Raw genomic sequence first — 53,040 nt, 5'->3', positions numbered from 1 at the left:
GGATCCTTCGACAAAAACAGGTCCACGATCGAATCGCTGATCTGGTCCGACACCTTGTCCGGATGTCCCTCCGACACAGACTCCGACGTGAAAAGATAGCTGGAACGCATGTGGGCTCCTTAGTGTTTGGCGTTCTGGAAAGCACCGGCCGTTGCCATTCCGGGATATAAAGCTTTCCTTATATGGCGTCCGATCCCTAGCGCGCGGCGCGACGGATGGCAATCGTCATCACGACAAACAATGCTGCGGCCGCGAAGGCGAGCCAGTTGCCCAGCCGCGCGAACAGCGTCGGCGGCAGGGGGCCGGGCATCGGCAGCTCCAGCAGCCCCTCCCGCCCCGCGCCGATCGTGCCCATCAGCCGGCCGCGTGCATCGATCACCGCGGAGACGCCGGTGGGCGTCGCGCGCAGCACCGGCAGCCCCTCTTCGATCGCGCGCAGCCGCGCCTGCGCCAGATGCTGCGGCGGCCCCCAGCTTCCGAACCAGGCGTCGTTGGAGGGATTGAAGATGAAATCGGGCCGGTCCGCGCGGTCCACCACCGCGCCCGAGAAGATGATCTCGTAGCAGACCTGGATGCCCGCCTTGCCGAAGCCGGGGACGGGGATGGTGCGCGGGCCTGGGCCGGGCAGGAAATCGATGTCGCCCATCACCAGCCGCGCCAGCCCCAGCGGCGCCAGCAGCGCGCGCAGCGGCAGATATTCGCCATAGGGGACAAGGTGGGCCTTGTCGTAGCGCGTGCCGAGCATGCCGGACGGCGCAAGCGGCCACACCGAATTGCCCGCGCCATAGATGCGATCGCGCTCGTCGAAGCGCAGCGCGTTGCCGCTCAGCAGCGCCATGTCGCCGGGGCCGAGCAGCGCGGCGATGCGCGCGCGGATATAGCGGGGGTCGTGGCCATCGTACCAATAGGGGCGGTAGCCGTCCTCCAGGTAATAGTTGACCATCCCCTCCGGCCACAACAGCAGCCGGGGCCGGGCGCCGGGCTTGCCGCTGAGCGCGATCAGCCGCTCCAGTACATGCGCGGAGTAGCTGCGATAGTCGGACAGCACATCCTCCTGCCCGATGTTGGGCTGGACGATCGCGACGGTTCGCCGCGCGGCGGGTGCGGGAGCCTCCGGGCGCGCGAGCGTCGTTACCGCCGTCACCGCGAGCAGGGTTGCGGCGAACGTTCCGGCGGCGTGCCAGCGCCGGCGCAGTGCGAGCAGCAGCGCCCCCGCCGCCAGGATCGCGATGCCCGACAGCGCATAGGTGCCGGTGAACGCCGCGATGTCGCGCACCCCCGGCACCGGCACCCAGGCGACGGCCAGCGGGTTCCACGGATAGCCGGTGAACAGCCCGCCGCGCAGCCATTCGGCGACGATCCATGCCGCGGCGGCGATCAGCACGAACCCCGCGTCGGGCGTATCGCCGCGACGGCCGAACTTCCACGCCAGCCCCATCGCCAGCGCCGGATAGACGGCGAGGTACAGCGCGAGCAGCGCCACCGCGCCATAGCCGAGCGCGGGCGGCATCTTGTCCTGGAAATCGAAGGCGTGCTGGATCCAGTTGTTGCCGACGGTGAAATGGCCCACCCCGAAAGCCCAGCCGCGCAGCATCGCCGCGCGCAGCGTGGGCGCGGCGAAGACGAGGTGGAGCAGCAGCGCCAGCGCCGCGAGCAGCACCGGCCACAGCTCCAGCGGCGCGAACCCGGTCGCCGAGACCAGCCCGGCGGCGAATGCGATCAGGACGGGGCGGCGGGAGAGGATCGGGTGAAGCACGGGCGCAAGCACTAGCCGATCCATGCGGGCGACGGAACGGGCCGCGGGGCGATGCGCCGCCCTTTCGCCCGGCCCGCGCGGTTGCTAGGCGCTGGGCCATGAGCATCCGGCCGTTCCACCTCGCCTTTCCGGTCCATGATCTTGCCGCGGCGCGCGCCTTCTATGGCGGCATCCTCGGCTGTCCGGAGGGGCGCTCGTCGGAAAGCTGGATCGATTTCGATCTGTTCGGGCACCAGATCGTGGCGCATCTGCATCCCGGCGCCCGGGCCGTGGCCGCGAACAATCCGGTGGACGGGCATAATGTGCCGGTGCCGCATTTCGGTGTGGTGCTGACCATGGCCGACTGGGAGGCGCTGGCCGCGCGCGTGGCGGCGGCGGACGTGCCCTTCGGCATCGCCCCCTATGTGCGGTTCAAGGGACAGGTGGGCGAGCAGGCGACGATGTTCTTCCTGGATCCCAGCGGCAACGCGCTGGAGTTCAAGGCGTTCGGCGACGATTCGCAGCTCTTCGCGAAATAGGTGCTGCGATGGATCCCCTGATCGTGGAAATCCCGCACGGCCTGGGCCGCGACGGCGCCCGCGCGCGCATCGCGGCGGGGGCGGAGCGGCTGGCCGACATGGTGCCCGGCGGCACGATGAGCGACGCGCACTGGGAAGGCGACACCTATCACTTCCGCGTGGCGACGATGGGCGTGGCGGTGCCCTGCCGCCTGTATGCGGACGACGGCCATGTCCGCGCCGAGCTGGAGCTGCCCGGCTATGCCGCGATGTTCGCGGGCAAGATTCGCGACAAGCTGATCGAGAAGGGAGCGGCGCTGCTCGCCTGACGCGCGCTATTTGCCCTTCGCCGCCTTTGGGGTGGGCGAGGGGGACGGAGCCGGCTTCGGCCCCGGGGCCGGTTCGGGCACCGGGGTCTGCGCGGAGCTGACGCGCCAGATTCGGTTGCCGACGTCGTCCGCGACCAGCAGGCCGCCCGATGCATCGACGATCACGCCCACCGGGCGGCCCTGCGCCTTCTTGCCGCCGGCGTCGAGGAAGCCGGTGAGCACGTCCACGGGCTTGGCGTCCTTGGCGGGCAGGCCGTTGTCGCCGAAGGGGACATAGACGACCTTGTAGCCCGACAGCGGCTCGCGGTTCCACGAACCGTGCAGGCCGATGAAAGCGCCGTTCGACCAGTTCGGCCCCAGCCGCGCGCCCGATGCGAAGGTGAGGCCCAGCGGCGCGACGTGCGGCCCCAGGCCGAAATCGGGGCGCCGCGAATATTCGCGCAGGTCCGGGCGGCCGGGGGATACGCGGGGGTCCTCATACCCGCCCCAGTAATTCCACGGCCAGCCATAGAAGCCGCCGAATTCGACGCGCGTCAGATAATCGGGCGGGCTGTCCGAACCCATCATGTCGCGTTCGTTGACGACGGTCCACAGCCGCTGGCTGACCGGCTCGAACGCCAGGCCGACGGGATTGCGCAGGCCCCAGGCGAGGACGCGCATCGTCTTGCTGTCCGGGAATATCTCCAGGATCAGCGCGCGGCCCTGTTCGGCGGCCTTGGGATTGCGCGCGAGCGCGAGCGCGTCGCCCTCGTAGATCGCCGAGCCTTCCTTATCGAGCCCGTTCTCGCCGATGTTCGACGAGGAGCCGACCGAGACGAACAGGCTCTTGCCGTCGGGCGCGGCCACCACGTCGCGCGTCCAGTGGTTGCCGCCGCCGGCATAGCTGACCACCTTCTCCGGCTTGGCGGCGATCCTGGTGTCGCCCTCCTTATAGGGGAAGCGCACCAGCCCGTCGGTGTTGGCGACATAGAGCCAGCCGCCCATAAGCGTCATGCCGAAGGGCGAGTTGAGCCCGGTGAGGAAGGCCGAGCGCGTCTCCGCCACGCCGTCGCCGTTCGAATCGCGCAGCAGCGTGATGCGGTTTGGCGAGGGCACGCCCGCGCCCGCCTTGCCCATCAGCCAGCCCATCACCAGCCCGGTGATGCCGCCCACGTCGCGCGGTGGCGAGTTGGTCTCGGCCACCAGGATATCGCCGTTGGGCAGGCGATACAGCCAGCGCGGATGCTCCAGCCCCTCGGCAAAGGCCTGTACCTTCAGGCCCGCCGCCGCCTTGGGCTGCGCGCCCGCGGCCCAGCCGACCGCATCGGCGACGCGCATCGTGGGCACATTCTGGTAACGCGGCGCGCCCAGATCGGGGACCTTGCCCGTGCCGGCATCAGCGCTGAGCAGGGCGACGTCGGGGCGGAGCGCCCACCAGATGCCGGCGGCGCCGATCACGGCGAGTACGGCGGCGGAGATCAGGATGCGCTTGAGAAGCCTTGGCATAGCGCCAGGATAGGGGCGCGGAGCGCCGATTACCAGTTCCCGGCGATCACTCCTCCGCCTCGGCCTTCTCCTCCGGCGGGTGCAGGCGCAGGCGCGTCACGCGGCGCGGATCGGCTTCGACGATCTCCAGCGTCCAGCCGCTGTCATGCGCCAGCATCTCGCCCGGCTTGGGGACGTGGCCAGCAAGCACGAAGGCGAGGCCGCCGAGCGTATCGACATCCTCTTCCAGCTCGGCCAGCCGGGGATCGATCGTCTCGGCAACATCCTCCAGCTCGGCACGGGCGTCGGCTTCCCATCCGCCGCCGTCGATCGGCACCAGCATCGCGGGAGGCGCCTCGTCATGCTCGTCCTCGATCTCGCCCACGATCTCCTCGATCAGGTCCTCGATCGTGATCAGCCCCTCGGTGCCCGAATATTCGTCGAGCACGATCGCCAGGTGCGTGCGCTTCTGGCGCATCTGGGCAAGCAGATCGAGCGCGCCCATCGATTGCGGCACGAACAGCGGCTTGCGGATCAGGCCGGAAACGTCGGGCGGCGGCGGCGCGCCGGTCGCCAGGATCGCGAACACGTCCTTCACATGGACCATGCCCACCACCGTATCCAGCGCGCCGCGATAGACGGGCAGGCGGCTGTGCCCCGCCTCGGCGAACAGCTTCACCACGTCGTCGAAGGGCGCCGACTCGTCCACGGCGATGATGTCCGCGCGGGGCACGCCCATGTCGCCCGCGTCGCGCTCGCCGAAATGGAGCAGGTTGCGCAGCATCTGCCGCTCGATCGGGGCCAGGTCTCCGGCGGGCGACTTGCCGCCTTCGTCCTCATGCTCGTCGATCGCGTCCTCGATGCGCTCGCGCAGCGTTTCTTCCTGGGTGTCCCCGAACAGCAGGGTGCGGATTCCGCGCCATATCCCGCCGCTGTCGTGGTTCTCGCCGTTGCCGCTGCTACTTTGGCCCTCGGGCATGGTGGTGGTCAGTCCTCGCGTACCGGATAGGGGTCGTGCAGGCCGAGGTCGGCCATCGCGGCCTGCTCCATGGCCTCCATGGCCTCGGCCTCCGCATCCCCCTGATGGTCATATCCTAGCAAATGGAGGGTGCCGTGGACAATCAGGTGCGCGGCATGATCCTGAACCGGTATGCCGCGTTCCGCCGCCTCGCGCGCGCAGACGCCATGGGCGAGTACGATATCGCCCAGGATCACCTCGCCGTCGTCGGTGTTCATCGTTACCGATTCGAGCAGGTCGGGCTCGATCATGGGGAAGGACAGGACGTTGGTGGGCTTGTCCTTCTGCCTGTAGTCGCGGTTGAGGATGCGGACCTCCTCGTCGGAGGTGAAGCGGACCGCCACTTCGATGACGGCGGGTGCATTGGCCCATTCGGCGAAAGGTGACTGCCCCAGTGCCGCGGCGGACGCGCGTGCGGCCAGATCCTCCCAGTCCTGCTCCGGCCAGCCGGGCTCGACGATGCCCGCGACGTCAAGCATCAGGCAATATCCGTGCGGGCGAAATCGTCGCCCTTGTAGAGCAGCCTGGCATCGTTGGTCGTGGCGCAGGCATAGGCGAAGCAATCGCCCATGTTGAGGCGCGCGGCATGGCCACTGCCCTTGCCGAAGCGCTGATAGGCATCGAGCGCGCAAGTCAGTTCTTCCGGGCCGATTGGCACGAGCTCGAGTCCCATCAGACGCGCCCCGCTTTCAACTTCGCGGCGCGCGGTGACAACGTCCATCCCGTAGGAGCGCCGGAGGCTTGCAACCGCTTCCCAGCATGACATTGCCGACCATAGCCTTTCCGAATCCCCGTCCAGCGCGCTGATCAGGGCAGGGCGCTCCGCTTCTCCGGCCAGAATCGCGACCAGCGCGGATGCGTCGACGAAGATCAAATCTCGCCCCACAGATCGTCGAAAAAGGCCTTGTCGGCCTTCAGGCCCGTAGGAGGCGGCAGGGGATTCGCCTTGCGCCATTCGTCGAGCCGTTCGAGCAGGCCCTGGCCGGACCCGGATTTCGGCGCCGCGATTTCGGCTATCCGCCGGCGCAACGCATCGCGCACCGCTTCGGTCTTCGTCGTGCCGAGCTCCGCTGCGAGTTCGGCGGCGAGCGCTGCAGTCTCGCGATCCTTGATGTACAGGGATGCCATCGCAATCTCCGCAGGGATATCCCGTATCTAATTCAGGATATCCCGGACTTCAAGCATCCGGCCCCTCATAGGCCATGACGATCCGGCCCACGATCGGGTGGCGCACGACATCGGCGGCGCTGAAGCGGCAGATCGAGATGCCCTCCACGCCCTCCAGCCGCATCACCGCGTCGTTCAGCCCCGATGCCGCGGTGCCGCCGGGCAGGTCGGTCTGGTTGGGATCGCCGCAGATCACCATCCGGCTGTTCTGGCCGAAGCGGGTGAGGAACATCTTCATCTGCCCCGGTGTGGTGTTCTGCGCCTCGTCCAGGATCACGAAGGCGTCGGCCAGCGTGCGGCCGCGCATGAAGGCGATCGGCGCGATCTCGATCTCGCCGCTGGCGATGCGCCGCTCCACCTGCTCGGGCGGCATGCAGTCATACAGCGCGTCGTAGATCGGGCGGAGATAGGGATCGACCTTCTCCTTCATGTCGCCGGGCAGGAAGCCCAGCCGTTCGCCGGCCTCCACCGCCGGGCGCGACAGGATCAGCCGCTGGACGCTGCCGGTCATGAGCTGGGCCACCGCCTGCGCCACCGCCAGATAGGTCTTGCCGGTACCCGCCGGGCCAAGCGCGAAGATCATGTCGTTGTTGACCAGCTCGCGCATGTAATGCGTCTGCGCGGCGGAGCGCGGCACGATCGTCTTGCGCCGCGTGCGGATCATGATGGGGGGCAGGCCGCCCACCCCGGTTTCCGCGCGCACGATGCCGTGGAGCATCGGCTCGCTCGACATCGCGATCACCGCGTCGATCAGCCCGGCGTCGATCTCCTCGCCGCGTATTACGCGGGTGTGCAGCTCCTGCAGCACCTCGCGCGCATGGGCCACCGCCTCGGCCGTGCCCTCGATCAGCACGCGCTGGCCGCGGGCGTGGATATAGACGCCCAGCCGCTCCTCCAGCGCCAATATGTTCGCATCATATTCGCCGAAGAGCTGCGGCAGGAGCTGGGGCTTGTCGAAGGTCACCTCGGCGCGGCTACGCTCGCCGGATTGGGCGGGGACAGGCTTGCGGCTCATGCGGCTCCTTGTCTGTGATGGGGTGCGGATCGGGCCGTGCGGGCAAGGGCGCCGCCGGGCCGGGCGCCGGGCCGTTCGGGCTGGCGCGGGGTTCCCTGGCGGGCGGGACGGGGCACAGGCTTCATGCGCCGCCGATTCTGGCAGAAGCCGCGCCGCCGGGACAGCGAAAAGCGGCGCGCCGCGCAGGATTTCCCGCGGCGTGACTTCCTTGCTACGCTGATCGCGGACGTAACGATTCCGGGAGGGGAGTGCCGATGATCGCCATGCTGATCGCGCTATCGATCGCGGGCGCCGTTGCGCCAGACGCGGGCCGGCAGGATGCGGGCTGGCAGGACGCGGACTGGGGCAAACGCCACATCGCGTCCGGCCTGGTCTGCCCGGTGGATACCGCGCCGCAGGGGCTGCCCGAAACCGCGGGCCGTTTCGAACTGAAATCGGCCACGGGCGACGCAGCCTCCTTTACCTGCCGCTATGAGCTGCGCTGCCGCGCGGCGGAGGGCTGCACCGAAGCGATCGGCTTCGCCAGCGTGACCTGGAACCCGAAGATGGACTTCGCCGAACAGTTCAAGGGGCTGGCGGCGAGCCAGGGGCTGGCGCCGAGCGGCGAGGAGGGGCCGGCCTGGGCCAGCCCGCCGAAGCTGTGGGCGACCAGCGGCACGGGCACCGCCGGCACCTATGCCGGATGGTGGCAGATCACCGCGCAGGGCAAGCCGCTCAACATCGGCGTGCTCTACAACGGCCCCGCAGAGGAAGCCGCCAATGCGCTGGTGGGAACGGCGGCGCTGGCGAATCCGTGAAGCGCGCTCAGGCCGCCGCCTGAACCCGCTCCACCCCGCCCAGCGAGTTCGGCCCGGCCTGGACGATCTCCACCGTCACCAGATCGCCGATCGCGGCATCGGTCTCCAGATGGACCGACTGGAGCCACGGCGATTTGCCGACCTTCTGCCCGGGCTTGCGGCCGGGGCGTTCGAGCAGGACCTGGCAGGGCTTGCCCATGGTCGCCTCGTTGAAGGCGAGCTGGCTGGCGTTGAGCGCGGCCTGGAGGCGCTGGAGGCGCTCGTCCATCACCTCGGCGGGGACGAAGCCGTCCATCTCCGCGGCGGGCGTGCCCGGGCGGGCGCTGTATTTGAAGCTGAAGCACTGGGCATAGCCCACCGCGGCGACCAGCGACATCGTATCCTCGAAATCCGCGTCGCTTTCGCCCGGGAAGCCGACGATGAAGTCGCCCGACAGCGCGATGTCAGGCCGCGCGGCGCGGACGCGATCCAGGATGCGCAGATAGCTGTCGCGCGTGTGGCTGCGGTTCATCGCTTTCAGGATGCGATCGCTGCCCGCCTGCACGGGCAGGTGGAGATAGGGCATCAGCTTCGCCACCTCCGCATGCGCGCGGATCAGCCCTTCGCGCATGTCGTTGGGGTGGCTGGTGGTATAGCGGATGCGCGCCAGCCCCTCGATCCGGTCGAGCGCGTGGATCAGACCGTGCAGCCCGCGCCCCTCGGCATCGTCCCATGCGTTGACGTTCTGGCCCAGCAGCGTGATCTCGCGCGCGCCCGCGTCCACCAGCGCCTTCGCCTCGGCCACGATCGCGTCGAACGGGCGGCTCACCTCGGCGCCGCGGGTATAGGGGACGACGCAATAGGTGCAGAATTTGTCGCACCCTTCCTGCACGGTCAGGAAGGCTGTGGGGCCGGACTTGCGGCGGCCGGGCAGCGCGCCGAACTTGCTGGCGGCGGGCATGTCCGTATCGAGCGCGGCGCGGCCGGCGGCGGCATCGGCCACCAGCTTCGGCAGGTTGTGATAGGCCTGAGGCCCCACCACCACGTCCACCTTGGCGCGGCGCACGATCTCCTCGCCCTCCGCCTGCGCCACGCATCCGGCGACCGCGATCATCGGCTTGCGCCCGTCCTTCCGCAGGCGGCCGATGTCCGAATAGACCTTCTCGGTCGCCTTCTCGCGGATGTGGCAGGTATTGAGCACCACCAGATCGGCGGCGTCGGCGTCGTCGGTAGCGGACAGGCCCTGCGCGGCCATCAGCTCGGCCATGCGCTCGCCGTCATAGACGTTCATCTGGCAGCCGAACGACTTGACGTGAAAGGTCTTGGGGGTGGTCATAACCGGCGGGCCTATAGACCCATCGCGCCCGGCCCGGAAGAGCGGGGCGAGGGGCGCCGTCCGCGCTATTGCGCCGCGGCTCCCGGCGCCTCGTAGCGCACCGGCCCCACGTCATAGGCGAAGGGGCGCGGCGGGTGGCCCAGCACGGCCGTCAACGCTTCCTCGATCCGGCGGCGGCTTTCGGCGGCGATCGCCTTGCGCCCGGCGAACTCGTGCGGCTCGAACGGGTCCAGGAAGGTGACGTTGAGCGTGAAGCTGCCCTTGCGCGCCAGCACGCGGCGGGCGTTGTTCACCCCGCCTTCGTTGCCGATCCAGCCCAGATCCTCGCCCGCCGGCCCGTAATCGAGCAGCACCGGCTGCACCATCACGCCGGGCGGCGGCGGCTCCAGCACGCGCAGCATCGGCGTCTTGAACGGCAGCAGCGACTTGTTGTCGGTGGTGGTGCCTTCGGGAAAGACGGTGATCGCCCAATTCTCCGCCAGCGCGTCGCGGAGCTGGTTGATCTGCTCGGCCACGCCCAGCCGGTTCTCGCGCTTGACATAGACGGTACGGTTTAGCCCCGCGAGCCAGCCGACCAGCGGCGATGTGGCCAGCTCCGCCTTGGCGACGAAGGCGGTGCCGCTCGCTCCGCCCAGCGCCAGGATATCGATCCAGCTCACATGGTTCGAAATGTAGAAAACGTCGCGCTTCAGCGGTACGCCCGTCACCTTCACCCGCGCACCCGCGATCCATGCGGCCCGGCCCAGGAAGAAGCGCGGCATCGGCGATGGCAGGCGAAACAGCCGGATCAGGTAATGGAGCGGCACGCACACCAGCACCGCGCCCAGCAGCATCGCAAAGCGCATCGCGACGCGCGCCTGCTCTGCCGGGGTCAGCCGGGTGATCTCGCCGGTGGCGGCGGCGGCGCGGCGGGGATCGGCGGCGGTCACGGAAGCGCGGCGCCCGACCCGTCCTGCCCCGCCTCAGCTCTTGCGATCGAGCGCGACGCCATAGAGCTCCATGCGGTGATCGACCAGGCGGAAGCCCAGCCGTTCGGCGATCTGCTTCTGAAGCAGCTCCAGCTCCGGATCGACGAATTCGATCACGCGGCCGGTCTCGACGTCGATCAGGTGGTCGTGGTGCGCCTCGGGTGCGGGCTCGTAACGCGCGCGGCCGTCACCGAAATCGTGGCGGTCCAGGATGCCGGCCTCTTCGAACAGGCGCACGGTGCGATAGACGGTGGCGATCGAAATGCCCGGATCGATCGCCGAGGCGCGCTCATAGACGCGCTCGACATCGGGATGATCCTCGGCCTCCGAAAGCACGCGCGCGATCACGCGGCGCTGCTCGGTGATGCGCAGCCCCTTTTCGTGGCACAATGCTTCCAGGTCGATCTTGCGCGCCATTGGCTCCTTCCGCTTCGCCGGGCGCCCTGCTGTACCGTCATTGGACGCGGCGGGAAAGGCGGCACAAACGAAAAGCCCCTCCGCTATGGGAGGGGCTTTGGAAACTGCGGCATTCGCGCGCGGCGCGGGTCAGCGCTTGCGGCGCTTGGTGCCCAGGCCGATCTTCTTCGCCAGGGTGCGGCGCTGCTCGGCATAGTTGGGGGCGACCATCGGATAGTCGGGCGAAAGGCCCCACTTGGCGCGATACTGCTCCGGGGTCATCTGATAGTGCGTCATCAGGTGGCGCTTGAGCATCTTGAGCTTCTTACCGTCCTCCAGGCAGACGATATAGTCCGGCTTCACCGAAGAACGGATCGAAACGGCGGGTTCCTGCTTCGCTTCGGGCTCAACCGCGACGGTGCCAAGGCCCGAGAGCGCGCCGTGGACGTTCTGGATGAGGAGCGGAAGATCGGAAACAGCAACGCTGTTATTGCTGACATGCGCCGCCACGATGTCGGCAGTCAGCGTGACCAGCGTTTCCTGAATGTCGGATTGAGCGTCCATCATGTTCCTTTCAACGCGCCGCGGCCATGACACTAAAAGCCTGCGTACCGGCCCTATCGGACCATTTCGGCTCGAACGCAAGGGGAGCATGCTTAATATATCGCCATTTCAGGCGATATATTTGGCGTAGGTTTCTGCATCGTACAGTTGAGACCCGCGGCCGCGGTAATAGCCGCGGCGTTCGCCAACCTTTTCAAAGCCCTCGCGCCGGTAGAGAAGGACCGCTTCATTGCCCGCGCGCACCTCGAGATGGATGCGTTTCACGCCGCGCAACTTGGCTTCCGCCACGGTGGCGCGCAACAATGCCCCGCCCACGCCGCGCCGCCGGCCGGTGGGGCGGGTGGCGAGCAGCAGCAGCTCGGCCTCCTCGCCGGTTTCGCGCGATAATGCGAAGCCCATGTCGATCCCGCCGTGCCGCGCGATCGTCAGCCACACGCCGGGCATCGACAGCATCCCCAGGCATTGGGCGCTGGTCCATGCCTCGCCATAGCGCGGGTCGAACGCTTCCTGCATGATCACGCTGACCGCGGCGAGGTCCGCGGCGCTGCCCTGGCGCAGCTCGGTCAGGTTCACCGATCCGCTCATGCCAGCCCCCGTTCGGCCAGCGTGCGCGCGTCGGGCGCGCGGCCGTAGAGCGGGCGGGGCGGCAGCGCGGCAAGCTCCGGCGGCAGCAGCAGCGCGTCGGCCGCGCGGGGCAGCGCGCCGTGCGGTGCGGCGCGGGGATCGTCGAACTGCAGCCAGCGCAGCCCGTCGCCCGCGGCGCGCATCCCGCCGATGCGCGCGCGCGCCGCCTCCGGCGTCAGCGATTCCAGAGGACCGGCGGAAAGGGCGGGCGGGGGGCCGAATATCTGCATGAACACTTCGCCATGGCCGCCTTCGAGCACGACGGCAAGCGGCCCGGCCACCGCCTGTGCGGCGAAGGTGGCCGCGGCGATATTGGCGAGCGAGGAATAGCCCGACACCGGCACCTGCCAGCCGATCCCCAGCCCGATGGCGGCGGCCAGGCCGACGCGGATGCCGGTGAAGCTGCCCGGCCCGCAATCGACCAGGATGCGGTCCGCGCGCCCTTCGCCCGGCAGCCCGGCGATCATCGGCACCAGCCGCTCGGCATGGCCGCGCCCGACGATCTCGTGCGTTTGCGCCACCACGGCGCCGTCCTGAAGCAAAGCGACAGAACAGGCCGCAGTCGCAGTCTCGATTACCAATATTCTCACGCGCGCCTGTTTCCCCGGAGTCGTTTTCAGCTTTGCTGAATCGGCACCAGCCCACACCTTCGCCCGGCCACCCATAAGATACTGCCGCTGGGTGGCCGGGCAGGGGAGCGGGCTGGCGCCGCAACCGTTTCAGCCCCGCTGAAACAAGCTCTAGCGCGCGCGATTATTCAACCCTGTTGAATTTCTCGAACTCGGGACGCGGCAGCCGGTCGAAGATGCTGGACGGATCGCCATGGCCCAGCGTGGAGATGAAGTTCGACCTGATGTTGGGCTGGCCGGGGAAGAAGGCGGCGTCCACCGCCGCATTGTCGAAGCCCGACATCGGCCCGGTATCCAGCCCCAGCGCGCGCGCGGCGAGGATGAAATAGCCGCCCTGGAGCGAGGAGTTGCGGAAGGCGTGCGGCGTGCGGCCGTCCACGTCGCCGAACCAGTCCTTGGCGGTGGGCGCGTGCGGGAAGAGCCACGGAAGCTGCTCGTTGAAATCCAGGTCCATCGCGATGATCACCGCGGCGGGCGCCTTGCGGATCTTCTCCGCATTGGTGCCGCTGGAGAAGGAGGCGAGCTTGTCCTTGCCCTCCTGGCTCAGCAGCCACACGAAGCGCGCGGGCTGCATGTTGGCCGATGTCGGCCCCATCTTGAGCAGGTCGTAGATCGCGCGGATATCGGCCTCGGTCACCGGTTCATCGGTGTAGCCGTTGAAGCTGCGCGCGGTGCGAAACAGGGTGTCGAGACCCGCATCGTCGAGAGGCTGGCCCATGGGCTGATTCCTTTCCGTTGGAGGTTGCCGGACGGTGCCGCGCGTCAGACCGCGCGGACCTCGGTTACTTCGGGGACATAATGTTTGAGCAGTTGCTCGATGCCGTTCTTCAGCGTCGCGGTGGACGAGGGGCAGCCTGCGCAGGCGCCCTGCATCTGGAGGTAGACGCGGCCCTTGTCGAAACCGCGGTAGACGATGTCGCCGCCGTCGTTGGCGACCGCGGGGCGCACGCGCGTCTCGATCAGTTCCTTGATCTGGTCGACGATCTCCGCATCGGCGGGGTCGTCGCCGAAATCGGCGCCTTCGGGCGGAACGGTGATGCCCGCCGCGCTGCCGGGGCGGAACAGCGGCATGTTCGCCGCGAAATGATCGAGCAGGATATCGAGCACGTCCGGCTTCAGATCGCGCCATTCGGCACCCGGCGCGGCGGTGACCGAGATGAAGTCGCGCCCGAAGAACACGCCCGTCACGTCGCCCAGCGTGAACAGCGCCTCGGCCAGCGGGGAAGCCTCCGCCTCCTCGGGGCTGGCGAAGTCGCGCGTGCCCGCGTCCATCACCGTGCGGCCGGGGAGGAACTTGAGCGTCGCCGGGTTGGGCGTCGGTTCGGTTTCGATCAGCATGACGACCATGTGGCGCGCACTTTGGCGGCGATCAAGGCGCGAGACGGAAACAGTTGGTTTGCGGTTACGCACCACAGCTTTGCCCGCCCGCCTGTCCCGCGATGCACGGGGCATGCGCCGCATCGGGCGCTGGCGGGAGCGCGGCAAGCGGGTTAGAACCCCCCGCATGTCCCGCTTTCTGCGCGCGTCGCGGCTGACGCTCCTCGCCCTTTCTGTCCTTGGTATCGCGCTTCCGGCGCTGGGTCAGGGAGGCCCCGCTCCGGCGCCGCCGCCCGCCGCATCGCCCGCGCCGAAGCCCGCGGCGCCCGGCGGTTCGCCCGCCACGGCCCAGGCCCCGGCCACCGATCCCACGCCCTGGCTCTATCGCGGCAGCGACATCACCCAGGACGGGAACTGGCGCTTCGGCGTGCTGCCCAACGGGCTGCGCTATGCGGTGCGCAAGAACGGGGTGCCGCCGGGTCAGGTGGCGGTTCGCGTGCGCATCGACGCGGGATCGCTGATGGAGACCGACAGCGAGCGCGGCTACGCCCACCTGCTGGAGCACCTCAGCTTCCGCGGCTCCACCTATGTGCCCGATGGCGAATCGAAGCGCATCTGGCAGCGGCTGGGCGTGACCTTCGGATCGGACAGCAACGCCAGCACCAGCTTCACCCAGACGGTGTACAAGCTCGACCTGCCGGACGCGAGCGCGGCCGGGCTGGACGAAAGCTTCAAGATCCTTTCCGGCATGATGGCCGGCCCGAACATCAGCGCCCAGTCGCTCAACGCCGAACGGCCGGTGGTGCTGGCCGAGGCGCGCGAGCAGCCGGGCCCGCAGGTGCGCTGGACCGATGCGATGTTCGAGCTGATGTTCGCCGGCCAGCCGCTGGCGATGCGCAAGCCGATCGGCACGCCCGAGGCGCTGAACGCCGCCACGCCGGAAAGCGTGAAGGCGTTCCACAATCGCTGGTATCGCCCGGAACGCGCGGTGGTGGTCGTCGTCGGCGACGTCGACCAGGACCAGCTCGAAGCGCTGGTGGTCAAGCATTTCTCCGCGTGGAAGGGCCACGGCCCGGCCCCCGCCACCCCCGATTTCGGCAAGCCGCTGGCGGCCGGGCCGGTGAGCAAGGGGCTGGTGGAACCCGCCATGCCGCCGATGGCGATGATGGCCGTGCTGCGCCCCTGGTCGATCGTCGCCGACACGGTGATCTTCAACCAGAAGCGGCTGGTGGACCTGGTGGCCGTGCGGATCATCAACCGGCGGCTGGAATCGCGCGCGCGTTCCGGGGCCAGTTTCCTCGCGGCCTCGGCCTCGCTCGACGATCTGGCCCGGTCGGCGAACCTCACTTCGGTGCAGGTGCTGCCGATCGGCGGCGATTGGGACAAGGCGCTGCGCGACGTGCGCGCGGTGATTGCCGATGCCCAGGCGACGCCCCCCACCCAGGCCGAGATCGACCGCGAGATCGCCGAGATCGAGGCGGGCATGAAGAACCGCATCGCCACCGCGCCGGTGGAATCGGGCGTGTCGCTGGCCGAGCTGCTGGTCGACGCGGTCGACATCAACGAGACGGTCACCAGCGCCGAGGGCAGCTACGCAATCTTCAAGGACGCGATCGACAAGAAGATGTTCAACCCCGAAGCCGTGCTCGAATCGACGAAGCGCATCTTCGAGGGCACGGCATCGCGCGTGCTGGTGAACACCCATGTCGCGGAGAGCGATACCGCGGCCAAGGCGGCAGCGGCGCTTTCGGCCGACGTCTCCTCCGCGGTGGTGCGGCGCAAGGCGGTGGGCAACGTCACCTTCGACCAGCTCCCCGCGCTCGGCGCGCCGGGCAAGGTGGTCAGCCGCGAGGTGGTGGTGGACCAGCCGAAGATCGAGAAGCTGGTGTTCGCCAACGGCGTCAATTTGCTGATCCATTCCAATTCGGCGGAGGTCAGCAAGGTCTATGTCAACGTCCGCTTCGGCCGCGGGCTGAGCGCGCTGCCGGCGAACCGCCAGGTGCCCGCCTGGGCCGGCGAGATCGCGCTGATGCCCAGCGGCATCGGCAAGCTGGGCCAGGAGGAGATCGACGCGCTGATCGGCCAGCGCCAGATCGGCATCAATTTCGAGATCGACGACGACGCCTTCAAGCTGAGCTCGCAGACCACGCGCGAGGACCTGGCCGATCAGCTCCGCCTGTTCGCGACCAAGCTGGCCGCGCCGGCATGGGACCCGTCGCCGGTGACGCGCGCCAAGGCGGGCGTGCTGGCGGGTTATGAGGGCATGTGGTCCTCGCCCGATGCGGTGCTGGGGCGCGAGCTCGATTCGCTGTTCCGCTCGCGCGACCCGCGCTGGACGCGGCCGACCCGCGCGCAGATCGAGGCGCTGACCCCCGCGGCGTTCCGCGCGCTGTGGGAGCCGCTGCTCAAGAGCGGGCCGATCGAGGTCGAGGTGTTCGGCGACATGGACAGCGAGGAGACGATCCAGGCGGTGGCCGCCACCTTCGGCGCGCTGAAGCCGCGCGCCGCGGGCAAGGTCACGCCTGCGCCGCCCTTCCCCGCGCATGTCGGCAAGCCGGTGGTGCTCACCCATCGCGGCCAGCCGGATCAGGCCGCGGCGGTGATCGCCTGGCCGACGGGCGGCGGCACGGCAGGCATCCGCGAGAGCCGGCGGCTCGACGTGCTGGCCGCGGTGTTCCGCGATCGCCTGCTCGACAAGCTGCGCAGCGAGGCGGGAGTGAGCTATTCGCCCAACGTCGCCAGCGATTGGCCGCTGGGGCTCGCTTCGGGCGGCAAGATCTTCGCGATCGGGCTGTTGCCGCCGGACAAGACCGAGTTCTTCTTTGAACTCGCGCGCGGCATCGCCGCCGATCTGGCGGCCAACCCGATCAGCCAGGACGAGCTGGACCGTGCGCTGACGCCGCTGAAGCAGACGATCATCCGCAGCTCCACGGGCAACATGTTCTGGATGCGGCTGGTGGAGGGCGGCAGCCTGGACCCGCTGGTGGTGGCGGGGGTCGATTCGCTGGCGCCGGACATCGCCTTCGTCCGGCCCGCGGACCTTCAGGCGCTCGCCGCGAAGTATCTGCTGCCCGAGAAGGACTGGACGCTGGCGGTGCTGCCCGAGGCCAAGAAGCCCGCCGTCAGCCGCTGAGGCAGGCCGCGCCCCCGTTCGCCCCTCGACAGGTTCGGGGCGAACGGGGGGAGGGGGCGGCGGAGGGCGTCTGCGTCCTTCGCGCCGCTACGCCTTGTCGCCGTAGAGCGCGTCGAGGCGGGCGGAATAGACCTGCTTCAATATGTGGCGGCGGATCTTCAGGCTGGGGGTCAGTTGCTCGTTCTCGATCGTGAACGGCCCGTCCGCGAGGATGAACTTGCGCAGCCGCTCGATCACCGAGATGTCCTTGTTCACCCGCTCCACCGCCTGGCCCAGCGCGGCTTTGTATTCCGGGTCGTGCGCCAGTTCCTTGAAGTCCAGCTTCGTGCCGGTGCGCGCGCACCATTCCTGGGTCCATTCGGGATCGGGTACCAGCACCGCGGTCATATAGGGCTTCTTGTCGCCATAGATCATCGCCTGGATGATCTCGGGCTGAAGCGTCAGCATCCCCTCGATCTTCTGGGGCGCGACATTGTCGCCCTTGTCGTTGACGATGATGTCCTTCTTGCGATCGGTGATCTTGATGCGGCCCTTCTCGTCGATCAGGCCGATGTCGCCGGTGTGGAGCCAGCCGTCCTTCAGCACGCGCGCCGTCTCGGCCTCGTTGCGCCAATAGCCGTGCATCACCAGCTCACCGCGGACCAGGATCTCGCCGTCCTCGGCGATCTTCACCTCGGTATTGTCGAGCGGCGGGCCGACCGTGTCCATCTTCAGCCCCGCCTTGGGCCGGTTGCACGAGATCACGGGCGCGCTCTCGGTCTGGCCATAGCCCTGTAGGAAGGTGAGCCCGAGTGATTCGAAGAAGGTGCCCACCTCCGGATTGAGCGGGGCGCCGCCGGAGACCATCGCCTTGATGCGCCCGCCGAAGCGCTTGGCCAGCTTGGGGCGCAGCGTGGCGTTGAGGAACAGGTCCATCGGCCGGTCGGTGATCGGCATGCGGCCGGCGGCCTTGCGCAGCCCGATGTTCACCGCGCGGCCGAGCAGATAATTGGCGAACTTGCCCTGCTTCTCCACCGTCTTGGTGATGCGCGTGCGCAGCACCTCGAACAGGCGCGGCACCACCACCATCAGCGTGGGGCGCACCTCCTCGATGTTGGAGGCCAGCTTCTCCAGCCCTTCCGAATAATAGATCTGTGCGCCCAGCGCGATCGGGAAGAACTGGCCGCCGGTATGCTCATAGGCGTGGCTGAGCGGCAGGAAGCTGAGGAACACCTCGTCGTCCCAGCCGAAATCCTCGCTGATCACCGACACGCAGCCTTCGCAATTGTGCAGGATCGCGCCGTGATGCTGCATCACGCCGCGCGGCGACCCGCCGGTGCCGCTGGTGTAGATGATGCAGGCCAGATCCTCGCGCCGGAAGGTCGCGTTGGCCGCCACGATCTCCGGATTGGCGGGGTGCGCGGCGATCAGCGCCTGGAGCTGGTGGAACTCGAATCCGCCCGCCTGGCCCTGGCGGAACTCGTCGATGCCGATCACGATATGGCTGCCGCTGGTCGCGCGCAGCACCGCGGGCAGCAGCGTCTTGGCCAGCTTCTCGCTGGAGACGATCGTGGCGCAGGCGCCCGAATTGTCCAGGATGTGCTGGTGATCGCGTTCGGTGTTGGTGGTGTAGGTGGGCACGGTGATGCAGCCCGCGGCCATGATCGCCAGGTCGCTGATGCAGAATTCCGGGCGGTTTTCCGCCACCAGCATCACGCGATCGCCGCGCTTCAGCCCCAGCGCCTGCAGCGCGGTGGCAAGGGCAGAGACCTGGCGCGCGGCCTCGGCCCAGCTTATCGGCTGCCACGCGCCGCCCTGCTTGCGCCACAGGAACGGGGCCTCGCCCTTCTGCTTGGCGCGGGCGAAGAACATCGCCACCAGGTTTTCGAACCGTTCGAGCTTGCGCATCCCTCTTCCTCTCCCCGGAGCCGGCGTTTGCCGCCGTTCCCCAAAGCTGCCCGCCCCATGGGGCTATTCGTTCGCCGCCGTTCCCACGCTGCGCGGATCGGCCGCGCCGCGCCAGCCGGCGGCGGTGCGCTCCAGCGCGGTGACCTTCGACGTCATGTCCACGGCGCGCGCGGGCGCGATCCGCGCCACGCCCGCCGCCAGCGCCGTGCCTTCGCCGTTCGCCTCGATCGTCAGTCCCTGATCGTCGAAGAAGATGTTGGGCAGCGCGATCGCCTGATCGGCGGGCAGGCCCCAGTCGAGCACGCCGACCAGCGTCTTCATCACATGCATGATGATCCGCTTGCCCCCGGCCGATCCCAGCGCGAGCACGGGCTTGCCGTTTTCGTCATAGACGATCGTCGGCGCCATCGAGCTCAGCGGCCGCTTGCCCGCCTGGACGCGGTTGGCGACGGGCGCGCCGTCCTTCTCCGGCGCGAAGGTGAAATCGGTCAGCTCGTTGTTGAGCGCCATGCCGTTGGCGATGAGCTGGCTGCCGAACGGCCCCTCGATCGTGGAGGTCATCGATACGATGTCGCCGTTGCGGTCCACCGCGACGAAATGGGTGGTGCCCGGCGTTTCGGCCTGGACCGCCACGGTGCGGCGCGGCGCGCCGGGGGGCGATCCGGCCTGATAGCTGCCGCGCGCGCGGCCCGGCGCGATCAGCCGCGAACGGCGCTTCAGATAGTCCGGATCGAGCAGCCCGGCGACGGGCACCGGCACGAAATCGCCGTCGCCCAGATATTTCTCGCGATCGGCATAGGCCAGCCGCATCGCCTCCCCGATCAGCAGCCAGGCCTGGGGCGAATCCTTGCCCAGCTTCTTCATGTCGAAGCGTTCGAGCATGCCGAGCATCTGGAGCACGGTGGTGGCGCCCGAAGAGGGCGGACCCATGCCGCACACGGTGAAGCGGCGATAGCTGCCGCACACCGCCGGGCGTTCCTTCGCGCGATAGGATTCGAGATCGCCCAGCGTCATATGGCCGGGGTTGAACGATGCGACGGCATTGACGATCGCGGCCGCGTTCTCGCCCTTGTAGAAAGCGTCCGGCCCCTGCTCCGCGAGCTGGCGGAGCAGCTTGGCGAGCGCCGGGTTGCGGATATGCGTGCCCACCGGCAGCGGCTCGCCGTTCGCATCGAGATAGAGCGCCGCGGTCTGCGGGAATTTCTCGCGCCAGACGGGGCCGAGCAGCTTCATCGTCGCGGCGAGCGGGGGCGTGACGTCGAAGCCCTCCTCCGCCAGCCGGATCGCGGGGGCGAACAGCGCCTTCCACTCCAGCTTGCCCCAGCGCCGGTGCGCCAGCGCCATCAGCCGCATGTTGCCCGGCACGCCGACCGAAAGCCCGCCCTGAACGGCGGAAAGAAACGGCATCGGCTTGTCGTCCGGGCCCAGGAAACGGCGGGAATCGGCGGATTCGGGCGCGGTCTCGCGCCCGTCGATCGTGTCGATCACGCCGCTTGCGCCGTCATGGTGGAGCAGGAAGCCCCCGCCGCCGATCCCGCTCGACTGCGGCTCGACCACGGTGAGCGCCAGCATCATCGCCAGCGCGGCATCGGTGGCGCTGCCGCCCTGGCGCAGCATCTCGCGCCCCGCCTCGGTCGCGCGGGGATCGGCGGAGGCGACCACGCCCTGCGCCATCGCGGCGGCCGGGAACAACAGCAGGAACAGCAACGCCGCAAACAGCTTTCTCATGCCCCCAGCCGTAGCCCGGTTTGCGCGCGCGGCAAAGACGCTACGGCGACGCGACGGCGGGTGGCGCGTCCGGCCGCCCTCAGGGCGATATCGCGATCGCTGGCCGCCGCGCCGCCGGCCGAATTTCGAAGCACGCGGTCAGGCGACGCCATGCTCGTGGCGGAACAGGCGGCGGAGATCGATTCCGTCGCGCCATGCGCGCTCGTGGAAGAAGAAGGCGACCGCGTTGGCCAGCGGCTCGACAAGCGCGATGCCGCCCGCGACCGCGATCGATCCGGTGAAGATCCAGGCGACGGTGAAGCCGATCGTCAGGTGGATCGTCAGATAGGTGAGCGTCTTGGCAAGGTCCTGGGTCATGGCCCGCACCAGATGGGCGGTCTGCGCCGATCGATCCAATTGCTTGTCGCGCCGACAGATATCGATCCGGTCGATGAACGCCGCGCCGCCGCGCCGCCGTTGCCGCGCGCGGGCTGGGCCGATAGGCTGGGCCGCATGCTCCGCCGCCGCCTTGCCCCGATGCTGCCCGCCATGCTGCTGCTGGCGGGCGGCGGATGCTCCGACGTGCCCCGGCGCGATACGCTGCCCGGCTGCATCGGCGCATCGCTGCGCGGCGACGATTGCCCGGTCATCGTCGGCACCTGGATCGTGCGCGACAGCGCGGCGCCCTTTCCGGTCCAGCTCTATGTCTTCAGCGGCGACGGCACGATGGAACAGGCCAATCCCGACGCGGGCAACCCGCGATCGAGCGACAGCGACGGCAAGGGCGTGTGGAAGGCCGCGGGCGAGCGGGTGCGCGGCAAATGGGTGGAGCTGAGCGCCGATCGCGAAACCCGGCGCTACACCGGGCGCGGCGAGATGAGCTTCGACCTGAAGGCCGAGGGCGACCGGTTCAGCGGCACCGCGACGATTCGCTTCTACGGCCCTGACGATCGTCCGCTGGGCGATCCCATCGCGACCACGCTGTCGGGCACGCGCGTCACCCCGCCTTGAGGCCCTTCACGATCGCGCGGGCCAGCCCCGGTCCCTTGTAGACCAGCGCCGAATAGACCTGCACCAGGCTGGCGCCCGCGTCGATGCGGCGGCGCGCCTCGTCCAGCCCGTCGATCCCGCCGACGGAGATCAGCGGCAGCGCGCCGCCCGCCGCTTCCTGCGCCTCGGCCAGCTTGGCGCGGGCCAGATCACGCAGCGGCGCTCCCGAAAGCCCGCCAGCCTCGCCCGCGTGGCGCGAACGCAGTGGCGGGCGCGAGATGGTGGTGTTGCTGACGATCAGCGCGTCGATGCGGTTGTCGATCGCCGCCGCCACCGCCTCCTCCACGCCGTTCCTGTCCAGGTCGGGAGCGATCTTGAGGAACAGCGGCGTGCGGCTGGCCCCATCGGCATCGCGCCGCGCGGCGTCGCTCGCGGCGAGCAGCTCGTCCAGCGCGGGCCGCTTCTGCAGGTCGCGCAGGCCGGGCGTGTTGGGGGAGCTGACGTTGATCGTGATATAGTCGGCATGCGCGGCGGCCTTGGCCACGCCCACCGCATAGTCGGCGATCATGTCGGTGGAGGTCTTGTTGGCGCCCACGTTGATGCCCAGCACGCCGGGGCGGCGGCCCAGCGCGGCGATGCGGGCCAGCGCGGCGTCTATCCCGCCGTTGTTGAAACCCATGCGGTTGATCACCGCCTCGTCCTCCACCAGCCGGAACAGGCGCGGGCGCGGGTTGCCCGGCTGGGGAAGGGGGGTGAGCGTTCCCACCTCCACTGCGCCGAAGCCGAGCGCGAACAGCCCGCCGATCGCCTCCGCGTCCTTGTCCAGCCCCGCGGCCAGTCCGACGCGGTTGGGGAAGGTGACCCCCGCCAGCGTCACCGGATCCGATAGCTCCGGATCGGACCCGAACGGCGTGCCGAGCGTTCCCCAGGCGCGCAGGGTCGCGATCGCGGTGCGGTGGGCGCGTTCGGCGTCCATCGAGAAGAGCAATTGCTGAAGCGGATAGGCCATCTGGCGCGGTCCATGGCATCGCGCGGCGGGTCCGTCAAAGCCGCATCGGGCCGCCAAGTTCTGCGCGAGTCACTTCATGTCTAATTTTTTCAATCCAGCTAGCGCAATGCGGATTAGAACGTAAGTGCGACCCGAGGGGTTCCTCTTATGGAACCCTTTCTCTTGGCCCGGCCAGCCTTGTGTTGGCCGGGCCTCTTTTCTATACGGAGCGGGCTGGTCGCTCGGCTGGTAAACGGACAAATAATTAGAGTTCCGGGCCGCAGGTAATACATGCCGATGTCGCGTATTTCGTACCTGGCACTTGCGCCTTCCCTGGGGCGGGCACGATGAGTGCGGGCCCGCCGCAGCTAGAATTCGTGCTCGAGGCGGATGGGCTGCTGCCCCACGTCCATTCCTATTATCTCTATCGTAACGAAGCGGCGGAAATTCGCGGGGTGGAGCGTGTCGATATCGGCCAGCTTCGATTCCTGATGCGGGGCGGCGGTGTGCGTTTTCTTGGCGATGGCCGCGCCGATACGGCTTTTCCTGTTTCGCTTACTGGCCCGGGGCAGGCCGCGGCGCCCTATCGGCTGGACGGCCCGTGCCATTGCTTCGGCGTCGCGCTGCGGCCGCTGGGGTGGAAATCGCTGGTCGGGCTGCCGGCGGACAAGGTCGCCGGGCGGGTGCTGGACGCGGCCGATGTCTTCGGTCCCGAGGCCGCGGTGCTGCTCGAACGGCTGCGCATGATGACCACGATCGAAGAAATGGTCGCGGCGGTGCGCCCGTTCCTGCTGGCACGGCGGCGGCGCATCCCGCCGGGCCATGTCGCGCTCGCCCGCGCGGTGCGCGAATGGGTGGCGAGCGGCGAGCGGATCGATGCGCTCTATCGCATGGTGCCCATGGGGCCGCGCCAGGCGACCCGGCTGTGCAACGAGATATTCGGCGGCCCGCCCAAGCTGCTGGAGCGGAAATATCGCGCGATCCGCGCCGCCATCCGCATCTGCAACGGCGACAATCCGGCCGACGTGGCAGAGCCGTTCAGCGATCAGCCGCACATGATCAAGGAGATCAAGCATTTCACCGGCCACACGCCCACGACGCTGCGCGACGGCATCGATCCGGTGGTGGCCGCGACGCTGGAGAATGAAACATTCCATTTTCTGCCCGAGGTGATCCCGGAATCGGTTGACCCCGGCGGGGATTGAGCCCACATGGCCAATCGGATTTTATTTGTCCGATTGGCCATGTGGGCTCGCCCGCGCCCATGGGCCGGCAAGGGTATCATGCGACTTTCCAGCCTAGCCGACTATGCCGTGGTGATGATGGCCGCCGCCGCGCGCCATTGCGGCGCAAGCTGCCGCCTGAACGCCACCGTGCTGGCGGAGGAGACCGGCCTGCCGCTGCCGACGGTGCAGAAGCTGGTGAGCCGCCTGTCCGCCGCCGGGCTGATCGAAAGCGCGCGCGGCACCGGCGGCGGCTTTCGCCTGGCCCGCCCGCCGGCGGCGATCAGCATGGCGGATATCGTCGAGGCGGTGGAAGGCCCGATCGCGCTCAGCGCCTGCGTGGACGAGGGGCGCCATGATTGCGCGATCGAGGAGGGATGTCGGGTGAAGCCGCATATGGGCGCGGTGAACGGCGCGGTGCGCGGCGCGCTGGCGGGGCTCTCGCTGGCCAGCCTGGCCAATCCGGCGCCCGCGCGCGCCGAAATGGAGGCGTGCTGATGGCGACCAAGAACGCCGAGGCGCTGGCCGCCGCGAACAAGAAATATGAGTGGGGCTTCGCCTCCGACGTCGAGCAGGAATTCGCGCCCAAGGGCCTGTCCGAAGACACGATCCGCTACATCAGCGCCAAGAAGCGCGAGCCCGAATGGATGCTCGACTGGCGGCTGAAGGCCTATCGCGCCTGGCTGGAGATGGAGCTGCCCGAATGGGCCAAGCTGGCGATCCCCGCGATCGATTACCAGGACGCCTATTACTACGCGGAGCCCAAGAAGAAGGCCGAGATCCAGAGCCTGGACGATCTCGATCCGGAGATCCGCCGGACGTACGAGAAACTGGGCATCCCGATCGCCGAGCAGGAGGTGCTGGCGGGCGTGAAGGGCGCGCGCAAGGTGGCGGTGGACGCGGTGTTCGACAGCGTCAGCGTGGCCACCACCTTCCGCGAGGAGCTGAAGGCCGCGGGCGTCATCTTCCTCTCGATCAGCGAGGCGATCCGCGAATACCCCGATCTGGTGAGGAAGTGGCTGGGCAAGGTCGTGCCCGTGCGCGACAATTTCTATTCCGCGCTCAACTCGGCAGTCTTCAGCGACGGCACCTTCGTCTATGTGCCGGAGGGCGTGCGCTGCCCGATGGAGCTTTCCACCTATTTCCGCATCAACGCGGAGAATACCGGCCAGTTCGAACGCACGCTGATCGTGTGCGGCAAGGGCGCCTATGTCAGCTACCTGGAGGGCTGCACCGCGCCGATGCGCGACGAGAACCAGCTTCATGCCGCGGTGGTGGAGCTGGTCGCGCTCGACGATGCCGAGATCAAATATTCGACGGTGCAGAACTGGTATCCGGGCGACGAGAACGGCAAGGGCGGCATCTTCAACTTCGTCACCAAGCGCGCGCTGTGCCAGGGGCGGAACAGCAAGGTGAGCTGGACCCAGGTGGAAACCGGCTCCGCGATCACCTGGAAATACCCGAGCTGCATCCTGGCGGGCGAGGGTTCGGTGGGCGAATTCTATTCGGTCGCGGTCACCAACGGCATGCAACAGGCTGATACCGGCACCAAGATGCTGCACCTGGGCAGGAACAGCCGGTCGACCATCGTGTCGAAGGGGATCAGCGCCGGGCGCAGCAACAACACCTATCGCGGCCGCGTGCTCGTCCAGCCCGGCGCGGAGAATGTCCGCAACTTCACCCAGTGCGACAGCCTGTTGCTGGGCGATCGCTGCGGCGCGCATACCGTGCCGTACATCGAGGTGAAGAACCCCTCCGCCCAGATCGAGCATGAGGCGACCACCAGCAAGATCAGCGAGGACCAGCTCTTCTACGCGATGCAGCGCGGGCTGGATCAGGAGGCCGCGGTGGCGCTGATCGTCAACGGCTTCGCCAAGGAGGTGCTGCAGCAGCTCCCGATGGAATTCGCGGTGGAGGCGCAGAAGCTGCTGGGGATTTCGCTGGAAGGGAGCGTGGGGTGATCCTCGCGCTCGTCCTTGCTTTCGCCGCGCCGCAGGAGGCGCCGCCGCCTGCCGGGGCGCCTGCTCCGGAGGCGGAGGCCGAGGAGATCGTGGTGCAGGCCACCTTCGGCCGCACGACGATGCTGTTCGACAAGGGCGGCGACGGCAAGCTGCGCAACTGCCGCGTGATGGTCTCCAGCGGCAGCCAGTCGCGCGACATCGCGGCGTGCCAGGCCACCCCGGTCTGCTATTCGGGCACGATCGACGAGGTGACCGACTGCACCTATTTCACCACGGACGAAGCGCCTATCTCGATCGCGCCGCGGGGCGCCGGGCAGAAGCCGGGCAGCGCCGTGCAGGTGTTCGAGATGCCCAAGGTGGTGAAGCCCGCCGCGCCCGCGCCGACGGGCCTTGCCGGCCCGCGATCCGACGAAGGCGACGGCAGCAGCCGCTATCGCGCCGAAAAGCTCCCCCCGCCGCCCACCGCACCCGGCAGCGGCGGTGCCGTCCGCGTGACGCTTGGCCCCGGTCAGGAAGTGCAGGAGGGGGACAGGTGACCACCGCCGCAACCGCAAAGTTCGAAGAGAAGTGAATGCTTAGAATCGAAAATCTTCACGCCACCGTCGACGGCAAGGAAATCCTGAAGGGCCTCAGCCTCGCGATCAACGCGGGAGAGGTGCATGCGATCATGGGGCCGAACGGCGCGGGCAAGTCCACGCTCGGCTATACGCTGGGCGGGCGGCCGGGCTATGCGGTGACGGGCGGCACCGTGACCTTCGACGGGCAGGACCTGCTGGAGCTGGCGCCGCACGAGCGCGCCGCGGCGGGGCTGTTCCTGGGCTTCCAATATCCGGTCGAGATCCCCGGCATCTCCAACCTGCAGTTCGTGCGCGAGGCGCTGAACAGCCAGCGCCGCGCGCGGGGGCAGGCGCCGCTTTCCGGCGGCGAGTTCCTGAAGCTGGCGCGCGCCGAGGCGGCGGCGCTGGGGATGGACGCGGAGATGCTCAAGCGGCCGGTGAACGTCGGCTTTTCGGGCGGCGAGAAGAAGCGCAACGAGATGGTGCAGATGGGCATCATCGGCCCGAAGCTGGCGATTCTGGACGAGACCGATTCCGGCCTGGACATCGACGCGCTGAAGGCGGTGGGCGAGGGCATCAACCGCATCATGCGCGCGCCGGACAAGGCGGTGCTGCTGATCACCCATTACCAGCGGCTGCTGGATTATGTGCGGCCCGATTTCGTGCATGTCCTTGAAGCAGGGCGGATCACGCGGACGGGCGGCCCCGAACTCGCGCTCCAGCTCGAGCGCGAAGGCTATGCCCCGGTGGCGGCATGAGTACGGTCCGCGCCGAAGCCGCGAGGAAGCGGGCGGGATGGTGAGCGTCCTGGAACTCCCCTCGCCCCGGCTGGAGGAATGGCGCTGGGCGGATATGGGCGCGCTGCGCGCGGCGGCCGATGCGCCGCAGCGGGCGGCGGGCGTCGATCCGAAATCGCTGTTCCTGGATATCGACGGCCCCCGGCTGCTGTTCGTCGACGGCGCGTTCGAGCCTGCGCACAGCATGCCCGGGCCGGTGACGATCGCGCGCATGGCCGCAGAGAGCGCGCACCCGCTGGGATCGCTGGCGGAGGGCGAGGGCTGGACGCTGTCGCTGGACCGCGAGGCGGCGGCGGGCACGGTTCAGATCGTCCACATCGGCAGCGGCTGCGACAGCCAGGTGCCCGCACGGATCGCGCTGGCCGAGAGCGCGGCTGCTTCGGTGGTGGAGACCTTCGCCGGCCATGGCTGGGCCAACCGGCTGACGCGGATCGCGCTGGGCACGGGGGCGCGGCTGATGCGCGCGGTGCGGCTGGTGCAGGCGGACGGCTTCGTCTCGATCCGCGACGAGGCGGAGGTGGGCGAGGCCGCCAGCCTCGTCTCGATCTTCCTCGGCGCGGGCGGCGCGGGCAGCCGGATCGACGGCGCGGTGACGCTGGCCGGCAAGGGCGCCTTTGCCGAGATGGGCGGCGCGCTGCTCACCCGCCACGAGCAGAAGCAGGAGGCCGCGGTGGCGATGCGCCATGCCGCGCCCGACGGCACCAGCCGCCAGTTGTGGCGCGCGGTGGCGGCGGACAGCTCCACCGCCAGCCTGGCGGCACGGGCAGAGGTGGCGCGGGATGCGCAGAAGACCGACGGCGAGCAATCGCTGCGCGGCCTGCTGCTCCAGCGCACCGCCACCGTGAACCTGAAGCCCGAGCTGGAGATCTTCGCCGACGACGTCAAATGCGCGCATGGCGCGACGGTGGGCGAGCTGGACGCCCGGGCGCTTTTCTACCTCGCCAGCCGCGGCATTCCGGAGGGCCGGGCCAAGGCGCTGCTGACGCACGCCTTCGTCGGCGACGCGATCGGCCGGATCGGCGACGAAGCGGTGCGCGAAGCCTTTGCCGCCGATGCCGAAGCCTGGCTGGAGGTGGCGCTGTGAGCATGGTGCTGGATAGCGCGCCGCTCGACGTGCGCGCCGACTTCCCCGGCGTGCCGGAGGGCTGGGCCTATCTGGACACCGCCGCCACCGCGCAGAAGCCCCAGGCGGTGATCGACGCGATCACGCGCGCCTATGGCCCCGAATATGCGACGGTCCACCGCGGCGTGTACAAACGCTCGGCGGACATGACGCTGGCGTTCGAAGCGGCGCGGGCGCGGGTGGCGGGCTTCATCGGCGCGCAGCCGGGCGAGGTGGTGTTCGTGCGCGGCGCGACCGAGGGGATCAACCTGGTCGCGCAATGCTGGGCCGGCACGCAGCTAAAGCCCGGCGATCGCATCCTGCTGTCCGGGCTGGAGCATCATTCGAACATCGTGCCGTGGCAGATGGCGGCCGAGCGCGCGGGCGCCGCGATCGACGTGGTGCCGCTCACCGCCGATCAGCGGATCGATCTGGACGCGATGGCGGCGATGCTGACGGAGCGGCACCGGATGGTGGCGCTGGCGCATGTCTCCAACGTGCTGGGATCGGTGCTGGACGTGCGCCGCGCCGCCGATCTGGCGCATGGCGCGGGGGCGAAGATCCTGATCGACGGGTGCCAGGCGGTGCCGCGCATGGCGGTGGACGTCGCCGCGCTGGGCGCCGATTTCTACGTCTTCTCGGGCCACAAGCTCTATGGCCCCACCGGCATCGGCGTGCTGTGGGGCCGCGCCGAGCTGCTCGACGCGATGCCGCCGTATCAGGGCGGCGGTTCGATGATCGACCGGGTGACGTTCGAACGCACCACCTATGCCCCGCCGCCGGGCCGGTTCGAAGCGGGGACGCCGCACATCGTGGGCGTCGTCGGCCTCCATGCGGCGATCGATTATGTCGCGGGCGTGGGGCTGGATCGCATCCATGCGCATGAGACCGCGCTGGTGCGCGACGCGCGCGCGGCGCTGGGCAGCATCAACAGCGTGCGGCTGTTCGGGCCGGAGGACAGCGCGGGGATCGTCAGCTTCGCGGTGGAGGGCGTGCATCCGCACGACGTCGCCACCATATTGGACGAAGGCGGCGTGGCGATCCGCGCCGGGCATCATTGCGCGCAGCCGCTGATGGACACGCTGGGCGTGCCCGCCACCGCGCGCGCCAGCTTCGGGATTTACAATGGGCCGGCGGACATCGCCGCGCTCGTCAAAGGGGTCGAACGGGTGACGAGGATCTTCGGGTGAACGAAGAACGCAAATTCGAGGTCGAGGAGGTGGCGGGCGTGACGCCGCCGCCCAGGGCGCGGGTGGATGACGCGGGCGAAGGCGCGCGCGACACCTTCGAGCGCAAGCGCGACTATCTGGAGGGCTTCCTGGCGCAGAAACCGGCGGAGCAGTCCGCGGGCGAGCCGGGCGGCGATCTCTATGAGGCCGTGGTGGGCGCGCTCAAGGAGATCTACGATCCCGAGATCCCCGTGAACATCTATGACCTGGGCCTTATCTATGGCGTGGACGTGACGCCCGATGGCCATGCGGCGGTGACGATGACGCTCACCACGCCGCATTGCCCGGTGGCCGAATCGATGCCCGGCGAGGTGGAACTGCGCGTCGGATCGGTGCCCGGCATCGGCCATGCGGAGGTCAACCTGGTGTGGGACCCGCCCTGGGACCCGGGCAAGATGAGCGACGAGGCGAAGCTGGAGCTGGGGATGTTGTGATGACGGAAACCGCGACCCGAACCCGCCAGCGCCCCGCCGCGCTTACGCTGACCCCCGCCGCCGAGGCGCGGATCGCGGCGCTGATGGCGCAGGCGCCCGAAGGCGCGGTGGGCGTGAAGCTCTCCACGCCACGGCGCGGCTGTTCGGGCCTTGCCTATTCGGTGGACTATGTGACCGAGGCCAAGCCCTTCGACGAGCGGATCGAAACGCCCGGCGGCGCTTTTTTCGTCGATGGCGCGTCGGTGCTGTATCTGGTCGGTTCGACGATGGACTGGGTGGAGGACGATTTCACCGCCGGCTTCGTGTTCGACAATCCCAACGCCAAGGGCTCGTGCGGCTGCGGCGAGAGCTTCACGGTCTGAGCCGGCGATGAGTGTCGCCTTCCGCCGCGAGAGCGACGAAGAGCATAAGGAGCCGCGGTTCGAGCTGCCGCTGCCGCCGGGGCCGAACCTGGTCACCGCGCGCGGGCCCGCGCTGATCGCCGCGAAGGTGGCGGCGCTGGAGGCCGCGCTGGCCGGCGAGACGGCCGAGGAGGCACGCGAGGGGCTGAAGCGCGAGCTGCGCTACTGGCACACCCGCGCCGCCACCGCCGAAGTGGCGCCGCGGCCCGGGGAAGGCGTGGCGGGCATCGGCACCCGCGTCGCCATCCGCATGAACGGGCGCGAGCGCGCGATCGAGATCGTCGGCCATGACGAGGCCGATCCGGCGGCGGACCGCCTGTCGTTCCAGGCCCCGCTGGCCCAGGCGCTGATCGGCGCGGAGGAGGGCGAGCGCGTCGATTTCGGCGGCCGGGCCGAGGCGATCGAGATACTGGCGGTGGAGCCGATCGCGGCATGACTCTGGAAAGTGCGCGCGCATGGCTGGACGCCCATGCCCCCGATCTGGGCCTGATCGATCACAGCCGCAGCACCGCCACCGTGGCGGAGGCGGCCGACGTGCTGGGCGTTGCCCCCGCGCGCATCGCCAAGACGCTGGCGATCCGGGTGGGCGGCGAGGAATTCCTGGTGGTCGCGCGCGGCGATGCGCGGATCGACAACGCCAAGGTGAAGGCCGAATTCGGCGGCCGCCCGCGCATGCTGGGCGCGGACGAGGCGCTGGCGCTGACGGGCCATCCGGTGGGGGGCGTGTGCCCGTTCGGGCTGCCCGACGGCGTGACCGTCTATTGCGACGTGTCGCTTCGCGCGTTCGATACGGTGTTCCCGGCCGCGGGATCGCTCACCAGCTCGGTGGAGATCGCGCCCGAACGGCTGGCGGAACTGGTTTCGCGGCGCTGGGTGGACGTCTGCCGCCTGCCCGAATGAGGCATTGGGGTCGTTTTCAGCCCCGCGGAAGCAAGCTCTAGGCCGCCGGCGGATCGACCAGCGCCTCCAGCGCGTCGAGCGCGGCTTCCCAGCGGGCCTTCTGCATGGCGCAGGTCTCCGCGTCGGGCAGCTCGAAATGCACCAGCGTGATCTCGGTCGTATAGGCCAGCGGCAGGAGCTGCATCGTCACATGGCTCGGCCCGGGCGGCTCCGCGTGCCAACTGAATTCCAGCACCTCGCCGGGGATCACGACGGTATAGACGCCCCAATCCTCGATCGCCTCGCCCTTGGCGCTATGGCCGCTGACGAGGAAGTTTCCGCTGCGCCGCGGCGAACATTGCGCCACGATGTGCTTGGCCCCGGCGCCGCACCACCAGTGCGCCATCAGCGAGGGTGTCGTCCAAGCCTCGAAAAGCGCCTCCGGAGAGGCCTTGATCCTGCGGACCAGCGTGATGCGCGGCCCGGCCGCCACTCAGCCCCTCCCCCGCGGGCGGGATCGAAAAGCAGGGCGGGGCGAGGAATAGCAGCGCATGGCGCCACTATTCCTTCGCACTTGCACAATGGCAAGCCCCCAAATCGCACGCGGCGAATGCCGGTATCAGTCCTCGCTCAGCGCGATATGGGTCTCCAGTTCCGGATCATGGTGGTAGTCGGAGCCGGCCTCGACGGTCACGCCGTGGATCGTGCCGGTGAAGGTTCCGGGCATCGCATAGCGATCGCTGACCGGGCTGCCGTTGGCGAAACCGATGCAGAAGCTGGCGCCTGCCGGGCCGCCCCGCCATATCTCATTGAGCATGCCGCGGCCGATCTCCGCGCCGTCGCACAGCAGCGCCAGCTCGCCCTGGCAATCGCCGGTCTTGCGGAACACGATCGACAGCGTCCGCCGCCCGGGGGGGAGCGCGCCCTGCGCCTCGATCACGGTGCGGTGCCCCGGCCCGACATATTCGTACACCAGCCTGCCGTCGATCAGATGCAGGCCATATCCGCCCGGCCGGCCGCCCACTGCCAGCAGCGCCCCCTCGCTCGCGTCGTCGATCGTCACGTCGAAATCGAAGCGGTGCGAACGGTTGCCGATGGACGGCGCGGCATAGGCCGATACGCGGATGCGGCCCGGCCCATAGTTCCAGGTGTTGCGCGGCTCCAGATAATAGCTGAGCGCGATCCGGCTGATGTTGCGATCGTCGAGCGGGAACACGCGGTTCGCCGCGGCCTCGCGCTCCCACAGCGCCTTCAGTTCGGCCAGCTTCTCCGGATAGCGCCCGGACACGTCCTCGCTCTCCGAGAAATCGGCGTCGACGTGATAGAGCTCCCAATGCTCGGTCTCGTAATCGTCGCCTTCATAGTGGCGCGTCACCGCCTTCCAGCCGTTCGACCAGATGCCGCGATTGCCCATCAGCTCGAAATATTGCGCCTGCTTGCGTGTCGGCGCGTCGGGCGCGGCGAAGGTATAGGCGATGCTGGTGCCCGTCATCGGCAGCGCCGGCTGGCCGCGCACCGTGGCGGGCGGCGTCACCCCGGTCACCTCCAGGATGGTGGGGGCGAGGTCCGATACGTGGCAGAACTGGTGGCTGATGCCGCCGCCGTCGCGGATGCGCGCGGGCCAGCGGATCACCATCGGATCGCGCACCCCGCCGCCGTGCGTCTGCATCTTGAACCATTTGTGCGGGGTGTTGCCGGCATGGCCCCAGCCGGCCGGATAGGTGTTCCAGTGCCGGTCCGAACCCAGCTCGTCGAGCACGGGCAGATGCTCCTCCAGCCGTTCCTCGTGATACTGGAAGAAGCGGCGCAGGTTGATGTGGCCGAACGCGCCGCCCTCGGCAGACGCGCCGTTGTCGGACATCACGATCACCAGCGTATTGTCGCCCAGCCCGCGCGCGTCGATCCAGTCGACCAGCCGGCCGATCTGCGCATCGGTGTGCGTCAGGAAGCCCGCGAACACCTCCTGGTGACGTGCGCACACGCGGCGCTCGTCCGCGGTCAGCTCGCTCCACGGCTGCACGTCCTGGTTGCGCGGCGTCAGCCGGCTTTCGGGCGGGGCGATGCCCAGCGCGATCTGCTGCTGGTGCCAGCGCTCGCGCATCACGTCCCATCCCTCGTCAAAGGCGCCGCGATAGGCGTCGATATATTCCTTGGGCGCCTGGTGCGGCGAATGGCACGCGCCGAACGCCACATAGGCGAAGAAGGGCCGGTCCGGATCGGCGGCGCGGGCAGAGGCGATCATGCCGATCGTCTCGTCCACGATCGCTTCGCTGAGGTGATAGCCGGGGTCGCGCGGCGTCTCGATGAAGCCGTTGTCGCGCACCAGCTCGGGGTGCCACTGGTCCACCAGCGAATAGAGGAAGCCGTAGAAACGTTCGAACCCGCGGCCCAGCGGCCAGTGGCGGAACGGCCCCGCCTGGGTCATCTCGCGCGCGCGGGTCAGGTGCCATTTGCCCGCCGCGAAGGCGCTGTAGCCGGCGGGGGTCAGCATCTCCGGCAGCGTCGCGGCGCGATCGTCGAGCTGGCCCAGATAGCCGGGGAACCCGGTGCCCATGTCCGCGATCAGGCCCATGCCGACCGCATGGTGGTTGCAGCCGGTCAGCAGCGAGGCGCGGGTGGGGGAGCACATCGCGGTGGTGTGATAGTTGGTGTAGCGGCGCCCCGCGGCCGCCAGCCGGTCGATGTTCGGCGTGGCGATGTTGGAGCCGTAGCAGCCGAGATGCGCGAAGCCGACGTCGTCGAGCACCACGAGGACCACGTTGGGCGCCTCCTTCGCGGGGCGCTTGAAGGGATCGAGCCAGGGCTCCGATTCCTGCCAGGTGCGGCCGATCTTTCCGGGCCAGGCGTCTGTGTCGGCATCAGTCATGATTTGCGTACCTCATTGTCCAGGGAAATGATCCGGGCATCGCTCAATCCTCGCCATAGGCGATGCGCGCCTCGGCCTCGGGATCGAACAGGAAGTCGTCGCCGCACGCGACCGCGGCGGAGAGTATCCGGCCGGTCAGCCGCGCGGGCATCGCATAGCGGTCGCTGACCGGGCTGGCGTTGTCGTAGCCCAGCGTGAAGCCGCCCCCCATCGGGCTGACCGGCCACATATCGGCGATGCTGCCGGCGGCCACCACGTCGCCGTCGCACAGCAGCGTCAGTTCGCCCTTGCAGTCGCCGGTCTTGCGGAAATCGAGCGTCAGGGCATGGCGCCCGGCGGGCAGCACGACCTCGCTCTCGATCACCGTGCGGTGGCGTGGGCCGACATATTCATGCACCAGCCGCCCGCCGTCGATGTGGAGCACATAACCGCCCGGCTTGCCGCCCGCCGCGAAGACCGCGCCGCTGGCACGCGGCTCCAGATCGACCTCGATATCGAAGCGATAGGAGCGGTTGCCGACCGAAGGCGCCGAATAGCCGCTGGCATAAAGCCGCCCTTCGCCCAGGTCCCAGCGCCGGCGGGGCGGCAGGTGATAGGTCTTGGCGAGCCGCCCGGCGTAGCGATCGTCGAGCGGGAAGACATGGTTGGCCTCCGCCTCCCGCTCCCACAGCGCCTTCAACTCGGCCAGCTTTTCCGGATGGCGGGCGGCGAGGTCGTCGTTCTCCGAAAAATCGCTGTCGAGCCGGTACAGCTCCCACTGTTCGCTGTCGTAATCCGCGCCGGTCTCGTGATGGACCACGGCCTTCCAGCCGTTCGCCCAGATGCCGCGGTTGCCCATCAGCTCGAAATATTGCGACTGCTTGCGCGTCGGCGCATCGGGCGCGTCGAAGGTGTAGGCGATGCTGGTGCCGGTGATGGGCATCGCGTCGCGCCCGTTGATCGTCGCGGGCGGCGTCACGCCCGCGGCCTCCAGGATCGTGGGCGCCAGATCGCTGCAATGGCAGAACTGCCGGCTGATGCCGCCGCCGTCGCGGATGCGCGCGGGCCAGTGGACGATCAGCGGATCGCGGATGCCGCCGTTATGGGTATGCGTCTTGTACCATTTGTGCGGCGTGTTGCCGGCGTGCGCCCAGCCGCGCGGATAGTTGTTCCAATGCTCCGCGGTGCCCAGCGTCGCGGTGGCGGCCAGCTTCTCCTCCAGCGACTCCTCGGGCCCCTGGAACGCGCGCCGCAGGTTGATCGTGCCGTGCGCGTCGCCGCCGCCCTCCGCGCCATTGTCCGACAGCAGCAGGATCATCGTATCGTCGAGCATCCCGCGCCGCTCGAGCCAGCCGGTCAGGCGGCCGATCTGCGCGTCGGTGTGCGTCAGGAATCCGGCGAACACCTCCTGGTGGCGGATGGCGAGGCGCTTCTCCTCCGGGGTCAGCGTCTCCCAGGGCGGAACGCCCTCGCTGCGCGCGGTCAGCGCCGTGCCTTCGGGGACGATGCCCATCTCGATCTGGCGCTGGAACCAGTGCGCGCGCACCGCGTCCCACCCTTCGTCGAAGGCGCCGCGATAGGCGTCGATATAGCTGTCAGGCGCCTGGTGCGGCGAATGGCACGCGCCGAACGCCAGATAGGCGAAGAAGGGCCGCTCCGGATCGGCGGCGCGGGCCGATCCGATCATGCCGATGGTCTGGTCGACCAGATCCTCGCTCAGGTGATATCCGGGATCGGCCGGCGTATCGATGAAGCGGTTGTCGCACACCAGTTCGGGGTGCCACTGGTCCACCAGCGAATAGAGGAACCCGTAATAGCGTTCGAACCCGCGGCCCAGCGGCCAGTGGCCGAAGGGGCCGGCCGGGCTCATGTCGCGGGCGCGGGTGAGGTGCCATTTGCCGATGGCGAAGGCGCTGTAGCCGGCGGGGACGAGCATCTGGGGCAGCGTCGCCGCGCTCTCGCTCATCTCGCCCAGATAGCCGGGATAGCCGGTACACATGTCGGCGATGATGCCCATGCCCACCGCATGGTGGTTGCACCCGGTCAGCAGCGAGGCGCGGGTGGGGGAGCACATCGCGGTGGTGTGGAAATTGGTGTAGCGGCGCCCGCCGGCGGCCAGCCGGTCGATGTTCGGCGTGGCGATGGTGGAGCCATAGCAGCCGAAATGGGCGAAGCCGACGTCGTCCAGCACGATCATCAGCACGTTGGGCGCGCCCTTCGCGGGGCGGCGGATCGGCTCCAGCCAGGGCTCGGAGCTTTCCCATGTCCTGCCGATCTTGCCCGGCCAATTCCTGCTCATCGTCGTTGTCCTGTTGTGCAGAGGGCAAAGAAAAGGCGCCCCCGCAGCTGCGATCCGCGGGGGCGCCCGTCCGTTCCGGTCAGAACTTCTTGCGGAAGCCGATGCGGAAGGTGCGGCCCAGTAGATCGGCCGTCGTCGCGTCATATCCCTCGGCAAGGAGCGCCATCGGCGGATCCGTGTCGAGCAGGTTGGTGACCGTGAAGCTGAACGTGGTCTCCCAGGGCATTTCGACGTTGAGCGCCACGTCGTGCAGGAACTTGCCCGGGATCTTGTAGCCCAGCGTCGTCGTCGCCTGGCGCTGGTCGATGTAGGTCGAATAGTAACGCCCGGTCCAGCGCAGGTTGAACGGCCCGTTGTTGTAGTTGACGAAGCTGTTGACCTTCCACTTGGGCAGGGCGTGCGCCAGCGTCCCCTGGTTCAGCTTGCCCACCGCATCGAAGCCGGCGACCGACAGGCCGGCGACGGTGAATGCGTCGAACTTGTAGCTGAGGATGACGTTCGCCGTTCCGCCGAACGACAGCGTCCCGCCGAACACGCCGTCCGTCGTGTAGGACCCGCGCAGATCGAGCCCGGAGAAATGGGCCTTGGGCCCGTTGATCCGCAGCAGCTTCACCTTGGCCAGGTTCGCGGCGCTGCACGCGCCGGTGAACTCGAAGTGATCGGCGATGAACTGCGCGTCCAGCGTCGCGCAGTTGTTCGCCCCGCCCGCCCCGTTGGGGAAGAGCGCGTTGACGATCGCGTTCTGCGGCTCGGTGGTCAGGATGTTCTTGATCGAATAGTTGTAATAATCGACGCCCGCGTCGAAGCCCGCATAGTTGACGAGCACGCCGAGGTTGTAGGTCGTCGCCTCTTCCGGCTTCAGGTTCGGGTTGCCCATCGTGTCGAGCGCGGTGGGCTTGCCCAGGATGCCGGGGATCGACGCGACCGGGTTCGGCGCCAGCGCGCTGGGCGGCGGCGCGCGGAAGGTGGTGCTCACCGAACCGCGCAGGCCCAGCCACTCGAAGATCCCGACCTTGGCGCGCGCCTGCGGGTTGAAGGTGCCGCCGCCGCTGTTGCCGAGATCCTCGTAACGGGCGCCGACGGTCAGGTCGGTGCCGTCCACGATCGGCATCACCGCCTCGACGAAGCCCGCGAAGACGTTGGTGGTCGAATCGGTCGGCACCAGCGCCACGGCAAGGCCCAGCGGCGAATAGGGCGTGGGGTTGCAGATGTTGGCGTTGGGGATGTTCAGCACCGAATCGAGGCAGGGCACCTGGGTGCGGTCCGCATATTTCGAATCATGCTCGCGGAACGAAATCTGGCGCCATTGCGCGCCCACCGCCCATTTGAGCGGCCCCGCGCCGAGATCGAACGCGGGCAGCGATCCGTCCAGCCCCGCATTGGCCTCCACGATCTGGCCGGTCAGGTGGCGCCGCTGTTCGAGCATCAGCCAGTCGGCCAGCTCCTTGGTGTTGGCGACGGCGGCGTTGTAGCCCGAATAGCTGGTAACGCCGTTGACCAGCGCGTTGGGCACCGCGTTCGACATCGGGTTCAGCCACAGGCAGCCCGCGCTGCCCGGGGCGGCGGTCTGCCACTGGCAGTTCGGCCCGCCCAGGCCGCGCAGCGCGAGCTGGATCATCGAGCCCGCGGAATCGAAGCCGAGCAGGTCGTGATCGTTGCGGCCATAGGTGAAGTCGGCGTTCCAGTTGATCCCGGAACCCATCTTGCCCTTCAGGCTGGCGCTGACCCGGTATTCGTCCTGATCGCGCGTCTGGTACGCCGGCGTCGCCCCGTCGCCGAAGAACGGATTGCCGCCCACCAGATAGGGGCGCCATTGGCCGACCGGGATGAAGATGCCCGTGGTGCCGGCCGGGAATTGCGACGGGTTCGCCGCGGCATAGGCGGCAAGGCCCGGGTTGGTGATCGGCACGAACCAGTTGTTGTAGAGCAGAGGGCTGGTGCCCGCGAGCGCCGTGGCGGTGTTCATGTTGCTCGGCAGCACGGTGGCCGTGATCGGCTTGGGCTGGTTGAACGACGGCGGATAGTGGACGATCATCCGCGCGTTGGCGTAGTTCGCCTCGATATGGAATTCGGTGCCGGAGCTGAATTCCCAGTTGAACTCGCCATAGATCTGCCAGGTCTTGGCCGGCGCGACGAGATCCTGCCACTTCTGGACATTGTTGACGCAGAAGCCCGCGAACGGCTCGATGCCGCCCAGCGGCTTGCAGCCGACGTCGAGCACGCGCGGGCCGACGGTGGCCAGCGTTCCGCCCGGGCCGGTGTTGCCGACCGGCGTGAACTGCGACGGCATGGAAGAGAAGTTCCAGCCCGCGTTGGGATTGATCGAATAGGGCTGGATCGACCAGTCGCGATCGACCACCTCAAGCTGCGCGCGCTTCTGATAGCCGCCCGAAACCAGCAGGTTCCAGTTGCTGCCGACCTTGCCGAAGGTAGCGTCGGCACGCCAGTCGCCGCCGTTGCCGGCGATCATCGTATAGTCGCCGCCGACCTCCAGCCCTTCGAAATCGCGCTTGGTGATGAAATTGACCACGCCGGTCATCGCGTCCGAGCCATAGATGGTGGACGCGGCGTCCTTCAGGATTTCGACCCGGCCGATCGCCGAAGCCGGAATGTTGCGCGTGTTGACGAAGAACCCGCTCACCAGCGGCAGGCGGTGGCCGTTCATCAGCACCAGGTTGCGATCCGGCCCCAGGCCGCGCAGGTTGATGCTCTCCGAACCCTCATAGCCCTGGCCCTTGCCGGCCTGCGACGAGTTGGAGTTGCCGATCGAGCCTGCCGTCTCCGGCATCGCGCGGACCAGATCGAGCAGCGGGGGCGAGCCCTGCTTGCGGATCTCCTCCTCGTCGATAACGCGCAGCGGCAGCGCCGCCGCCTGGTCCGCGGTCAGCAGCTTGGAGCCGGTGACCACAATCTCCTGTTCCTCGCCCGAATCATCGGGCTTGTCCCCCTGGGCCAGCGCGGGCGCCGACCATCCGGCCAGCGCCATCGCCGCGGCCGATGCCGCCGACGTGAGCATGATCTTTCTACGGAATTTCATGGCAACCCTCCCCGAATTGGTCGGTATTCCGGCGAACCCCATCGGGTTTCTGACCGGGATGCCCGGATTGTCCGTCCCCGTTCATTCGGGGGCCGCCGGTCCGGTGTCGTTGAGCCTAGCGATCACGCCGCGGCCGTCTTCTCGCCCTCCAAACTCACGATAGCCGACTTCGAAATTGACTGGTCGAAAACGCCTGATCGATCGTTTTTCGATTTGCGCACAGTCAGCGCTCCGCCTCCGCGCGGCGGCGGGCCAGCTCGGCCAGCGTCTCGGCGTGGCTCTCCCGCGTGATGCGGTAGCGCAGGATGCACAGGATCGCGCAGCCGTGGAGCAGCGCCATCGCCGGCGCGAACACCAGCGCCAGGTTGCGCACGATCGACGGGTCCAGCGTCTCCGGGTTCGCGCCTTCCGGAAATCCGACGAAGGCCAGCAGCGCGCTGGAGGCGAAGATGCCCACGCCCGAAGTCGTCTTGGCGACGAAGATTCCCGCGGCGGCCATCACCCCTTCGGCGCGGCGGCCGCTGCGCAGCTCGTGATCCTCCACCACATCGGCGCCCATCGATCCCAGCAGGATCGCGACGATGCTGGCGCAGGTGACCGAGATGAGGTGAGTCGTCATCATGATCGGCAGCAGGGCGGGCGATCCGTTCTCTGGAAAGACCCCTGCCAGCCGCAGCGCGATGGGCGTAAGGCCGAAGATGGGGACCAGCAGCTTGCACAGGATCGCCGCGTTGCGCTTGCCCAGATGGTGCGAAAGCGGCGCCGCCAGCCAGATCGCCAGCGCGGAAGAGCCGAACTGCACCATGATGAACAACGAGATCTGGGCGGCCGAGAAGCCCCAGAAATAGGTGTTGAAATAGAGCCCCAGCGCGACGCTGAGCCCATAGGCCATGGCGTTGAACAGCCCCGCGCCCAGCATCGGCAGCAGCGCCGGCGTCACCATCGCCGAGAACATGTCGCGCAGCGCCCTGACGAACGGCGGCTTCTTCGCGGGCGGCTGGCGCAGCCAGGGGATGCGGCTGTGCGTGCCCACGGCCGAGATCAGGATCACCGCGAACATCGTGACCGAGGCAAAGATGCCATAGGTCGCATAGCCGTCCGGATTGAGCTGGGCGACCGGATGTTCCGCCGAAGGCTGGAGGAACACGCGGAAGGTGAGCAGCACCATGATCAGCCCGCCGTACCAGTTGAACGCCGCGCGCCACGCCGCCAGGCTGGTGCGCTCATGATAATCCTGGGTCAGCTCGGCGGCCAGCGCAGCGCTGGGAATCTCGAACATCGCCAGGAAGGTGCGGATGATCATCGCCGTGGCGATCAGATAATAGAACAGCGCCTCGTCCGACCAGCCCAGCGGCGGATGCCAGAGTAACAGATAGCTGATCGCGATCGGCCCGGCCGCCATGTACATGAACGGATGGCGCCGCCCCCAGCGCGACCGCCAGTTGTCGCTCACCTGGCCGATGATCGGGTCCAGGATCGCGTCGGCGACCAGCGCGATCATGATCGCCAGACCCACGGTGGGCGCGGGCAGGCCGACTACCTGATTGTAGAACAGCAGCAGCAGATAGGAGAAGCCGTTGTCCTTCAGCCCCAGCGCCACCGATCCCACGCCATAGGCGAGCTTGGTCGATCGCTTCAGCGGCGGCGGCGGGCCGCGCTCGCCGGGCGGGGCGGGTTTGTGCATCATGTTCATGCCGGCGCTCCCCCAGCGATCACGGTACGGTGCATCAGCCGCAGGTGGCCGTCATAGCCGCCCGTGGCGCAGTGGAGCACCGCGCGATTGTCCCATATCACCAGCATGTCCGGCTCCCATCTGTGGCGGTAGACGAACCGCTCCGAAGTCATGTGCGCGAAGACGAAATCCAGGATCGCGGCCGCCTCTTCGCGCGCGAAGCCCTCGATCCCCACCGTGTAGCCGGGGCTGGCGAACAGCGCGGGCCGGCCCGAAACGGGATGGCGCGGAACCAGCGGGTGCGCGTGGCATCCGTCCGCTTCCGGTCCGGTGACGATGCGCATGCCGGTGCGCCCCTGCTCCTTCGCGAAATAGCCTTCGCTGCCATAGGGGCCGGCGGCCGAATGCACGCCGCGCAGCCCCGCCAGCAGCGCCTGGAAGCCTGGGCTCAGGGCCTCGAACGCGCGCCGCGTGTCGCAGAACAGCGTGTCGCCGCCCTGGGGCGGGACCACCTTGGCGTGGAGCAGCGTCGCGGCCGGCGGCTCGGGCAGGAAGCTCCAGTCCGAATGCCAGCCGCCGCCGAACACCACGGCGCGCTCGTCTGGATCGCGGCGCACCTCGACGATGCCGGGATGCCCGGGCAGCGCGTGGACGAAGGGGTTGGGGCCGAACGGGCCGATCGCCAGGCTGAACGCCTCCAGCGCCGCATGCGTCAGCGGCTGGTCCGCAAACCACAGCACGCCATGTTCCGCCAGCGCGGCGCGGATATCCTCCGCCACGCCGCGCGGCAGCGGGCGCGAGAGATCGATGCCGCGCACCGCGGCGCCGAAACCGCCCGCGCGCGCGCCGATCTCCAGGGGAAATGAAAGCACCGCCGGTATCCTCCCGATCCGCGGTTGTCCTCCATCGGCCCGCGTTCCCGGCGGTGGTGCCGCAAGCGCGCGCGGCTGTCGCGGCGCCCTTGCCCCGCGGCTAATCGCCTTCGAACGCGATTGATCGCAATTGCCGCCGATGGAGCGCCCGGCATCGCGCCGTGCGATGCTCCGCCGCTCGCATTTCAAATGCGATCAGCCCGGGCCGCACACGATTAGCCCGAATCGCGCCAGCCGTAGCGGGCCGCGCCGCGCCCGGCGCAGGAGGGCGCAAGGAACGGCGCACAGCGGCGCCGCTCCCTCTGCAATGCGGGCGCTGGAGAGGATTGCGCATGAAGAATTTCCCGAAGATCACTGCCGTCGAGACGCTCGCCGCGGGCGCCGGATGGCGGAACTATCACTTCCTCAAGATATCGACCGACGCCGGCATCACCGGCTGGAGCGAGTTCGACGAGGATTTCGGCAACCCCGGCATCTCGGCGGTGATCGCCACGCTGGCGCCGCGGCTGATCGGCCAGCCGGTGGGCGATCACGAGCGGCTGTACAACATCCTGCTGATGGCGCTGAAGCCCGCCACCGTGGGCATCAGCGCACAGGCGCTGGGCGCGATCGAGAACGCGCTGCTCGACGCCAAGGCCAAGGCGCTGGAGGTGCCGTGCCACCAGTTGCTGGGCGGCGCGGTGCGCGACAAGGTGCGCGTCTACTGGTCGCACTGCGGCACCTGGCGGATCAGCCGCAAGCCCTGGTACGAGCCGCAGATCGATCATGTGGACGGCGTGAAGGCGCTGGCCCGCGAGGTGCGCGACCGCGGATTCCCGGCGCTCAAGACCAATGTCTACACCTATGCGCCCGATGGCGCGCCGGTGGGATGGGCGCCGGGCTTCGGCCTGCCGTTCGATCCGGGGCTGAACGTGGGGCACAAGCTGATCGACGGGCTGCGCGAGCATCTGGGCGTGCTGCGCGACGCGGCGGGGCCGGACGTCGGCATCCTGCTGGACCTGAACTTCAACGCCAAGCCCGAGGGCTATATCAAGATCATCCGCGCGCTGGCGGATATCGACCTGTTCTGGGTCGAGCTGGACCTGCTGAACGCCGACGCGCTGGCCGACATCCGCCGCGCCGCCAACATGCCGGTTGCGTCGTGCGAGACGCTGACGCGGCCGGGATCGTTCGTGCCCTTCCTGGCGAAGCAGGCGGTGGACGTGGCGATCATCGACCTGTTGTGGAACGGCGCCTGGCAATCGGCGAAGGTCGCCGCGATGGCCGACGCGCACGACATCAACGTCGCCCCGCACAATTTCTACGGCCATCTCGCGACGATGATGAACCTCCATTTCGCCGCGGCGACGCCCAACCTGCGCATCATGGAGACCGATATCGACCGGCTGGCGTGGGACTCCGAGCTGTTCACGCACGAGCCGGAGATCGTGGACGGGCACATGATCGTCCCCGATCGCCCAGGCTGGGGCACCGAGCCGGACGAGGCCGCGCTGAAGCGTTATCCGCCGAACACGCTGCCCAACACGCTGGGCCTGGTGACCTTCGGCCGCAACGCGGACTGACCGGCGCGCCCTGCCGGTCGCAATCGCTCCCCCGGGAACAGCGTTTCCGGGGGAGTTTTTTCGTGGCCGGGATTATTCGGCGTCGCCGCCCGCTTCGGCCTCGGGCTCCTCCAGCGGGGTCACGCCCGCGGCCTTCAGCGCGCGGCGGCGGTAGCTGGTGGGGGTCAGGCCGGTGTCGGCCTTGAACGCGCGGTTGAACGGCGCGAGCGACTGAAAGCCCGAATCGAGCGCGATCGTGGAGATCGGCACCTCGCGCTGCTCGGGGTCCTCAAGCGCCTGCTTGGCCTCGTCGAGCCGCCAATAGGCGACATAGGCGCTGAAGTTGCGATAGCCCAGGTCGCCGTTCAGCAGCTTGCGCAGCCGGTGCTCGGTCACGCCCAGCCGCATCGCCAGCGCCGAGATGCGCAGATTCTCGATCCGGTAGAGCCGCTCGACGCGCATCAGCCGCTCCAGCTCGGCGACCAGCGCGGCCTCCGCCTCGGGCAGCGCCGCCGCGCCGCGCTGCGGATCGGCGGGGGAGGGGCCGGTCACCGGGCGGCGCGGCACCGTCTTGAACAGCCCCGGCGTCGTCCGGCCGAAGATCCACACGCTGATCCCGCTGATCAGCACCAGCGCCAGCGCCGCGAACAGCGAAGGCTGGCGCGGCGAGAAGGTGAACAGCTCCACCGTCTGCACCAGCGCCACCGCCACGCCATAGGCGACGTTGAGCAGGAACAGCGGCGCCACCGCCAGCCGCCGCTGCTCGACCAGGTCTCCGTTCCAGGATTTGAGCACCGTCGCGGTGATGTGCGCGAACAGGCCGACGTTGATGAAATTGTTGATCAGCCACAGCACGCGCGCCGATTCCGGCGGCAGCAGCCGCGCGGTGAGGCCGATCGCCAGCACCAGCGCCGGCACCGCCAGCTTGGAACGATTGAAGCTGCGCGTGTCGCCGAAGAATTCGGTCACGAAGATCCACGAAAGCGGCGCCGCCGCGATCGAGGGGATGTCCACCAGCAGATACCATCCGCCCAGCATCGCCATCGCCGGCGGAAACTGCGCGATCACATGGGCGGACCGGCAGAAATGGAACAGCGCCCCCATCATCGGCGTCGTCGAACGATCGACGCGCGCGATGATCAGTGCGGTGGCCAGGAAACCGCCGCATGCGATTCCGCGCACCATGGCCTCGATGAGCATGGGATCGGTCGACATTGATGCACCCTATTTCCGCGCAATATCTACTGCAACATGCTTAGCCGCGCGGAGGGCCATCGATCAGGTCGCGTGTCGCATGGGCCACATCGGTGCAGCCGCTCAGGATCATCGCCGCGGTCAGCTCGGCGCGGATGGAGCCCAGCATGCGCGCCACCATCGCCTCGCCCCCGGCCGCCAGCGCCCAGGCCCAGGCGCGGCCCAGGAACACCGCGCGCGCGCCCATCGCCAGCGCGCGCAGCACGTCCAGCCCGTTGCGCACCCCGCTGTCGAGGAAGATCTCCAGCCCGCCCGCCGCATCGGCCACGCGCGGCAGCGCCGCGATGGACGAGGACACGCCGTCGAGCTGGCGCCCGCCGTGGTTGGAAACCACGATTCCGTCGACGCCCGCCTTCGCCGCCGATCGCGCGTCTTCCGGGTCCAGGATGCCCTTCAGCACCAGCGGCCCGTCCCAGTTCTCGCGGACGAAATCCAGGTCCTTCCAGCTCACGGTGCGATCCATGTTGCCGCCGACCCAGACCAGCGCGTCGTTGATACTCGCGTCCTCCGGCAGCGCGGCGGCCAGGTTGCCGGGCAGCAGCGGCCGGCCGCGGCAGAACACGTCCCAGCTCCAGCGCGGGCGCAGCATCCCCTGCCGCATCCGCTCGGCCCAGGCCATGCCGCCGTTGTTCGCGACGATGCCGCCGTTGCGATAGTCGCGATAGCGCCCGCCGGTCGCGGCCATGTCCACGGTGAACAGCAGCACCGGGCTGCCCGCCGTCCGCGCGCGCGCCAGCAGCTCGCGCATATAGCCGCGATCCTTGAGCATATAGAGCTGGAACCACGGCGGCGCGGCGGCGGCCGAAACCTCCTCCACGCTGCAGATGCCGATGGTGGAAAGGCACATCGGGACGCCCGCCACCTTCGCCGCGCGCGCCGCCTGGACCTCGCCGCGCCGCGCGAACAGGCCGGCGACGCCCACAGGCGCAAGGCCGACGGGCATCGACATGCACTGCCCGAAGACGCTGATCGCGGTGTTGACCGCGCTGGTATCCACCAGCACCCGCTGGCGCAGCTTCACCGCGGCCAGATCGTCCGAATTGCTGCGCAGCGTGGTTTCGTTGAACGATCCGCCGTCGACATATTCGAAGAACATCCGGGGCAGCCGCCGCCGCGCCAGTTCGCGGTAATCGTCGAACGATGCGGGGTTCATCGCGCGTCCTCCGGAACGGCCACGCCCTGCAGCGGCAGCCCCGCGAGGAAGCGGCCCAGGTTCGCCGCAAAGGTGGCGTCGTTGTTGCTCGTGGCGCCCGCCGACGCCCAGCTATCGTGCGGTGTCATCGTCACCGCCGGATGCGTCCAGAAGGGCGATCCGGACGGCAGCGGCTCCTGCACGAACACGTCGAGCACGGCATGGCCCGGCTGTCCGCGCGCCAGCCCGTCCAGCAGCGCGCCCTCATCCACCAGCGCGCCGCGGCCGACGTTCACCAGCGTCGCGCCGGGCTTCATCGCGGCGAAGAACGCGGCGTCCGCCATCCCGCGCGTGGCGGCGTTTAGCGCGATCGACAGTATCACCACATCGGCGGCGGGCAGCTCCGCATGCAGCGCGCCCAGCGGCACGATCCGCCCGGCCAGCGCGTCCGTGCCCGCCGTTCGCGCCACGCCGGTCACCTGCGCGCCGAAGGCGGCGGCCCGCCGCGCGACCTCGCGCCCCACCGCGCCGAACCCGATGATCAGCCAGCGGCTGCCCGCCAGCTCGCGGAACGGGGTGGGCTGCCACTTGCCCCCGGCGCGCAGGCGCCGGCGTTCCGGCCCGCGCTGCCAATGGTCGAGCACGCCCGCCATCACCTGATCCGCCATGCCCGGCGCGAAGCCATGACTGGTCGTGACCGCGATTCCCCGCCGCAGGAACGGGGCGTAGACCGCCGCGTCCACCCCCGCCGTGCCCGCCTGGAGCCAGCGCAGGCTCGGCGAATTGTGCGCACAATCCAGGAATGCTGCGGCCGCCGGGCTGTACCACACGTCCGGCCCATACCATGCCCCTGCGGGCCGCGGATCGCGTACCGCCGCGCCGCCCGTGGCGCGGGTGACGGTTCCGGCATCGTCCATCAGCAGCAGCGCGTCGCGCCACGGCGCCAGCTCGCGTTCGAGCCGCGCATGCGCAGCCTGCATGATCAGCACATCGCCGGGTTCGCCACCGCTCATTCCCCCGTGCCGTAGCCCACGATCGCCTTGACTTCGAGGAAGTCGTGAAAGGCGAACACGCCCTTTTCGCGGCCGTTGCCGCTCTGGCGGTATCCGCCGAAGGGGGCGTCGATGTCCCAGGCGCCGTTGATCAGCACCTCGCCCGCGCGCAGCATCCGCGCCAGGCTGCGCGCCAGCGCCACGTCCTCGCCGCTCACCGCGGCGGACAGGCCATAGGGGGAATCATTGGCGATCGCGATCGCATCGCCCGGCGAATCATAGCCGATGATGCACAGCACCGGGCCGAAGATCTCCTCGCGCGCGATCGTCATGCCGTTGCGCACATCGGCGAACACGGTGGGGCGGACATAGAAGCCGCGGTCCAGCCCGTCGGGCCTGCCCGGGCCGCCCGCGACCAGCGTGGCGCCTTCCTCCAGCCCGATGCGGATCAGCGCCTGGATCTTCGCCCATTGCGCGCCTGACACCACCGGGCCCATGCGCGAATTGCCGCGCGGATCGCCCACGCTCACCCGCTCCGCCGCGGCGCGGGCGGCCTCGGCGGCCTCCGCCATGCGGTGCGCGGGGACGAGCAGCCGCGTGGGCGCGTTGCACGACTGGCCGGAATTGGCCATCACCCGGTCGACGCATCCCGCCACGCTGTCCGCCAGCCGCGCGTCGTCCAGCGCGATCAGCGCGCTCTTGCCGCCCAGTTCCTGGCACACGCGCTTGACCGAGGGCGCCGCCGCCTGGGCCACCGCCACGCCCGCGCCAGTCGATCCGGTGAACGAGATGAGGTCGATGTCCGGATGCGCCGCCATCGGCGCGCCTACGCCCGGCCCGTCGCCATGCACCAGGTTGAACACCCCGGCGGGCACGCCCGCCGCGTCGACGATTTCGGCGAAGATCTGCGCGTCGAATGGCGCCGCCTCGGACGGCTTGAGCACCATGGTGCAACCGGTCGCGATCGCGGGCGCGACCTTGCAGCCGATCTGGTGCAGCGGCCAGTTCCATGGCGTGATCATGCCCGCCACGCCGATCGGCTCGCGCACGATGCGCGTGGCGCCCATCGCCTCCTCGAACGCGAAGCCGGCCAGCGCGCGCGCGGCGGCGCGCAGATGGCCGGAGCCCAGCGGCACCTGCGCGTTCGCGGCGAGCGAGGCGGGCGCCCCCATCTCCTCGGTCAGCGCGGCGGCCAGTTCCCCGGCGCGCGCGTCATAGGCGTCGGCCAGCCGCTCCAGCAGCGCGATCCGCTCCTCGCGGCTCGTCTGCGCGAAGGCGGGGAAGGCGGCCCGCGCGGCCGCGACGGCGCGGTCGACATCCTCCGCGCATCCCGCCGCGATGCTGCCGCATGGCTGTTCGGTCGCCGGATCGATCACCTCGATCCGGCCGGTTCCGGCAGGCTCGACCCAGCGGCCGCCGATGTAGAAACGGTCGATGCTGCGCAATTCCGCCTCCCGCTCAGCGATTGTCTTCAAGGACGAAGGCGGCGCCGCGCTCGCCGATCATCGTCGCGGCGGCGTTGGTGTTGCCCGAAACGACGATCGGCATGATCGATGCGTCGATCACGCGAAGGCCCTCGATCCCATGCACGCGCAGCCGCGGATCGACCACGCTGGTCTTCGGGTCCGGCCCCATCGTGCAACTGCTGGTGGGGTGATAGGTGGTGCGCCCGGTCTGCCGCGCCCAATTCTCCAGCACCGCGTCGGTCAGCTCGGTCTCCGCGGGCCACAGCCGTTCGGTGACGATGTCGGCGAAGGGCTTGGCGCGGCTGATGCGGTCGGCGATCTTCAGGCTCTCGACGAAGACGCGCACGTCCTCATCGGTCGCCATATAGTTGCGGTGGATGATCGGCGCGTCGCCCGGCGTCGCGGAGCGGATGCGGATATGGCCGCGGCTGGTCGGCCGGCACGGGCTGACGTTGATCGTGAAGCCGCTGAACTGGTGCGGCCACACCTTGTTCCCCACCCCGGCCTGGAAGCTGAGCGGGATGAAGTAGAGCTGGGTGTCCGGCCGCGTCTCCTCCGGCCGGGTGCGCACGAAGGCGCCGCCCTGGTTGATGCCGAAACTGAGCGGGCCGGTGTGCGTCAGCACATATTGCGCCCCCGCCAGCAGGATCGACGGCCAGTTGTTCAGCCGGTCGTTCAGCGAAGGCTTGCTGGTGCGGAAGATCAGGCCGGTGAACACATGGTCCTGAAGGTTCTCGCCCACCATCGGCGAATCCGCCACCACATCGATGCCGTGATAGGCCAGCAGCGGCCCCGGCCCGACGCCGGAAAGCTGGAGCAGCAGCGGCGAATTGATCGCGCCGCCGGATACGATCACCTCGCGCCGCGCCCGCACGGTCACCTCGCGGCTGCCCTGGCGATAGACGGCGCCGGTCGCGCGCTTGCCCTCGAAGGTCAGCCGCTGGACGGTCGCGTTCTTGCGCACCACCAGGTTGGGCCGCTTCATCGCGGGTTCCAGGAAGGCGTTGGCGGCATGGGTGCGGCGGCCCTTGCGGAAGCTGAACTGGTAATAGCCCACGCCTTCCTGCCGCTCGCCGTTGAAATCCGGATTGCTCGGATAGCCCAGGCTCTCCGCCGCCTGCAGCGCCAGGCGGGTGAGCGGATGCGCGCGATCGTCGATGCTGGAGATCTTCCACGGCCCGTCCGCGCCGCGCCAGGCGTCGCCGCCCTTGTCGTTGTCCTCGGACATCTTGAAATAGGGCAGCACGTCGTCATAGCCCCAGCCGGGGCAGCCCATGGCCTTCCAGTCGTCGAAATCCTCGCGCTGGCCGCGGATATAGACCATGCCGTTGATCGAACTCGATCCGCCCAGCACCTTGCCGCGCGGCCAGTAATCGGTGCGGCCGCCCATGTTCTGGTCGGGCTCGGTCTCGTAGCACCAGTTCACCTTGGGATCGTAGAAGACGTGGCCCAGCCCGGCCGGCATGTCGATCATGAAGCGGCGGTGGTCGCCGCCGGCCTCCAGCAGCAGCACGCGGAAGCGGCCGTCCGCGGTCAGCCGGTTGGCCAGCACGCAGCCCGCCGATCCCGCGCCGATGATGATGAAGTCGAACGTCTCGTTTGCGTCTTCGCGCATGTCCCCACCCCGATAGGCGGAGAGTCCGCTCGCAACACCGCCGCCGCGCCGCATGCCCGGCTGCCCGTCGCCTTTCCGGCCTCTCCTGTCCCGGGCAGCTTTGGCGTGCCGCCGCGCCCCGCCGCAAGCCGATCGCGGCGGCCGGGGGGAGGGCGACTAATCGGGTTCGAACACGACTGATCGAATCCGTCGCGCGCGGCGGGGCTCAGCGGGGATGCGTGGTGCAGGGGCACCGGTCGGGACCGGCGGCCGCGTTCCGCCGGGCGCGGGCAAGCATGCCGGTTGCGCGGTCATGCACGGCCGGCCCGCCGAGCATCCCGTGGTGCGTGCGGAAATCTTATCGGATGTGGGAGGGTGGTGCCCAGGGGCGGAATCGAACCACCGACACTGCGATTTTCAGTCGCATGCTCTACCAACTGAGCTACCTGGGCATACCAGCGGACGCCGGAAGCGGGCTCTTAGTCGTCGTGCAGGCGCCTGTCCACCCCAGATTCGATATCGGGGTCCACCGGCTCGCCGGGCAGGCGATAGCCGTCGCCCAGCCATTGCAGCAGGTCGCGATCCTTGCAGCCGCGGCTGCAAAAAGGGGTGAATTCCGCCACCGGCGGCTTGCCGCAGATCGGGCAGCTTCCTCGCTTCGCCATCATCCTTCCACCAGTTGCGGCGCCCTGCCCATGCGCTGCGCCAGCGCCGCCGTCCAGCCCGGCTCGGCCGCGATCCGGCGCAGCAGCCGCGCGGGAACGATATGGGTATCGGGCAGCGGCGGGGGAAGCCGTTCGATCCGGCGCAGCTCGGCGCGTGCCTCCGCCCCGGCGCGATCGGCGCTCAGCAGCTCGGGCAGCGCGGCGCGGGTGCGCCGCCGCACGATCTGGAGGAAGCCGAAGCCGTTGACCGCGGTACGCTCGAACGGCTGGGGCAGCGCCGCGTCGATCGCGTCGGCCACCGCCTGGCGCGCGGCCTTGCCGCCCAGCGTGGGGAAGTCGATCCCGATTGATCCGCCGATGCCGTGGCGCTCGATCGCCTGCGCGGCGGCGGTGGCGGCGGCGATCGCCAGCGGCTCGGGCGGCAGCGATCCATCGACGTCGAACAGCGTCATCGCGGGCGTCACCGCCATGCGCAGCACGCCGCCGGGGAAGGGGATCTCGCCGGTCAGCGCCTCCTCCAGCACCTCGGACCAGCCGGCCGCCTCCAGCAGGTCGGGCTCATGCGCGCGGCAGGTGCGCACGGGGATGCCGCCGGCCGCGATCCGTGCGTACAGGTCCGGCCCCCCGGCGGGCGGATCGGCGGTGACGGCGGCGCGGGCCAGCTTGGCGCGGCCGGGCTCGGGAATCGCCTCGCGGGTGATCCGCACCGTGATCGCCGCGCCTTCGGCCGTGCCCGGGGGAACGCGATCGAGCAGCGCGGCACCGCCGGGCCATTCGACCCGGCCCTCCGCGCGCAGCCGCCCCTGGACGATGGTGCCCGCGCGCAGCCCCGGCAGCTCGATCCGCGCCTTCAGGATGCGGCCGTCCGCGACCAGCGCCGCGCGCGCCTCACCGATGCCGGCCTCGTACAGCCACTCAGCCAAGCGGATAGCCGGCGCCCAGCAACAGCGCCCGCGTCTCGTATACCGGCAGCCCGACCACGCCCGAATGGCTGCCCGAAAGATAGCGGACGAAGCATTCGGCGCGGCCCTGGATGGCATAGCCGCCCGCCTTGCCCATCCCTTCGCCGCTGGCGACATACCAGTCGATCTCGTCCGCGGTCAGCCGCTTGAAGGCGACGATCGTGTCGGTGACGCGGTGGCGCACCTTGCCGTCGATTCCGGCAACGCACACGGCGGAGAAGCAATGGTGGCGCCGCCCGGAAAGCAGCGCGAGCATGCGGCGCAGGTCCGCCTCGTCCTCCGGCTTGCCCAGGATGCGGCGCCCTGCGGCGACGGTGGTGTCGCCCGCCAGCACGATCTCGTCCGCCGCGCGCGGCACCGCCGCCGCCTTGCCCAGCGCGATCCGCAGCACATAGGCGCGGGGCAGCTCGCCGGGCAGCGGCGTTTCATCGATGTCGGGGCTGGCGATGCGATCGGGCACGGCGCCGATGCGGCCGAGCAGCTCGCGCCGGCGCGGCGAGCTGGAGGCGAGGACGAGCTTCATGGCTGGCTTGCTATCCTGTCCGCGCCGTCCGCCCCGCGGGCGCGGCGCGCGCACCCCGGCCGCGCCGGGGCGACGCCGGGGGCGTCACTTGAAGCGATAGGTGATCCGGCCCTTGGTCAGGTCATAGGGCGTCAGCTCGACGAGCACTTCGTCGCCCACCAGCACGCGGATGCGGTTCTTGCGCATCTTGCCGGCGGTATGGCCCAGGATCTCATGATCATTCTCGAGCCGGACGCGGAACATCGCGTTGGGGAGAAGCTCCACAACCTGTCCGCGCATTTCAAGCAGTTCTTCTTTGGCCAAAAATCAACCTCTCGGGTGGGCGGGGAACGGCGCAGCCCTTTACTCCGCTGCGGGGCAAAAGGGAAGCGGGTGAGAAGGGCTGCCATCGCACCGCCCGGAACGGCAGAGCCGCGCCCGGCCGAATGGCCCGGCGCGGCTCCCCTGACGCCCTTGTAGTGGGGGGGGGAGGGCGTCAGCCGCCCGCGCGGTCGGCGGTCAGCCGCTCGTTCGCGATGCGGGAGAGAAGCTCGGTCATCTTCAGCATCGCGCGATCGGTGAGGCGGACGAACACGCGGCGCGAATCCTCCTGACATTGCTCGCGCACCACCAGCCCGCGCTTGGTGAGCATCTTGATATAGCGCAGCGCCGTGGTGGCGGGCACGCCCGATGCGAGGGTGGCGCGATTGATGCCCACGCGCTCGCCCTCTCCGGCGGCGGCGTAGAGTTCCAGCATCAGGTCCCACACCGGATCCTGGAACAGGTCCGCGCCCAGCGCCTCGTCGCGCCGCCGGCGTTCGTTGAACAGGTGGCGGGCGAAGCGGTGCAGGTCAGTGCCGCGGATCGCGCGGAGACTGTCCGCCGTTTCCGCGCCCTTGCCCTGCTGCAGCCGGGTGAGCACGCCCAGCACCGCCTCGATCGCGGCCGGGTTCTGCGAAGAGGACAGGCGCCTTGCGCGCCTGGCCCTAGGCTGTATCGACATTCAGAGGATTCCCAAAGGTAGGGATGTCTGATTCATGGGTTTCTGCAGTTGCGGAGGCAC

53 protein-coding genes and 1 tRNA gene are annotated in these 53,040 nt (G+C 69.1%); 17 read left to right on the top strand and 37 right to left on the bottom strand.

The annotated features are described in order from the left end of the window. The coding region (locus OM513_RS20270; RefSeq protein ID WP_264946603.1) for an S-adenosylmethionine synthetase N-terminal domain-containing protein at positions 1 to 110 on the bottom strand (110 nt) is incomplete at its 3' end. A gap of 86 nt (positions 111 to 196) precedes the next feature. Then, positions 197 to 1,756 carry an apolipoprotein N-acyltransferase gene (lnt, locus tag OM513_RS20265; RefSeq protein WP_264946600.1) on the bottom strand — a complete coding sequence of 520 codons (1,560 nt, stop codon included), beginning with the start codon at positions 1,754 to 1,756 and terminating at the stop codon, positions 197 to 199. Between the two features lie 98 nt (positions 1,757 to 1,854). On the opposite strand from lnt, the gene OM513_RS20260 reads away from it, so the two are divergent. Both OM513_RS20260 and OM513_RS20255 read left to right on the top strand, forming a co-directional pair. After that, positions 1,855 to 2,274 (top strand): VOC family protein, encoded by a 420-nt coding sequence (locus tag OM513_RS20260; protein WP_264946599.1) that lies wholly within the window; start codon positions 1,855 to 1,857, stop codon positions 2,272 to 2,274. Positions 2,275 to 2,282: 8 nt separating this feature from the next. Further along, entirely contained in the window at positions 2,283 to 2,582 is a 300-nt protein-coding gene (locus tag OM513_RS20255; protein ID WP_264946598.1) for a polyhydroxyalkanoic acid system family protein, read from the top strand. Positions 2,583 to 2,588: 6 nt separating this feature from the next. Here the strand turns inward: OM513_RS20255 and OM513_RS20250 are convergent, their stop codons facing one another. Genes OM513_RS20250 through OM513_RS20225 form a run of 6 tightly spaced genes read right to left on the bottom strand, consistent with a single transcriptional unit; the run spans position 2,589 to position 7,246 of the window. Continuing rightward, positions 2,589 to 4,067, bottom strand: coding sequence for a PQQ-dependent sugar dehydrogenase (locus OM513_RS20250; protein WP_264946597.1), 1,479 nt, complete (start codon positions 4,065 to 4,067; stop codon positions 2,589 to 2,591). A gap of 46 nt (positions 4,068 to 4,113) precedes the next feature. Continuing rightward, complete coding sequence (locus OM513_RS20245; RefSeq protein WP_264946596.1) at positions 4,114 to 5,025, bottom strand: hemolysin family protein; 912 nt, start codon at positions 5,023 to 5,025, stop codon at positions 4,114 to 4,116. 8 nt (positions 5,026 to 5,033) lie between these two features. After that, positions 5,034 to 5,543: an rRNA maturation RNase YbeY gene (ybeY, locus tag OM513_RS20240; RefSeq protein WP_264946595.1), complete on the bottom strand. Its 510-nt coding sequence runs from the start codon at positions 5,541 to 5,543 to the stop codon at positions 5,034 to 5,036. Next, complete coding sequence (locus OM513_RS20235; RefSeq protein WP_264946594.1) at positions 5,543 to 5,938, bottom strand: type II toxin-antitoxin system VapC family toxin; 396 nt, start codon at positions 5,936 to 5,938, stop codon at positions 5,543 to 5,545. Before OM513_RS20235 ends, ybeY begins: the two co-directional genes overlap by 1 nt. Then, positions 5,935 to 6,192, bottom strand: a complete 258-nt coding sequence (locus OM513_RS20230) for a type II toxin-antitoxin system VapB family antitoxin (RefSeq protein WP_264946593.1) — start codon at positions 6,190 to 6,192, stop codon at positions 5,935 to 5,937. The genes OM513_RS20235 and OM513_RS20230 overlap by 4 nt, the downstream gene beginning before the upstream one ends. A gap of 49 nt (positions 6,193 to 6,241) precedes the next feature. Continuing rightward, complete coding sequence (locus OM513_RS20225) at positions 6,242 to 7,246, bottom strand: PhoH family protein (protein ID WP_264946592.1); 1,005 nt, start codon at positions 7,244 to 7,246, stop codon at positions 6,242 to 6,244. Between the two features lie 254 nt (positions 7,247 to 7,500). Here OM513_RS20225 and OM513_RS20220 point away from each other — a divergent pair, with 254 nt between their 5' ends. After that, positions 7,501 to 8,043 carry a hypothetical protein gene (locus tag OM513_RS20220; RefSeq protein ID WP_264946591.1) on the top strand — a complete coding sequence of 181 codons (543 nt, stop codon included), beginning with the start codon at positions 7,501 to 7,503 and terminating at the stop codon, positions 8,041 to 8,043. Between the two features lie 7 nt (positions 8,044 to 8,050). On the opposite strand, the gene miaB is transcribed toward OM513_RS20220, so the two are convergent. The 8 genes from miaB to OM513_RS20180 form a co-directional block, all read right to left on the bottom strand. Continuing rightward, complete coding sequence (gene miaB, locus OM513_RS20215; protein WP_264946590.1) at positions 8,051 to 9,358, bottom strand: tRNA (N6-isopentenyl adenosine(37)-C2)-methylthiotransferase MiaB; 1,308 nt, start codon at positions 9,356 to 9,358, stop codon at positions 8,051 to 8,053. A gap of 65 nt (positions 9,359 to 9,423) precedes the next feature. After that, positions 9,424 to 10,287 (bottom strand): lysophospholipid acyltransferase family protein, encoded by an 864-nt coding sequence (locus OM513_RS20210; RefSeq protein WP_380916592.1) that lies wholly within the window; start codon positions 10,285 to 10,287, stop codon positions 9,424 to 9,426. 33 nt (positions 10,288 to 10,320) lie between these two features. After that, the gene (locus OM513_RS20205) at positions 10,321 to 10,743 is read right to left on the bottom strand and encodes a Fur family transcriptional regulator (RefSeq protein WP_264946589.1); all 423 of its coding nucleotides are present in this window, start codon (positions 10,741 to 10,743) and stop codon (positions 10,321 to 10,323) included. 129 nt (positions 10,744 to 10,872) lie between these two features. Then, positions 10,873 to 11,286: a MucR family transcriptional regulator gene (locus tag OM513_RS20200; protein WP_319951630.1), complete on the bottom strand. Its 414-nt coding sequence runs from the start codon at positions 11,284 to 11,286 to the stop codon at positions 10,873 to 10,875. 108 nt (positions 11,287 to 11,394) lie between these two features. Continuing rightward, a complete protein-coding gene (locus OM513_RS20195) occupies positions 11,395 to 11,871 on the bottom strand; it encodes a GNAT family N-acetyltransferase (RefSeq protein WP_264946587.1) in 477 nt (158 codons plus the stop codon). Beyond that, complete coding sequence (tsaB, locus tag OM513_RS20190) at positions 11,868 to 12,500, bottom strand: tRNA (adenosine(37)-N6)-threonylcarbamoyltransferase complex dimerization subunit type 1 TsaB (protein WP_264946586.1); 633 nt, start codon at positions 12,498 to 12,500, stop codon at positions 11,868 to 11,870. Before tsaB ends, OM513_RS20195 begins: the two co-directional genes overlap by 4 nt. Positions 12,501 to 12,663: 163 nt before the next feature. Then, positions 12,664 to 13,257, bottom strand: a complete 594-nt coding sequence (locus OM513_RS20185) for a malonic semialdehyde reductase (RefSeq protein WP_264946585.1) — start codon at positions 13,255 to 13,257, stop codon at positions 12,664 to 12,666. Positions 13,258 to 13,301: 44 nt separating this feature from the next. Next, positions 13,302 to 13,877 carry a NifU family protein gene (locus tag OM513_RS20180; RefSeq protein ID WP_264946584.1) on the bottom strand — a complete coding sequence of 192 codons (576 nt, stop codon included), beginning with the start codon at positions 13,875 to 13,877 and terminating at the stop codon, positions 13,302 to 13,304. 166 nt (positions 13,878 to 14,043) lie between these two features. Between OM513_RS20180 and OM513_RS20175 the strand changes: the two genes are divergently transcribed. Next, positions 14,044 to 16,989, top strand: a complete 2,946-nt coding sequence (locus OM513_RS20175) for a M16 family metallopeptidase (protein ID WP_264946583.1) — start codon at positions 14,044 to 14,046, stop codon at positions 16,987 to 16,989. 87 nt (positions 16,990 to 17,076) lie between these two features. On the opposite strand, the gene OM513_RS20170 is transcribed toward OM513_RS20175, so the two are convergent. The 3 genes from OM513_RS20170 to OM513_RS20160 form a co-directional block, all read right to left on the bottom strand. Next, positions 17,077 to 18,876, bottom strand: a complete 1,800-nt coding sequence (locus OM513_RS20170) for an AMP-dependent synthetase/ligase (RefSeq protein ID WP_264946582.1) — start codon at positions 18,874 to 18,876, stop codon at positions 17,077 to 17,079. A gap of 63 nt (positions 18,877 to 18,939) precedes the next feature. Beyond that, entirely contained in the window at positions 18,940 to 20,604 is a 1,665-nt protein-coding gene (gene ggt / locus OM513_RS20165; protein WP_264946581.1) for a gamma-glutamyltransferase, read from the bottom strand. A gap of 138 nt (positions 20,605 to 20,742) precedes the next feature. Further along, a complete protein-coding gene (locus OM513_RS20160; RefSeq protein ID WP_264946580.1) occupies positions 20,743 to 20,961 on the bottom strand; it encodes a DUF2061 domain-containing protein in 219 nt (72 codons plus the stop codon). A 135-nt stretch (positions 20,962 to 21,096) separates the two neighbouring features. On the opposite strand from OM513_RS20160, the gene OM513_RS20155 reads away from it, so the two are divergent. Next, entirely contained in the window at positions 21,097 to 21,594 is a 498-nt protein-coding gene (locus OM513_RS20155) for a hypothetical protein (RefSeq protein WP_264946579.1), read from the top strand. On the opposite strand, the gene OM513_RS20150 is transcribed toward OM513_RS20155, so the two are convergent. After that, entirely contained in the window at positions 21,581 to 22,582 is a 1,002-nt protein-coding gene (locus tag OM513_RS20150; RefSeq protein ID WP_264946578.1) for a quinone-dependent dihydroorotate dehydrogenase, read from the bottom strand. The genes OM513_RS20155 and OM513_RS20150 overlap by 14 nt on opposite strands. A 326-nt stretch (positions 22,583 to 22,908) precedes the next feature. Here OM513_RS20150 and OM513_RS20145 point away from each other — a divergent pair, with 326 nt between their 5' ends. From OM513_RS20145 to OM513_RS20095, 11 genes are all read left to right on the top strand, one after another. After that, positions 22,909 to 23,766: a helix-turn-helix domain-containing protein gene (locus OM513_RS20145; protein ID WP_264946577.1), complete on the top strand. Its 858-nt coding sequence runs from the start codon at positions 22,909 to 22,911 to the stop codon at positions 23,764 to 23,766. Between the two features lie 78 nt (positions 23,767 to 23,844). Next, positions 23,845 to 24,282 carry an RrF2 family transcriptional regulator gene (locus tag OM513_RS20140; protein WP_264946576.1) on the top strand — a complete coding sequence of 146 codons (438 nt, stop codon included), beginning with the start codon at positions 23,845 to 23,847 and terminating at the stop codon, positions 24,280 to 24,282. Next, complete coding sequence (gene sufB, locus OM513_RS20135) at positions 24,282 to 25,745, top strand: Fe-S cluster assembly protein SufB (protein ID WP_264946575.1); 1,464 nt, start codon at positions 24,282 to 24,284, stop codon at positions 25,743 to 25,745. Before OM513_RS20140 ends, sufB begins: the two co-directional genes overlap by 1 nt. Further along, complete coding sequence (locus OM513_RS20130) at positions 25,742 to 26,281, top strand: hypothetical protein (RefSeq protein WP_264946574.1); 540 nt, start codon at positions 25,742 to 25,744, stop codon at positions 26,279 to 26,281. Before sufB ends, OM513_RS20130 begins: the two co-directional genes overlap by 4 nt. A 35-nt stretch (positions 26,282 to 26,316) precedes the next feature. Then, entirely contained in the window at positions 26,317 to 27,060 is a 744-nt protein-coding gene (gene sufC, locus OM513_RS20125; RefSeq protein ID WP_264946573.1) for a Fe-S cluster assembly ATPase SufC, read from the top strand. Between the two features lie 37 nt (positions 27,061 to 27,097). After that, positions 27,098 to 28,183, top strand: coding sequence for a SufB/SufD family protein (locus OM513_RS20120; protein WP_264946572.1), 1,086 nt, complete (start codon positions 27,098 to 27,100; stop codon positions 28,181 to 28,183). 2 nt (positions 28,184 to 28,185) lie between these two features. Then, positions 28,186 to 29,391: an aminotransferase class V-fold PLP-dependent enzyme gene (locus OM513_RS20115; RefSeq protein ID WP_264946601.1), complete on the top strand. Its 1,206-nt coding sequence runs from the start codon at positions 28,186 to 28,188 to the stop codon at positions 29,389 to 29,391. Further along, positions 29,388 to 29,864 (top strand): SUF system Fe-S cluster assembly protein, encoded by a 477-nt coding sequence (locus OM513_RS20110; RefSeq protein ID WP_264946571.1) that lies wholly within the window; start codon positions 29,388 to 29,390, stop codon positions 29,862 to 29,864. The genes OM513_RS20115 and OM513_RS20110 overlap by 4 nt, the downstream gene beginning before the upstream one ends. Then, positions 29,864 to 30,226: a HesB/IscA family protein gene (locus OM513_RS20105; RefSeq protein WP_264946570.1), complete on the top strand. Its 363-nt coding sequence runs from the start codon at positions 29,864 to 29,866 to the stop codon at positions 30,224 to 30,226. Before OM513_RS20110 ends, OM513_RS20105 begins: the two co-directional genes overlap by 1 nt. 7 nt (positions 30,227 to 30,233) lie before the next feature. Further along, positions 30,234 to 30,701, top strand: coding sequence for a GreA/GreB family elongation factor (locus OM513_RS20100; protein ID WP_264946569.1), 468 nt, complete (start codon positions 30,234 to 30,236; stop codon positions 30,699 to 30,701). Further along, positions 30,698 to 31,165, top strand: a complete 468-nt coding sequence (locus OM513_RS20095; protein WP_264946568.1) for a YbaK/EbsC family protein — start codon at positions 30,698 to 30,700, stop codon at positions 31,163 to 31,165. The genes OM513_RS20100 and OM513_RS20095 overlap by 4 nt, the downstream gene beginning before the upstream one ends. A gap of 37 nt (positions 31,166 to 31,202) precedes the next feature. Here OM513_RS20095 and OM513_RS20090 read toward each other — a convergent pair whose 3' ends face one another. The 6 genes from OM513_RS20090 to OM513_RS20065 all read right to left on the bottom strand — a co-directional run bounded on the left by OM513_RS20090 (position 31,203) and on the right by OM513_RS20065 (position 41,869). Beyond that, a complete protein-coding gene (locus tag OM513_RS20090) occupies positions 31,203 to 31,637 on the bottom strand; it encodes an SRPBCC family protein (protein ID WP_264946567.1) in 435 nt (144 codons plus the stop codon). Between the two features lie 126 nt (positions 31,638 to 31,763). Further along, positions 31,764 to 34,010 (bottom strand): arylsulfatase, encoded by a 2,247-nt coding sequence (locus OM513_RS20085; protein WP_264946566.1) that lies wholly within the window; start codon positions 34,008 to 34,010, stop codon positions 31,764 to 31,766. Positions 34,011 to 34,053: 43 nt separating this feature from the next. Next, positions 34,054 to 36,288, bottom strand: a complete 2,235-nt coding sequence (locus tag OM513_RS20080; protein WP_264946565.1) for an arylsulfatase — start codon at positions 36,286 to 36,288, stop codon at positions 34,054 to 34,056. A 79-nt stretch (positions 36,289 to 36,367) separates the two neighbouring features. Beyond that, positions 36,368 to 39,325: a TonB-dependent receptor plug domain-containing protein gene (locus OM513_RS20075; RefSeq protein WP_264946564.1), complete on the bottom strand. Its 2,958-nt coding sequence runs from the start codon at positions 39,323 to 39,325 to the stop codon at positions 36,368 to 36,370. A gap of 223 nt (positions 39,326 to 39,548) precedes the next feature. After that, positions 39,549 to 41,018: an MFS transporter gene (locus tag OM513_RS20070; protein ID WP_264946563.1), complete on the bottom strand. Its 1,470-nt coding sequence runs from the start codon at positions 41,016 to 41,018 to the stop codon at positions 39,549 to 39,551. After that, complete coding sequence (locus OM513_RS20065; RefSeq protein ID WP_264946562.1) at positions 41,015 to 41,869, bottom strand: TauD/TfdA dioxygenase family protein; 855 nt, start codon at positions 41,867 to 41,869, stop codon at positions 41,015 to 41,017. Before OM513_RS20065 ends, OM513_RS20070 begins: the two co-directional genes overlap by 4 nt. Positions 41,870 to 42,201: 332 nt before the next feature. Between OM513_RS20065 and OM513_RS20060 the strand changes: the two genes are divergently transcribed. Further along, positions 42,202 to 43,431 carry a mandelate racemase/muconate lactonizing enzyme family protein gene (locus OM513_RS20060; RefSeq protein ID WP_264946561.1) on the top strand — a complete coding sequence of 410 codons (1,230 nt, stop codon included), beginning with the start codon at positions 42,202 to 42,204 and terminating at the stop codon, positions 43,429 to 43,431. Positions 43,432 to 43,503: 72 nt separating this feature from the next. Here the strand turns inward: OM513_RS20060 and OM513_RS20055 are convergent, their stop codons facing one another. The 11 genes from OM513_RS20055 to OM513_RS20005 form a co-directional block, all read right to left on the bottom strand. Then, on the bottom strand, positions 43,504 to 44,625 hold the full coding sequence (locus OM513_RS20055; protein WP_264946560.1) for a helix-turn-helix domain-containing protein: 1,122 nt from the start codon (positions 44,623 to 44,625) through the stop codon (positions 43,504 to 43,506). Positions 44,626 to 44,665: 40 nt separating this feature from the next. After that, entirely contained in the window at positions 44,666 to 45,817 is a 1,152-nt protein-coding gene (locus OM513_RS20050) for an L-lactate dehydrogenase (RefSeq protein ID WP_264946559.1), read from the bottom strand. Then, positions 45,814 to 46,809, bottom strand: a complete 996-nt coding sequence (locus OM513_RS20045) for an NAD(P)-dependent oxidoreductase (RefSeq protein WP_264946558.1) — start codon at positions 46,807 to 46,809, stop codon at positions 45,814 to 45,816. Before OM513_RS20045 ends, OM513_RS20050 begins: the two co-directional genes overlap by 4 nt. Continuing rightward, positions 46,806 to 48,233 carry an aldehyde dehydrogenase family protein gene (locus tag OM513_RS20040; RefSeq protein WP_264946557.1) on the bottom strand — a complete coding sequence of 476 codons (1,428 nt, stop codon included), beginning with the start codon at positions 48,231 to 48,233 and terminating at the stop codon, positions 46,806 to 46,808. Before OM513_RS20040 ends, OM513_RS20045 begins: the two co-directional genes overlap by 4 nt. Before the next feature lie 13 nt (positions 48,234 to 48,246). After that, entirely contained in the window at positions 48,247 to 49,869 is a 1,623-nt protein-coding gene (locus tag OM513_RS20035) for a GMC family oxidoreductase (protein ID WP_264946556.1), read from the bottom strand. A 355-nt stretch (positions 49,870 to 50,224) separates the two neighbouring features. Next, positions 50,225 to 50,300 (bottom strand) — tRNA-Phe (locus OM513_RS20030). 27 nt (positions 50,301 to 50,327) lie between these two features. Further along, a complete protein-coding gene (locus OM513_RS20025) occupies positions 50,328 to 50,513 on the bottom strand; it encodes a DNA gyrase inhibitor YacG (RefSeq protein ID WP_264946555.1) in 186 nt (61 codons plus the stop codon). Next, complete coding sequence (locus OM513_RS20020; RefSeq protein ID WP_264946554.1) at positions 50,513 to 51,436, bottom strand: ribonuclease; 924 nt, start codon at positions 51,434 to 51,436, stop codon at positions 50,513 to 50,515. Before OM513_RS20020 ends, OM513_RS20025 begins: the two co-directional genes overlap by 1 nt. Next, entirely contained in the window at positions 51,429 to 51,998 is a 570-nt protein-coding gene (locus tag OM513_RS20015) for a Maf family protein (RefSeq protein WP_264946553.1), read from the bottom strand. Before OM513_RS20015 ends, OM513_RS20020 begins: the two co-directional genes overlap by 8 nt. A gap of 84 nt (positions 51,999 to 52,082) precedes the next feature. Continuing rightward, a complete protein-coding gene (infA, locus tag OM513_RS20010; protein ID WP_003049127.1) occupies positions 52,083 to 52,301 on the bottom strand; it encodes a translation initiation factor IF-1 in 219 nt (72 codons plus the stop codon). 172 nt (positions 52,302 to 52,473) lie between these two features. After that, complete coding sequence (locus OM513_RS20005) at positions 52,474 to 52,980, bottom strand: winged helix DNA-binding protein (protein ID WP_264946552.1); 507 nt, start codon at positions 52,978 to 52,980, stop codon at positions 52,474 to 52,476. Positions 52,981 to 53,040: the final 60 nt, after the last annotated feature.

Source organism: Sphingomonas canadensis (genome assembly GCF_026013525.1).
In the GTDB taxonomy this organism is placed as follows: domain Bacteria; phylum Pseudomonadota; class Alphaproteobacteria; order Sphingomonadales; family Sphingomonadaceae; genus Sphingomonas; species Sphingomonas canadensis.
The sequence above is the reverse complement of the archived record's forward strand: the minus strand, read 5'-3'. Positions and strand labels throughout refer to the sequence as shown.

Bases quoted from the DNA above. Each gene is read 5' to 3' on its own strand.
- OM513_RS20015 (WP_264946553.1), bottom strand. From the start codon at position 51,998: ATGAAGCTCGTCCTCGCCTCCAGCTCGCCGCGCCGGCGCGAGCTGCTC.
- OM513_RS20175 (WP_264946583.1), top strand. From the start codon at position 14,044: ATGTCCCGCTTTCTGCGCGCGTCGCGGCTGACGCTCCTCGCCCTTTCT.
- OM513_RS20045 (WP_264946558.1), bottom strand. From the start codon at position 46,809: ATGAGCGGTGGCGAACCCGGCGATGTGCTGATCATGCAGGCTGCGCAT.
- sufC (WP_264946573.1), top strand. From the start codon at position 26,317: ATGCTTAGAATCGAAAATCTTCACGCCACCGTCGACGGCAAGGAAATC.
- ybeY (WP_264946595.1), bottom strand. From the start codon at position 5,543: ATGCTTGACGTCGCGGGCATCGTCGAGCCCGGCTGGCCGGAGCAGGAC.
- OM513_RS20180 (WP_264946584.1), bottom strand. From the start codon at position 13,877: ATGCTGATCGAAACCGAACCGACGCCCAACCCGGCGACGCTCAAGTTC.
- OM513_RS20025 (WP_264946555.1), bottom strand. From the start codon at position 50,513: ATGGCGAAGCGAGGAAGCTGCCCGATCTGCGGCAAGCCGCCGGTGGCG.
- OM513_RS20100 (WP_264946569.1), top strand. From the start codon at position 30,234: ATGAGTGTCGCCTTCCGCCGCGAGAGCGACGAAGAGCATAAGGAGCCG.
- OM513_RS20140 (WP_264946576.1), top strand. From the start codon at position 23,845: ATGCGACTTTCCAGCCTAGCCGACTATGCCGTGGTGATGATGGCCGCC.
- OM513_RS20070 (WP_264946563.1), bottom strand. From the start codon at position 41,018: ATGAACATGATGCACAAACCCGCCCCGCCCGGCGAGCGCGGCCCGCCG.
- OM513_RS20260 (WP_264946599.1), top strand. From the start codon at position 1,855: ATGAGCATCCGGCCGTTCCACCTCGCCTTTCCGGTCCATGATCTTGCC.
- OM513_RS20205 (WP_264946589.1), bottom strand. From the start codon at position 10,743: ATGGCGCGCAAGATCGACCTGGAAGCATTGTGCCACGAAAAGGGGCTG.
- miaB (WP_264946590.1), bottom strand. From the start codon at position 9,358: ATGACCACCCCCAAGACCTTTCACGTCAAGTCGTTCGGCTGCCAGATG.
- OM513_RS20150 (WP_264946578.1), bottom strand. From the start codon at position 22,582: ATGGCCTATCCGCTTCAGCAATTGCTCTTCTCGATGGACGCCGAACGC.
- OM513_RS20160 (WP_264946580.1), bottom strand. From the start codon at position 20,961: ATGACCCAGGACCTTGCCAAGACGCTCACCTATCTGACGATCCACCTG.
- OM513_RS20055 (WP_264946560.1), bottom strand. From the start codon at position 44,625: ATGTCGACCGATCCCATGCTCATCGAGGCCATGGTGCGCGGAATCGCA.
- OM513_RS20225 (WP_264946592.1), bottom strand. From the start codon at position 7,246: ATGAGCCGCAAGCCTGTCCCCGCCCAATCCGGCGAGCGTAGCCGCGCC.
- OM513_RS20035 (WP_264946556.1), bottom strand. From the start codon at position 49,869: ATGCGCGAAGACGCAAACGAGACGTTCGACTTCATCATCATCGGCGCG.
- OM513_RS20145 (WP_264946577.1), top strand. From the start codon at position 22,909: ATGAGTGCGGGCCCGCCGCAGCTAGAATTCGTGCTCGAGGCGGATGGG.
- OM513_RS20005 (WP_264946552.1), bottom strand. From the start codon at position 52,980: ATGTCGATACAGCCTAGGGCCAGGCGCGCAAGGCGCCTGTCCTCTTCG.
- OM513_RS20155 (WP_264946579.1), top strand. From the start codon at position 21,097: ATGCTCCGCCGCCGCCTTGCCCCGATGCTGCCCGCCATGCTGCTGCTG.
- OM513_RS20050 (WP_264946559.1), bottom strand. From the start codon at position 45,817: ATGAACCCCGCATCGTTCGACGATTACCGCGAACTGGCGCGGCGGCGG.
- OM513_RS20195 (WP_264946587.1), bottom strand. From the start codon at position 11,871: ATGAGCGGATCGGTGAACCTGACCGAGCTGCGCCAGGGCAGCGCCGCG.
- OM513_RS20245 (WP_264946596.1), bottom strand. From the start codon at position 5,025: ATGCCCGAGGGCCAAAGTAGCAGCGGCAACGGCGAGAACCACGACAGC.
- OM513_RS20075 (WP_264946564.1), bottom strand. From the start codon at position 39,325: ATGAAATTCCGTAGAAAGATCATGCTCACGTCGGCGGCATCGGCCGCG.
- OM513_RS20170 (WP_264946582.1), bottom strand. From the start codon at position 18,876: ATGCGCAAGCTCGAACGGTTCGAAAACCTGGTGGCGATGTTCTTCGCC.
- OM513_RS20230 (WP_264946593.1), bottom strand. From the start codon at position 6,192: ATGGCATCCCTGTACATCAAGGATCGCGAGACTGCAGCGCTCGCCGCC.
- ggt (WP_264946581.1), bottom strand. From the start codon at position 20,604: ATGAGAAAGCTGTTTGCGGCGTTGCTGTTCCTGCTGTTGTTCCCGGCC.
- OM513_RS20060 (WP_264946561.1), top strand. From the start codon at position 42,202: ATGAAGAATTTCCCGAAGATCACTGCCGTCGAGACGCTCGCCGCGGGC.
- OM513_RS20115 (WP_264946601.1), top strand. From the start codon at position 28,186: ATGGTGCTGGATAGCGCGCCGCTCGACGTGCGCGCCGACTTCCCCGGC.
- OM513_RS20120 (WP_264946572.1), top strand. From the start codon at position 27,098: ATGGTGAGCGTCCTGGAACTCCCCTCGCCCCGGCTGGAGGAATGGCGC.
- OM513_RS20220 (WP_264946591.1), top strand. From the start codon at position 7,501: ATGATCGCCATGCTGATCGCGCTATCGATCGCGGGCGCCGTTGCGCCA.
- OM513_RS20250 (WP_264946597.1), bottom strand. From the start codon at position 4,067: ATGCCAAGGCTTCTCAAGCGCATCCTGATCTCCGCCGCCGTACTCGCC.
- OM513_RS20255 (WP_264946598.1), top strand. From the start codon at position 2,283: ATGGATCCCCTGATCGTGGAAATCCCGCACGGCCTGGGCCGCGACGGC.
- OM513_RS20085 (WP_264946566.1), bottom strand. From the start codon at position 34,010: ATGACTGATGCCGACACAGACGCCTGGCCCGGAAAGATCGGCCGCACC.
- sufB (WP_264946575.1), top strand. From the start codon at position 24,282: ATGGCGACCAAGAACGCCGAGGCGCTGGCCGCCGCGAACAAGAAATAT.
- OM513_RS20200 (WP_319951630.1), bottom strand. From the start codon at position 11,286: ATGGACGCTCAATCCGACATTCAGGAAACGCTGGTCACGCTGACTGCC.
- OM513_RS20105 (WP_264946570.1), top strand. From the start codon at position 29,864: ATGACGGAAACCGCGACCCGAACCCGCCAGCGCCCCGCCGCGCTTACG.
- OM513_RS20095 (WP_264946568.1), top strand. From the start codon at position 30,698: ATGACTCTGGAAAGTGCGCGCGCATGGCTGGACGCCCATGCCCCCGAT.
- OM513_RS20080 (WP_264946565.1), bottom strand. From the start codon at position 36,288: ATGAGCAGGAATTGGCCGGGCAAGATCGGCAGGACATGGGAAAGCTCC.
- OM513_RS20185 (WP_264946585.1), bottom strand. From the start codon at position 13,257: ATGGGCCAGCCTCTCGACGATGCGGGTCTCGACACCCTGTTTCGCACC.